46 protein-coding genes, 2 tRNA genes and 1 pseudogene (1 of these 49 running past the window's edge) are annotated in these 56,476 nt (G+C 73.5%); 20 read left to right on the plus strand and 29 right to left on the minus strand.

Annotation, left to right across the window (positions count from 1 at the left end):
* Nucleotides 1–1,014 carry the 5' portion of a metal ABC transporter substrate-binding protein gene (locus CUT44_RS29115; RefSeq protein ID WP_199185878.1) on the minus strand. Its footprint begins 45 nt before the window's first position, so only the first 1,014 of its 1,059 coding nucleotides appear in the window; it begins with the start codon at nucleotides 1,012–1,014; its stop codon lies beyond the left edge, outside the window.
* Nucleotides 1,015–1,179: 165 nt separating this feature from the next.
* On the opposite strand from CUT44_RS29115, the gene CUT44_RS29120 reads away from it, so the two are divergent.
* Complete coding sequence (locus tag CUT44_RS29120) at nucleotides 1,180–2,562, plus strand: glycine--tRNA ligase (RefSeq protein WP_100204933.1); 1,383 nt, start codon at nucleotides 1,180–1,182, stop codon at nucleotides 2,560–2,562.
* 88 nt (nucleotides 2,563–2,650) lie between these two features.
* On the opposite strand, the gene CUT44_RS29125 is transcribed toward CUT44_RS29120, so the two are convergent.
* Together CUT44_RS29125 and CUT44_RS33280 are read right to left on the minus strand one after the other, a co-directional pair.
* Nucleotides 2,651–3,076, minus strand: coding sequence for an SSI family serine proteinase inhibitor (locus CUT44_RS29125; protein WP_100204934.1), 426 nt, complete (start codon nucleotides 3,074–3,076; stop codon nucleotides 2,651–2,653).
* Nucleotides 3,077–3,364: 288 nt separating this feature from the next.
* Complete coding sequence (locus CUT44_RS33280; RefSeq protein ID WP_158239684.1) at nucleotides 3,365–3,793, minus strand: SSI family serine proteinase inhibitor; 429 nt, start codon at nucleotides 3,791–3,793, stop codon at nucleotides 3,365–3,367.
* A 300-nt stretch (nucleotides 3,794–4,093) separates the two neighbouring features.
* Between CUT44_RS33280 and CUT44_RS33285 the strand changes: the two genes are divergently transcribed.
* Together CUT44_RS33285 and dusB are read left to right on the plus strand one after the other, a co-directional pair.
* The gene (locus CUT44_RS33285) at nucleotides 4,094–4,387 is read left to right on the plus strand and encodes a hypothetical protein (protein ID WP_158239685.1); all 294 of its coding nucleotides are present in this window, start codon (nucleotides 4,094–4,096) and stop codon (nucleotides 4,385–4,387) included.
* Nucleotides 4,388–4,514: 127 nt separating this feature from the next.
* A complete protein-coding gene (gene dusB, locus CUT44_RS29135) occupies nucleotides 4,515–5,657 on the plus strand; it encodes a tRNA dihydrouridine synthase DusB (RefSeq protein WP_100204935.1) in 1,143 nt (380 codons plus the stop codon).
* Between the two features lie 36 nt (nucleotides 5,658–5,693).
* On the opposite strand, the gene CUT44_RS29140 is transcribed toward dusB, so the two are convergent.
* Nucleotides 5,694–7,238 (minus strand): MGH1-like glycoside hydrolase domain-containing protein, encoded by a 1,545-nt coding sequence (locus tag CUT44_RS29140; protein WP_233221739.1) that lies wholly within the window; start codon nucleotides 7,236–7,238, stop codon nucleotides 5,694–5,696.
* 455 nt (nucleotides 7,239–7,693) lie between these two features.
* On the opposite strand from CUT44_RS29140, the gene CUT44_RS29145 reads away from it, so the two are divergent.
* Both CUT44_RS29145 and ppdK read left to right on the plus strand, forming a co-directional pair.
* A complete protein-coding gene (locus tag CUT44_RS29145) occupies nucleotides 7,694–8,944 on the plus strand; it encodes an ROK family transcriptional regulator (protein WP_233221740.1) in 1,251 nt (416 codons plus the stop codon).
* A gap of 451 nt (nucleotides 8,945–9,395) precedes the next feature.
* Nucleotides 9,396–12,152: a pyruvate, phosphate dikinase gene (gene ppdK, locus CUT44_RS29150; protein WP_100204936.1), complete on the plus strand. Its 2,757-nt coding sequence runs from the start codon at nucleotides 9,396–9,398 to the stop codon at nucleotides 12,150–12,152.
* Between the two features lie 398 nt (nucleotides 12,153–12,550).
* Here ppdK and CUT44_RS29155 read toward each other — a convergent pair whose 3' ends face one another.
* Both CUT44_RS29155 and CUT44_RS29160 read right to left on the minus strand, forming a co-directional pair.
* Complete coding sequence (locus CUT44_RS29155; RefSeq protein ID WP_233221741.1) at nucleotides 12,551–13,141, minus strand: TetR/AcrR family transcriptional regulator; 591 nt, start codon at nucleotides 13,139–13,141, stop codon at nucleotides 12,551–12,553.
* 381 nt (nucleotides 13,142–13,522) lie between these two features.
* Nucleotides 13,523–14,185 (minus strand): TetR family transcriptional regulator, encoded by a 663-nt coding sequence (locus CUT44_RS29160; RefSeq protein ID WP_100204938.1) that lies wholly within the window; start codon nucleotides 14,183–14,185, stop codon nucleotides 13,523–13,525.
* A 99-nt stretch (nucleotides 14,186–14,284) separates the two neighbouring features.
* Between CUT44_RS29160 and CUT44_RS29165 the strand changes: the two genes are divergently transcribed.
* The 3 genes from CUT44_RS29165 (at nucleotide 14,285) to CUT44_RS29175 (ending at nucleotide 19,035) form a co-directional block, all read left to right on the plus strand.
* Nucleotides 14,285–15,214: a zinc-binding dehydrogenase gene (locus CUT44_RS29165; RefSeq protein ID WP_100204939.1), complete on the plus strand. Its 930-nt coding sequence runs from the start codon at nucleotides 14,285–14,287 to the stop codon at nucleotides 15,212–15,214.
* A gap of 220 nt (nucleotides 15,215–15,434) precedes the next feature.
* Nucleotides 15,435–18,260: a glycosyl hydrolase gene (locus CUT44_RS29170; protein ID WP_408646808.1), complete on the plus strand. Its 2,826-nt coding sequence runs from the start codon at nucleotides 15,435–15,437 to the stop codon at nucleotides 18,258–18,260.
* Nucleotides 18,261–18,438: 178 nt separating this feature from the next.
* Nucleotides 18,439–19,035, plus strand: a complete 597-nt coding sequence (locus tag CUT44_RS29175; protein WP_100204940.1) for a hypothetical protein — start codon at nucleotides 18,439–18,441, stop codon at nucleotides 19,033–19,035.
* A 71-nt stretch (nucleotides 19,036–19,106) separates the two neighbouring features.
* Here CUT44_RS29175 and CUT44_RS29180 read toward each other — a convergent pair whose 3' ends face one another.
* The 6 genes from CUT44_RS29180 to CUT44_RS29205 all read right to left on the minus strand — a co-directional run bounded on the left by CUT44_RS29180 (nucleotide 19,107) and on the right by CUT44_RS29205 (nucleotide 27,413).
* Nucleotides 19,107–20,264: an alkaline phosphatase PhoX gene (locus CUT44_RS29180; RefSeq protein ID WP_100205273.1), complete on the minus strand. Its 1,158-nt coding sequence runs from the start codon at nucleotides 20,262–20,264 to the stop codon at nucleotides 19,107–19,109.
* Nucleotides 20,265–20,687: 423 nt separating this feature from the next.
* Complete coding sequence (locus CUT44_RS29185; protein WP_100204941.1) at nucleotides 20,688–22,958, minus strand: beta-xylosidase/alpha-l-arabinosidase; 2,271 nt, start codon at nucleotides 22,956–22,958, stop codon at nucleotides 20,688–20,690.
* Between the two features lie 62 nt (nucleotides 22,959–23,020).
* The gene (locus CUT44_RS29190) at nucleotides 23,021–23,944 is read right to left on the minus strand and encodes a carbohydrate ABC transporter permease (RefSeq protein WP_408646809.1); all 924 of its coding nucleotides are present in this window, start codon (nucleotides 23,942–23,944) and stop codon (nucleotides 23,021–23,023) included.
* On the minus strand, nucleotides 23,941–24,846 hold the full coding sequence (locus CUT44_RS29195; RefSeq protein ID WP_233221742.1) for a carbohydrate ABC transporter permease: 906 nt from the start codon (nucleotides 24,844–24,846) through the stop codon (nucleotides 23,941–23,943). Before CUT44_RS29195 ends, CUT44_RS29190 begins: the two co-directional genes overlap by 4 nt.
* Nucleotides 24,843–26,189, minus strand: a complete 1,347-nt coding sequence (locus CUT44_RS29200; RefSeq protein ID WP_100204942.1) for an ABC transporter substrate-binding protein — start codon at nucleotides 26,187–26,189, stop codon at nucleotides 24,843–24,845. Before CUT44_RS29200 ends, CUT44_RS29195 begins: the two co-directional genes overlap by 4 nt.
* 156 nt (nucleotides 26,190–26,345) lie before the next feature.
* A complete protein-coding gene (locus CUT44_RS29205; RefSeq protein WP_100205276.1) occupies nucleotides 26,346–27,413 on the minus strand; it encodes a LacI family DNA-binding transcriptional regulator in 1,068 nt (355 codons plus the stop codon).
* A gap of 207 nt (nucleotides 27,414–27,620) precedes the next feature.
* Between CUT44_RS29205 and CUT44_RS29210 the strand changes: the two genes are divergently transcribed.
* Nucleotides 27,621–28,991, plus strand: coding sequence for an endo-1,4-beta-xylanase (locus CUT44_RS29210; protein ID WP_233221743.1), 1,371 nt, complete (start codon nucleotides 27,621–27,623; stop codon nucleotides 28,989–28,991).
* 185 nt (nucleotides 28,992–29,176) lie between these two features.
* On the opposite strand, the gene nirD is transcribed toward CUT44_RS29210, so the two are convergent.
* From nirD to CUT44_RS29230, 4 genes are all read right to left on the minus strand, one after another.
* Nucleotides 29,177–29,590, minus strand: coding sequence for a nitrite reductase small subunit NirD (gene nirD, locus CUT44_RS29215; protein ID WP_100204944.1), 414 nt, complete (start codon nucleotides 29,588–29,590; stop codon nucleotides 29,177–29,179).
* Entirely contained in the window at nucleotides 29,587–32,205 is a 2,619-nt protein-coding gene (gene nirB, locus CUT44_RS29220) for a nitrite reductase large subunit NirB (RefSeq protein ID WP_233221744.1), read from the minus strand. The genes nirD and nirB overlap by 4 nt, the downstream gene beginning before the upstream one ends.
* A 1-nt stretch (nucleotide 32,206) precedes the next feature.
* Nucleotides 32,207–33,550, minus strand: a complete 1,344-nt coding sequence (locus CUT44_RS29225; protein ID WP_100204946.1) for an NAD(P)/FAD-dependent oxidoreductase — start codon at nucleotides 33,548–33,550, stop codon at nucleotides 32,207–32,209.
* 131 nt (nucleotides 33,551–33,681) lie between these two features.
* The gene (locus CUT44_RS29230) at nucleotides 33,682–35,025 is read right to left on the minus strand and encodes a cytochrome P450 (protein WP_233221745.1); all 1,344 of its coding nucleotides are present in this window, start codon (nucleotides 35,023–35,025) and stop codon (nucleotides 33,682–33,684) included.
* Nucleotides 35,026–35,237: 212 nt separating this feature from the next.
* Between CUT44_RS29230 and cutA the strand changes: the two genes are divergently transcribed.
* Nucleotides 35,238–35,612: a divalent-cation tolerance protein CutA gene (cutA, locus tag CUT44_RS29235; protein ID WP_100204947.1), complete on the plus strand. Its 375-nt coding sequence runs from the start codon at nucleotides 35,238–35,240 to the stop codon at nucleotides 35,610–35,612.
* 4 nt (nucleotides 35,613–35,616) lie between these two features.
* Here cutA and CUT44_RS29240 read toward each other — a convergent pair whose 3' ends face one another.
* From CUT44_RS29240 to CUT44_RS29250, 3 genes are read right to left on the minus strand one after another with little or no spacing between them, the layout of a single operon-like run.
* Complete coding sequence (locus CUT44_RS29240; protein WP_269846232.1) at nucleotides 35,617–35,976, minus strand: type II toxin-antitoxin system PemK/MazF family toxin; 360 nt, start codon at nucleotides 35,974–35,976, stop codon at nucleotides 35,617–35,619.
* Nucleotides 35,951–36,181 carry a ribbon-helix-helix domain-containing protein gene (locus tag CUT44_RS29245; RefSeq protein ID WP_100204948.1) on the minus strand — a complete coding sequence of 77 codons (231 nt, stop codon included), beginning with the start codon at nucleotides 36,179–36,181 and terminating at the stop codon, nucleotides 35,951–35,953. The genes CUT44_RS29240 and CUT44_RS29245 overlap by 26 nt, the downstream gene beginning before the upstream one ends.
* Nucleotides 36,182–36,227: 46 nt before the next feature.
* Complete coding sequence (locus tag CUT44_RS29250; protein ID WP_100204949.1) at nucleotides 36,228–38,450, minus strand: molybdopterin oxidoreductase family protein; 2,223 nt, start codon at nucleotides 38,448–38,450, stop codon at nucleotides 36,228–36,230.
* Between the two features lie 160 nt (nucleotides 38,451–38,610).
* On the opposite strand from CUT44_RS29250, the gene CUT44_RS29255 reads away from it, so the two are divergent.
* The 4 genes from CUT44_RS29255 to CUT44_RS33670 all read left to right on the plus strand — a co-directional run bounded on the left by CUT44_RS29255 (nucleotide 38,611) and on the right by CUT44_RS33670 (nucleotide 42,615).
* On the plus strand, nucleotides 38,611–39,426 hold the full coding sequence (locus tag CUT44_RS29255; RefSeq protein ID WP_233221746.1) for a sirohydrochlorin chelatase: 816 nt from the start codon (nucleotides 38,611–38,613) through the stop codon (nucleotides 39,424–39,426).
* 60 nt (nucleotides 39,427–39,486) lie between these two features.
* Nucleotides 39,487–40,905, plus strand: a complete 1,419-nt coding sequence (locus CUT44_RS29260) for a deoxyguanosinetriphosphate triphosphohydrolase (protein WP_233221747.1) — start codon at nucleotides 39,487–39,489, stop codon at nucleotides 40,903–40,905.
* Nucleotides 40,906–41,285: 380 nt separating this feature from the next.
* Nucleotides 41,286–42,323 (plus strand): trypsin-like serine peptidase, encoded by a 1,038-nt coding sequence (locus tag CUT44_RS29265; protein ID WP_100204952.1) that lies wholly within the window; start codon nucleotides 41,286–41,288, stop codon nucleotides 42,321–42,323.
* A gap of 46 nt (nucleotides 42,324–42,369) precedes the next feature.
* A complete protein-coding gene (locus CUT44_RS33670) occupies nucleotides 42,370–42,615 on the plus strand; it encodes a hypothetical protein (protein ID WP_100204953.1) in 246 nt (81 codons plus the stop codon).
* A 48-nt stretch (nucleotides 42,616–42,663) separates the two neighbouring features.
* On the opposite strand, the gene CUT44_RS29275 is transcribed toward CUT44_RS33670, so the two are convergent.
* Both CUT44_RS29275 and CUT44_RS29280 read right to left on the minus strand, forming a co-directional pair.
* Nucleotides 42,664–43,080 (minus strand): cupin domain-containing protein, encoded by a 417-nt coding sequence (locus tag CUT44_RS29275; RefSeq protein WP_100204954.1) that lies wholly within the window; start codon nucleotides 43,078–43,080, stop codon nucleotides 42,664–42,666.
* Between the two features lie 79 nt (nucleotides 43,081–43,159).
* On the minus strand, nucleotides 43,160–44,008 hold the full coding sequence (locus tag CUT44_RS29280; protein ID WP_100205279.1) for an endonuclease/exonuclease/phosphatase family protein: 849 nt from the start codon (nucleotides 44,006–44,008) through the stop codon (nucleotides 43,160–43,162).
* Nucleotides 44,009–44,191: 183 nt separating this feature from the next.
* On the opposite strand from CUT44_RS29280, the gene dnaG reads away from it, so the two are divergent.
* Together dnaG and CUT44_RS29290 are read left to right on the plus strand one after the other, a co-directional pair.
* Nucleotides 44,192–46,108 (plus strand): DNA primase, encoded by a 1,917-nt coding sequence (gene dnaG / locus CUT44_RS29285; protein ID WP_100204955.1) that lies wholly within the window; start codon nucleotides 44,192–44,194, stop codon nucleotides 46,106–46,108.
* A gap of 290 nt (nucleotides 46,109–46,398) precedes the next feature.
* Nucleotides 46,399–47,529 carry an RNA polymerase sigma factor gene (locus CUT44_RS29290; RefSeq protein ID WP_408646810.1) on the plus strand — a complete coding sequence of 377 codons (1,131 nt, stop codon included), beginning with the start codon at nucleotides 46,399–46,401 and terminating at the stop codon, nucleotides 47,527–47,529.
* A gap of 91 nt (nucleotides 47,530–47,620) precedes the next feature.
* Here the strand turns inward: CUT44_RS29290 and CUT44_RS29295 are convergent, their stop codons facing one another.
* The 6 genes from CUT44_RS29295 to CUT44_RS29320 all read right to left on the minus strand — a co-directional run bounded on the left by CUT44_RS29295 (nucleotide 47,621) and on the right by CUT44_RS29320 (nucleotide 52,023).
* The gene (locus CUT44_RS29295) at nucleotides 47,621–49,090 is read right to left on the minus strand and encodes an FGGY family carbohydrate kinase (RefSeq protein WP_100204957.1); all 1,470 of its coding nucleotides are present in this window, start codon (nucleotides 49,088–49,090) and stop codon (nucleotides 47,621–47,623) included.
* Between the two features lie 16 nt (nucleotides 49,091–49,106).
* Nucleotides 49,107–50,408 carry a cation:proton antiporter gene (locus CUT44_RS29300; protein ID WP_100204958.1) on the minus strand — a complete coding sequence of 434 codons (1,302 nt, stop codon included), beginning with the start codon at nucleotides 50,406–50,408 and terminating at the stop codon, nucleotides 49,107–49,109.
* Nucleotides 50,409–50,410: 2 nt separating this feature from the next.
* Nucleotides 50,411–50,884, minus strand: coding sequence for a cation:proton antiporter regulatory subunit (locus CUT44_RS29305; RefSeq protein WP_100204959.1), 474 nt, complete (start codon nucleotides 50,882–50,884; stop codon nucleotides 50,411–50,413).
* Between the two features lie 198 nt (nucleotides 50,885–51,082).
* Nucleotides 51,083–51,493 carry a hypothetical protein gene (locus tag CUT44_RS29310; RefSeq protein WP_100204960.1) on the minus strand — a complete coding sequence of 137 codons (411 nt, stop codon included), beginning with the start codon at nucleotides 51,491–51,493 and terminating at the stop codon, nucleotides 51,083–51,085.
* A 136-nt stretch (nucleotides 51,494–51,629) separates the two neighbouring features.
* A tRNA-Ile gene (locus CUT44_RS29315) sits at nucleotides 51,630–51,703 on the minus strand.
* A gap of 247 nt (nucleotides 51,704–51,950) precedes the next feature.
* A tRNA-Asn gene (locus CUT44_RS29320) sits at nucleotides 51,951–52,023 on the minus strand.
* 199 nt (nucleotides 52,024–52,222) lie between these two features.
* Between CUT44_RS29320 and CUT44_RS29325 the strand changes: the two genes are divergently transcribed.
* Entirely contained in the window at nucleotides 52,223–52,534 is a 312-nt protein-coding gene (locus CUT44_RS29325; RefSeq protein WP_100204961.1) for a YtxH domain-containing protein, read from the plus strand.
* Nucleotides 52,535–52,570: 36 nt separating this feature from the next.
* On the opposite strand, the pseudogene CUT44_RS33295 reads toward CUT44_RS29325, so the two are convergent.
* A pseudogene (locus CUT44_RS33295) lies at nucleotides 52,571–52,753 on the minus strand (non-homologous end-joining DNA ligase); the annotation flags it as partial.
* 274 nt (nucleotides 52,754–53,027) lie between these two features.
* Here CUT44_RS33295 and CUT44_RS29330 point away from each other — a divergent pair.
* From CUT44_RS29330 to CUT44_RS33300, 3 genes are all read left to right on the plus strand, one after another.
* Nucleotides 53,028–53,807 carry an IclR family transcriptional regulator gene (locus CUT44_RS29330; RefSeq protein ID WP_100204962.1) on the plus strand — a complete coding sequence of 260 codons (780 nt, stop codon included), beginning with the start codon at nucleotides 53,028–53,030 and terminating at the stop codon, nucleotides 53,805–53,807.
* 83 nt (nucleotides 53,808–53,890) lie between these two features.
* Nucleotides 53,891–54,757 carry an SMP-30/gluconolactonase/LRE family protein gene (locus CUT44_RS29335; protein ID WP_100204963.1) on the plus strand — a complete coding sequence of 289 codons (867 nt, stop codon included), beginning with the start codon at nucleotides 53,891–53,893 and terminating at the stop codon, nucleotides 54,755–54,757.
* A 180-nt stretch (nucleotides 54,758–54,937) separates the two neighbouring features.
* A complete protein-coding gene (locus CUT44_RS33300; protein ID WP_158239687.1) occupies nucleotides 54,938–55,876 on the plus strand; it encodes a hypothetical protein in 939 nt (312 codons plus the stop codon).
* Nucleotides 55,877–55,956: 80 nt separating this feature from the next.
* On the opposite strand, the gene CUT44_RS29345 is transcribed toward CUT44_RS33300, so the two are convergent.
* Entirely contained in the window at nucleotides 55,957–56,430 is a 474-nt protein-coding gene (locus CUT44_RS29345) for a MarR family winged helix-turn-helix transcriptional regulator (protein WP_100204964.1), read from the minus strand.
* Nucleotides 56,431–56,476: the final 46 nt, after the last annotated feature.

Raw genomic sequence — 56,476 nt, forward strand, 5'->3', positions numbered from 1 at the left:
CATGATCTCCAGGTAGTCCTCGCCCCGGGAGCCGTCCGAGACGCCCTCCACCGGGTCCAGGACGTCGGTCCTGAGCTTCAGGTCGGCGGCGAGCGACTCGGCCGCCCCGCCGTCGGCACCGGGCTCCAGGAAGACCGTGCCGACCCCGTCCTCCTCGACGACCGTGTGGAGTTCCCTCAGATGGGCGCCGCTGGGGCCGGACTCGGGGTCGAGTCCGGCTATGGACTCCTCGTGCAGACCATAGCGCTCGGCGAGGTAGCCGAAGGCGGCGTGGGTGGTGACGAAGGTGTCGGTCCGGCGGTCCTTCAGGCCCGCGCGGAAGTCGGCGTCGAGGTCGCGCAGCTTCCCGGCCAGCTCTCCGGCGTTCTCGCGGTAGTCGGCGGCGTGGTCCGGGTCGGCCTCGGCCAGGGCCTTGCCGACGCCCTCGGCCATCTCGGCGTACTTCACCGGGTCGAGCCAGACGTGCGGGTCGAGGGCGCCCTCGCCGTGTTCGTGGCCCTCGTGCTCCCCGCCGTGCTCCTCGCCGTGCTCTTCCTCGTGCCCGGCCTCGACCTCGCCGTGCTCCCCGCTCTCCTCCCGGTGGCCCTCCTCCTCGTGCCCGCCGCCGTGCTCCACCAACTCGGTGTACGAGCCGGCCTCGGCGACGTGCTCCGGCCCGGACTGCTCGACCGCCCGGTCCACGGCGGGCTGGAACCCCTTGAGGTAGACGACGAGGCCGGCCTCACCCAGTTCGGCGGTCTGCCGGGGGCTGATCTCCAGGTCGTGGGGCTCGACGCCGGGCTTGGTCAGCGGGCTGACCGACACATGCTCCCCGCCGATCTCCTCGGCGAGGAACTCCATCGGGTAGAACGAGGCGACGACCGTCATCCTGCCGTCCTCCTCCGCCGTACCGGTGCCGCAGGCGGTCAGTGCGAGGAGGCCCGCGATGAGGGCGCCGGCCAGTGCGCCCCGGGCGGGGCGGCGGCTTCCGGAGCGGGGTATGAGAGGGCGGCTTCGAGCGTTCATGACACTCATTTTCAGTCCAGATGGAAATGATTGTCAAATGTTGGAGCGTTCTTCCGCAGGTGCCCTCCGGAGTGCCCTGCAGGGCCCATCCGAACCCCGGACCGATTTGGTCCGGGCCCCGCCGTCCCCGGTAGCCTGAGGTATTCCCGTCTGTCCTGTAACGAAGAGAGCAACGTGGCCGCCGACAAGATCGACACCATCGTCAGCCTCAGCAAGCGCCGTGGCTTCGTCTACCCCTGCAGCGAGATCTACGGCGGCCAGCGGGCCGCCTGGGACTACGGTCCGCTGGGCGTGGAGCTGAAGGAGAACATCAAGCGCCAGTGGTGGCGCTCCATGGTCACCTCGCGCGACGACGTGGTCGGCATCGACTCGTCGGTGATCCTGGCCTCCGAGGTGTGGGTGGCCTCCGGCCACGTCGCCACCTTCACCGATCCGCTGACCGAGTGCACCTCGTGCCACAAGCGGTTCCGGGCCGACCACCTGGAGGAGGCGTACGAGGCCAAGCACGGCCGCCTCCCCGCGGCCGGCCTGGCGGACGTCAACTGCCCCAACTGCGGCAACAAGGGCCAGTTCACCGAGCCCAAGCAGTTCTCCGGCCTGCTGTCCACGCACCTCGGCCCCACCCAGGACTCCGGTTCGGTCGCCTACCTCCGCCCGGAGACGGCGCAGGGCATCTTCACCAACTTCGCCCAGGTGCAGCAGACCTCGCGCCGCAAGCCGCCGTTCGGCATCGCGCAGATGGGCAAGTCCTTCCGGAACGAGATCACCCCGGGCAACTTCATCTTCCGCACCCGCGAGTTCGAGCAGATGGAGATGGAGTTCTTCGTCAAGCCGGGCGAGGACGAGAAGTGGCACGAGTACTGGATGGAGCAGCGCTGGAACTGGTACACCGGCCTGGGTCTCCGTGAGGAGAACATGCGCTGGTACGAGCACCCGGCGGAGAAGCTCTCCCACTACTCCAAGCGCACCGCCGACATCGAGTACCGCTTCCGGTTCGGCGGCGGCGAGTGGGGCGAACTGGAGGGCGTGGCCAACCGCACCGACTACGACCTCAGCTCGCACTCCAAGGCCTCCGGCCAGGACCTGTCGTACTTCGACCAGGAGGCCGGCGAGCGCTGGACGCCGTACGTCATCGAGCCCGCGGCCGGTGTCGGCCGCACCATGCTGGCCTTCATGCTGGACTCCTACCTCGAGGACGAGGCCCCCAACGCCAAGGGCAAGATGGAGCGGCGCGTCGTGATGCGCCTCGACCCGCGGCTGGCGCCGGTCAAGGTCGCCGTCCTGCCGCTGTCCCGCAACCCGCAGCTCTCGCCGAAGGCCAAGGGGCTGGCGGACGCGCTGCGGCGGCACTGGAACATCGAGTTCGACGACGCGGGCGCGATCGGCCGCCGCTACCGCCGCCAGGACGAGATCGGCACGCCGTTCTGCGTCACCGTCGACTTCGACACCCTCGACGACAACGCGGTGACCGTGCGCGAGCGCGACTCGATGAAGCAGGAGCGGGTCTCGCTCGACCAGGTCGAGTCCTACCTCGCGGGCCGGCTGCTCGGCTGCTGACGGCCCGCGGCACCGCGACGCGGGGGAGCCCCGGACCGCCGCACGGCGGTCCGGGGCTCCCCCGCGTCGCGGGGCGGTCCGGTACGGCTCAGAAGCGGAAGAGGAGGTCTGTTCCGACGGCGGCTTCGCAGCGGTTGGTGAACGTCGCCCGGTAGTTGACCTGCCGGCCGTGCCAGTGGCCCGTGGCGGTGGCGGTCACCGGGTCGTGCACGGCGGAGCAGAGCACGGGCAGGGGCTGGAGGAACCGGGGGTCCCCGTCGGCGGCGGCGAGCTTGTCGCAGGCGCTCTGCGGGGTGGGGTGGGTGCCCCCGGCGGGCTCGCACTCCAGGGTGACGCTGACGGCCGGGTTGTTCCGGTCCGCGGACAGGGTCAGCTCCAGGGAGGACTTCGCGCCGGGGAGGATGTCGCCGGTCCCGGCGGCGACGGCGGGAGCGACGGGCAGGACGAGCGCCGCCGCCGCGGCGGCGGCCACGGCCGCCACGCGCGACGGGTGTCTGCGGTTCTTGGTACGCATGGTGTCTGTGTCTCCTGTGGGCCGACGCCGTCGGGCGTCTCTGGCAGGGGTGGGGGCGAGATTAACAGCGGAGATCGGCGGACTCGGCGCGTTCAGGAGACGAAACAAGCCATTCCGGTGGCGCGAAGACGCAGCCGCGCTCCCACCTGCCGTCCGCCGCCGCGGACGGGGGGGCCGCCGCGGGAGAGCCGCCCCGGCCGGTACGGGACCGGCCGCCCGCCGGGCCGGGGGAGCCGGGCGGGCGGCCGGGGAGGGGCAGGGCGGCGGCACCGGCGCCGTCCGGCGGCCTCAGGGCATGAAGACGAAGTTCGTGGCCACCATGGCGGCGCAGCCGTTGGTGAAGCTCCTCGAGTACGTGACCTTCTCGCCGAGCCAGGTGCCCTCGGCGGTGACGGTCACCGGGTCGTGGAGGGCGTGGCAGCCCATCATGCCGTTGGGGTCGATCTTGTCGAAGTCGCCGCCCGCCTGGGACAGCGTGGCGCAGGCGGTCACCGGGTCGGGGTGGTCGCCGCCGGGGGGCTGGCACTCCAGGGTGAACCGGGAGCCGGGGGCGAGCGTGCTCGCCGACATGGTCAGCACCAGCTGGGACCGGGTCTCGGGCGCCGACCCGTCGGTCTCGGCGGCGGTGGCGGGGGCGATGGGCAGGACGACTGCCGCCGCCGCTCCGGCGGTGGCCACGGCCGCCGTCCGTAACACGGCTCCGACGTTCTTCCGCATGTCTGCCTCCAGGCAGAATGGGAGCGCTCCCAGAGCGCTCCGGCTACAAGGTCGCGAAGAGGCTAGCAACGGTGGCCGCCGAAAGCGACGGTCCGTCAGAAACCGCATATGCGGGCCGGGGCGGAACGGGGTGTCCGCGGCGGTCCGGGCGCCGGGCCGGGCCCGCCGCGCGCACCTTGCCGGGATCCGGCAGTCCGGGCGGTTTTCACACTGCTGCCATCGGCCCTGCCACCGGGTCCCCGGGCGCGTCAGACTCGGCGGGGCACCGTACGGCGGGGAACCGGACGGAAAGGGGGAAGGATGCCGACGATCGGCACGGTCAGCGGCTACGGCCCGGACGGTCACCTCCACGAGGTGCGCATCGTCCGCGGCCTCGGCCCGCGCCGCGGGACCGGGCACGCGCACCGCCTCGTCTGCGGCACCTGCGACGACCACTGGACGGCCCGGGGCCCGGCCCGCCCCGAGGCCGTGTGCCATCTCGCCGGACACGGGGCGCGCGGCAGACGGCGGCTGAGCCCCGCGCCGTGGATCCTGGGCCTGATCGGGGCCGCCGGATTCCTCACCACCCTCCTCCCGGCCCTCCTGTCGCACTGAGACGGAGGGCGGGCGCCGGACGGCGGGCGCCCGGGAGCGGGGACGGGGTCGTGCCGGGGGACGGACCGGATGAGGGACAATGGAGGGTCCGTTCCCCGCCCGAGTGACCACGAGGATGCCGCCGCCCATGACACAGCAGCCGGCACAGCAGCTCGCCATCGGCCCGTACCCGGTCCGGCCGCCGGTGGTCCTCGCGCCGATGGCCGGGATCACCAACGCGCCGTTCCGGACGCTGTGCCGGGAGTTCAGCGGCGGCCGGGGGCTGTTCGTCAGCGAGATGATCACCACCCGGGCGCTGGTCGAGCGGGACGCGAAGACCATGCGGCTCATCCGTTTCGACGCCACCGAGCGGCCGCGCTCGATACAGCTCTACGGGGTGGACCCGGCCACCGTCGGCAAGGCGGTGCGCATGATCGCCGACGAGGATCTGGCCGACCACATCGACCTCAACTTCGGCTGCCCGGTCCCCAAGGTCACCCGCAAGGGCGGCGGTTCCGCGCTGCCCTACAAGCGCCCCCTGCTGCGGGCGATCCTGCGCGAGGCCGTCACCGGCGCGGGCCGACTGCCGGTGACGATGAAGATGCGCAAGGGCATCGACGACGACCACCTCACCTACCTGGACGCCGGGCGCATCGCCGTGCAGGAGGGCGTCACCGCCGTCGCCCTGCACGGCCGCACCGCCGCCCAGCACTACGGCGGCACCGCCGACTGGGACGCCGTCGCCCGGCTGAAGGAGGCCGTGCCCGAGATCCCGGTCCTGGGCAACGGCGACATCTGGTCGGCCGACGACGCGGTGCGGATGATGCGCGAGACCGGCTGCGACGGAGTCGTCGTCGGCCGCGGCTGCCTGGGCCGGCCCTGGCTCTTCGCCGATCTGGTGGCCGCCTGCGAGGGCCGTCCCGAGCGGGCCCGGCCCGCCCTGCGGGAGGTCGCGGCGGTGATGCTGCGGCACGCCCGGCTGCTGGGGGAGTGGCTGGAGGACGAGGCGCGCGGCGTGATCGACTTCCGCAAGCACGTCGCCTGGTACACCAAGGGCTTCTCGGTCGGCTCCGGGATGCGCCGCAGGCTGGCCGTGGCCTCCTCGCTCGCGGAACTGGCGGAACTGCTGGGCGAACTCGACCTGGACCAGCCCTGGCCGAGCGGCGCCGACGGCCCGCGCGGCCGCACCTCCGGCCGCAACCGGGTGGTGCTGCCCGACGGCTGGCTGGACGACCCGGAGGACTGCGCGGGCGTTTCGGTGGACGCCGAGCTGGACACCTCCGGCGGCTGACCCGCCCGGCGCACCCGCCCCCCGGGGCGGTGGCACTCAGTGCGCCGCGCGGCCGTCCCGTACCCGGACCTCGGCCCGCGCTCCGGCCCGTACCGCGGCGCGCACCCCGGCGCGTACCGCCGCGCGGTCCCCGGCCCGCCCGCCGGTGTCCCGTTCACCGGCCGGCCGGGCGGCGGTACGGGCCAGCAGGTCCAGGGTGAGGGCCGCCGTCCAGCTGAACTGCCGGGTGCCGTGCCCCGCGCAGGTGCGCGGATCGACGTACTCGGCGAAGTCGGAGGTGGCGGCGGCCGCCAGCATGGTGGCCCGCAGGGCGGCGGCCCGCTTCGGGTGCCCGTGGTGCCGCAGACCGCGTTCCAGCAGCCAGTTGACGTTGAACCAGGCGGGCCCGCGCCAGTAGCGGCGGGTGTCGAAGACGGGTCCGCGCAGGTCGTAGCTGGGCACCAGACGCGCGCTGTCGCCCAGGCCGAAGTGCGCGCCGCCGAGTGTGTGCAGCAGGGTGTCGACGACGTCCCGCGGCAGCCCCCGCACGATCAGCGGGAGCAGCCCGGCGACGCTGCGCTCGCGGATCAGTCCGCCGGCGCGCACGTCGCGGCAGAGGAACTGCCCGGCCCCGGCGTCCCACAGCCGCGCCACCAGGGCGGTGGTCAGCCGCCGGGCCCGCGCGCGGTGGCGGTCGGCCTCGGTCCGCGGCCCGGACCGGGCCGCGGCGACCGGATCGGGCACGACCTCGGGCGCGATCTCGTCGGCGATGTCCGCCAGCGCGTACTCGGAGGCGATCAGCAGGGCGTTGACCCCGGGGTCCTCGACGGCGAAGGGGTGCGACGCCTCGGCGTCCCGGTAGCCGTGGTCGCGGTAGTCGGCCGCCAGCCGCACGTAGCGGCCGTAGTCCAGATCGGTCGGACGGTCGTCGGGGCAGCCGTGGTCGAGGTCGCAGCGGCGGAAGGAGGCCGGGTCGGCCGGCTCGACGCGGGAGAGCGGCGCGTCCCAGCAGGGACTGTTGTCCATGCCGGGCTCCCACGGGTGGACGACCGACACCAGACCGTGCCCGCCCAGGTCGCGGTGCTCGGTGAGGTAGCGGTGCCAGGCGGCCAGCTTCGGGTACAGCCGGCGCAGGAAACCGCGCCGCCGGGAGGCGGCCGGGTCGGCCCGGTGCACCAGCCAGGCGGCCAGCGCGTGGACGGGCGGCTGCACGATGCCGGAGGTCTCGACCGTCTTCGGCGCCCCGGCCGCCGCACCCGCCGTCGAGGAGCGCCAGAAGTCCGGGCTCGGGAAGTACGCCCCCAGCGGCACCGACGGGTTGAAGACGATGTGCGGGACGCGTCCGTCGCCCCACTGGGCGGCCAGCAGGGTCTCCAGCTCGCGCTGGGCGCGTACCGCCGACACGTGGCGCAGACCGATCGCGATGAACGCGGAGTCCCAGCTCCACTGGTGGGGGTACAGCCCCTGTGAGGGCACCGTCGAGGCGCCGGTCCAGTTCCTCAGGAGTACCTGCCGCGCGGCGTGCCGCAGCTCGCGCGCGGTGACACCGGCGGTGGAGCGCTGGGCGGGGACGTAGGGCTGGACGGGTGGGAAGCCCTCCATCACGCGGCCCCGCGGGCGGCGGCGGGAACACCGGAGCGCGGCGTGCGGAACCCGGGGCGCCCGGCCCGCGGCAGCGGGTTGTGGACCCCCGGGGCGGCGGTGGGCGGGGGAGGACCGGTGATCTGTGCGACACGCTCCACGACAACTCCGATGTGGATGTGGATGACAGCCTGGTTACGTCTTTGTAAGCCTATGGTTTTGTCTTTCGGATAGGCAGAAGTAGGGCTGTGAGAACTGACACACGGGAAGCGAAAGGGGGCAACGGGGGAGCGCGCGAACGCCCCTGCGTACGCCCGGCGTTCGCCGCCGCGCCGGCCCCCGCCCGGTGAGCGGGCGCCCCGCACGGCCGGATCCGGTGTGACGGAGACCACTGCCGCGACCACTGCCACCCGTGGCGGACGGTCCGGCCGGGGGCGGTGCGCCGGGCGCGCGGCAGGGACGGCGAAGATGACCCCATGACCGGAGGCATGACGGGAAGCACGGCCGGCGGCCCGGCCGCGAACCAGGCGAGCGCGGGGCACCTGCTGCGGCTCGTGCGCACCGGGCGGGCGACCACCCGCGGGGAGCTCCAGCGCGTCACGGGCCTGTCCCGCTCCACCGTCGGCCAGCGGCTCGACCGGCTCTTCCGGGCCGGCTGGATCCGGGAGGGGGCCGCCGTGCCCGCGGGCGGGCCGGCCGGCGGACGGCCCGCCCTGCGGCTGGAGTTCGACGGCTCCCACGCCGTGGTCCTCGCCGCGGACCTGGAGGTTCGGCACGGCCGGGCCGCCGTACTGGACCTGGACGGCGCGGTGCTGGCCGAGCACACCGGGCCGCTGAACGTCGAGGACGGCCCCGAGAAGGCGGTCGACACCCTGGTGGACTGGTTCCCGCCGCTGCTGGAGCGGGCCGGGGCGCGGCCGGAGAAGGTGTGCGGCATCGGACTGGCGGTGCCCGGACCGGTGGAGTGGGGGACCGGGCAGGTGGTCCAGCCGCCGATCATGCCGGGCTGGGACCGCCATCCGGTCCGCGAGCGGCTGCGGCACGCGTACGCGGAGCGGCTGCTCGGGGACGCCCCGGTGGAAGCGGCCCCCGTCGTCCTGCTGGACAACGACGCCAACCTCATGGCGTACGCCGAGCAGCGCGCGGAACATCCCGACTGCGCCGCCTTCCTGCTGGTGAAGGTCTCCACCGGGATCGGCGCCGGCCTGGTGGTGGACGGCCGGGTCTACCGGGGCATCGACGGCGGCGCCGGGGACATCGGCCACATCCGGCTGCACGACCGTCCGGACGCGCTGTGCATGTGCGGCTCGTACGGCTGTCTCGCGGCGGTCGCCAGCGGCCGGGCGCTGGCCCGGCAGCTCACCGCCGCCGGGGTGCCGACCGTCTCCGGTGCCGAGGTGCGCGAGCAGCTCGCGGCCGGCCGGCCCGACGCGGTCCGGCTGGCCCGGGAGGCGGGGCGCCGGGTGGGGGAGGTGCTGGTCACGGTGGTGACCGTGCTCAACCCGGGGGTGCTGGTGGTGGCGGGCGACCTGGCCGGCACGCCGTTCGTCACCGGGGTGCGGGAGCTGCTCTACCAGCGGGCCCTGCCCCGCAGCACCGCCCATCTGACGGTGGTCACCTCCCGGCTCGGCGAGCGGGCGGGCCTGCTCGGGGCGGGGGGCATGGTCGTGGAGGAGCTCTACGCCCCCGGGCGGGCCGACGCCCGGCTGGCCGCGCTGGGACTGTGACCCGCCGGACCCGCAGCCCGCTCATCGGAGCGGAGTCGCGCCCGGATGTGTCCGGTGGGTGAGACGAGGTGGGCCGCAAGGGCGTGATCCTCGCCACTTTGATACATGCCTTGCTCATATGAGCGTAAAGCGCGGCTCTGCACTTCTCCAAGAGATGACACCGGGTGCCACCCCTGTTTCCTTCACCTTCTGCCTCCACCGGTCGCCCTCGGTCACCCTGGAACCGATCCACCGGTCACACCGCGCAGTGGCGGCTTCGACAGGTGAAGACGGGGATCGCCGGCTCTTGAACAAGCCTTTGCTTGTGATCCTTCGGCAGATGGGCGATTACACCCGCATGGCCTAATGGTGGCCGTACTCCAAGCCTTCGATCTGGGTACTCTCCCCGCCGTCAGGGCAGCCTTCCTCCGGTCGTCACCGGCCGGGGGATCCAGCGAGGAGCGCGATTCTCGTGCCGGAAAACGAAGAGCCTCACGCAAGTCAGAAGTTCGTCTACGACTTCACCGAGGGCAACAAGGACCTCAAGGACCTCCTCGGAGGCAAGGGGGCCAACCTTGCCGAGATGACGAACCTCGGTCTCCCGGTTCCGCCCGGGTTCACCATCACGACCGAGGCGTGCAAGGTCTATCTCGAATCCGGTGCCGAGCCCCCGGCCCTCCGCTTCGAGGTGGGCGCCCACCTCGAAGCGCTGGAGAGGAGGATGGGCAAGAAGCTCGGCCAGGCGGACGACCCCCTGCTGGTGTCCGTCCGCTCCGGTGCCAGGTTCTCCATGCCGGGGATGATGGACACCGTCCTCAACATCGGGCTGTCCGACGCCTCGGTCGCCGGACTCGCCGCCCAGGCCGGCGACGAGCGTTTCGCCTGGGACTCCTACCGCCGCCTCATCCAGATGTTCGGCAGGACGGTCCTCGGCATCGACGGCGACCTGTTCGAGGAGGCGCTGGAGGAGGCCAAACGGGAACGGGGCGCGGCCACCGACGTCGATCTGGACGCCGACGACCTCAGGCGGCTCGTCGGGACCTTCAAGGACATCGTCGCCGAGCGGGCCGGCCGCGACTTCCCCCAGGACCCCCGCGAGCAGATGGACCTCGCCATCCGTGCGGTCTTCGACTCCTGGAACGGCGACCGGGCCAGGCTCTACCGCCGCCAGGAGCGCATACCGCACGACCTGGGCACGGCCGTCAACGTCTGCTCGATGGTCTTCGGCAACCTCGGCCCCACGGCGGACTCCAAGGGGGGCGGCACCGGCGTCGCCTTCACCCGCGACCCCGCCAGCGGCCGGCAGGGCGTCTACGGCGACTACCTCGCCAACGCCCAGGGCGAGGACGTCGTCGCCGGCATCCGCAACACCGTGCCGCTCGCCGAGCTGGAGAGGATCGACAAGAGCTCGTACGACCGGCTCATGGAGATCATGGAGATCCTGGAGAACCACTACCGGGATCTGTGCGACATCGAGTTCACCATCGAGCGCGGCAAGCTGTGGATGCTCCAGACCCGCGTCGGCAAGCGCACCGCCGCCGCCGCGTTCCGCATCGCCACCCAGCTCGTCGACCAGGGCCTCATCGACGAGGCCGAGGCGCTGCGCCGGGTCAACGGCGCCCAGCTCGCCCAGCTGATGTTCCCCCGCTTCGAGGAGAAGCGGATCGGGGACGGCGGAGCCGAGCGCATCGGCTGGGGCATCGCCGCCTCGCCGGGCGCTGCCGTCGGCAAGGCGGTCTTCGACTCCTACACCGCGATCAAGTGGTCCCGCTCGGGCGAGAAGGTCATCCTCGTCCGCCGCGAGACCAACCCCGACGACCTCGACGGCATGATCGCCGCCGAGGGCATCCTCACCAGCCGCGGCGGCAAGACCTCGCACGCCGCCGTCGTCGCCCGCGGCATGGGCAAGACCTGCGTGTGCGGCGCGGAGGAGCTGGAGGTGGACACCAAGCGGCGCTGTCTGAGCGCCCCCGGCGGGGTGGTCGTCGAGGAGGGCGACGTCATCTCCGTCGACGGCTCCACCGGCAAGGTCTACCGCGGCGAGGTGCCCGTGGTGCCCTCCCCGGTCGTGGAGTACTTCGAGGGCCGGACGCACGCCGGGGCCGAGGACGCCGACGAGCTGGTCGAGGCCGTCCACCGGATCATGGCGTACGCGGACCGGGTCCGCCGCCTGCGGGTCCGCGCCAACGCCGACAACGCCGAGGACGCCCTGCGCGCCCGCCGCTTCGGTGCCCAGGGCATCGGTCTGTGCCGCACCGAGCACATGTTCCTCGGCGAGCGGCGCGAACTGGTCGAACGGCTGATCCTGGCCGACACCGACACCGAACGCCAGGAGGCGCTGGCCCGGCTGATGCCGCGCCAGAAGGACGACTTCGTCGAGCTGTTCGAGGCGATGGACGGCCTGCCCGTCACCGTCCGGCTGCTCGACCCGCCGCTGCACGAGTTCCTCCCCGACATCACCGAGCTGTCGGTACGGGTGGCGCTCGCCGAGGCCCGCAAGGAGCCCCACGAGAACGAGCTGCGTCTCCTCCAGGCCGTCCACCGGCTGCACGAGCAGAACCCGATGCTGGGCCTGCGCGGGGTACGCCTGGGCCTGGTGATCCCCGGTCTGTTCACCATGCAGGTGCGGGCCATCGCCGAGGCGGTGGCCGAACGGCGGGCGGCGGGCGGCGATCCGCGTGCGGAGATCATGATCCCGCTGGTGGGCACCGTGCAGGAGCTGGAGATCGTCCGTGAGGACGCGGAGAAGGTCATCGCCGAGGTGGAGGGCACCCACGACGTGTCGCTGGACCTGGCCCTCGGCACCATGATCGAGCTGCCGCGCGCCGCGCTGACGGCCGGGCAGATAGCCGAGTGCGCCGACTTCTTCTCCTTCGGCACCAACGACCTCACCCAGACGGTGTGGGCGTTCAGCCGGGACGACGTGGAGGCCAGCTTCTTCACGGCCTACCTGGAGAAGGGCATCTTCGGCGTCTCGCCGTTCGAGACCATCGACGTCGACGGGGTGGGCTCCCTGGTCCGCAGCGCCGCCGAGGCCGGCCGGGCCACCCGCCCCGGCCTCAAGCTCGGCGTGTGCGGTGAGCACGGCGGCGACCCGGAGTCGGTCCACTTCTTCCACTCCGTCGGCCTGGACTACGTCTCCTGCTCCCCGTTCCGCATTCCGGTCGCCCGCCTGGAGGCGGGCCGCGCGGCGATGATGGAGGCCGCGGGCGGCAGCGACAGCCGGTAGTCCCGCCGGTCCCGTGACCACCCGACACCGGAACCGTCCCCGCCACCCGGACCCTCACCGGCGGTGGGACGGCGGTTCCGGCACCCGAAAGGGAGGGGGTGGTGCCTGTGCGGAGGCACCGCTCCCTCCGCCCGGGACCGGGGCGCGTACCCGGGCGCCGCCGCGGCCGCCCCCGGGTACGCGGCCCCCGGTCCCGGTGTGCCGCCCGGCACACCGCCGCACGTGGCCGCCGGTCACCGAGACGGCCGGCAGCGCGGCGCCGAGTACCGCGACGTCCCGCTCCCGGCACTCGGCGGCCCGCGCCCGCGCCCGTGCGCTTCCCGCGCCCCGGTGACCACGGCGCCGGCTCCCGGCGGAGCGGCACCGGACTGACCCGCGGTACGGCGCCGCTCCGCGGGTCAGTCCGTCCGGCGCAGCCCGTCGACGAGGAGGCCCACCATGCGGCGCGCGTCGTAGCGGGGATCGCTGCCCGCGCCGATGCAGAGGTTGCCCACGCCGCGCATCAGCTCAAGACCGGCGAGGCCGGAGTGGATCTCGCCGGAGTCGGCCGCGGCGGCGAGCAGCCGGTCGCACACGGGCACGAGCCGGTCGATGAAGTAGGCGTGCAGCGTGTCGAACCCGGCGTTGTCGGACTGCAGCACGGCGGCGAGTCCGTGCTTGGTGACCAGGAAGTCGACGAAGAGGTCGATCCACCGCCGCAGCGCGGCATAGGGAGTGGGACAGCTCGCCAGCAGGGCCGGGCCGGCCTCGGCACAGGCCTCGACCTGGTGCCGGTAGACGGCGATGATGAGATCCGCCCGGGTCGGGAAGTGGCGGTAGATCGTGCCCACCCCGACACCGGCCCTGGCCGCGATGTCACGCACCGGTGCCTCCACGCCCGACGCGACGAAGACCGCGGCGGCCGCGCCGAGCAGCGCCTCCTTGTTGCGCCGGGCGTCCGCCCGCTCGGACCGGACCACGCGTCCCGCGCCCTCGTCGCCGTCGTTCACCGCGCCGCTTCCTCCGCCGTCGGACCCGCCGGAACGGGGCATTCTTCCGCACCGTCATCGGAACGATGTTCCGTTTGTCCATGATGCCAGAGCGGCGGCCCGGCGGCCAAGCCGCGCACCGTCACCGGGCTCCGCCCGCGGTGGCGGAGTGGCGGAGGAGCGCCGTCGTACGGCGGCGCGCCCCGGGCCGCGCCGGTGTGCGGTCCGGCTCCCCTCGCCCGGCCGACCGCGCGGCGGTGAGAGGGACCGCCCGGACTCGACGGGCGGTCCGTGCCGTTCGATCCGCCGCGCTCGCGGGGCTGTCGGCGCGGCGTTCGTCCGCACCGCGCACCGCGCCCCCCGCGGCCGGCGGGTGTACCGGGACGCCGGCGGCGCCCGGCCTCAGGTGCTCCGCGGGGCGGCGGTGAGGGCGAGGCCGCCGTGCAGGGCCTCGAAGGCACCGCGGGTGTCGGCGGCGAGGTCGGCGAGGCCGGGGGTGCCGGGCCGGGCGGCCCAGGTGTCCATCGCGCGGTGGGAGGCGGCGACGACCATGTCGAGGGCGAGGTGGGGGCGCAGGTCGGGCGGTCCGGGGAGGTCGAACCGCCGGTGGAGGACCTCCAGCGCGGCCCGGACGGTGCGGTCGCAGAAGTACAGGCAGTGCGACTCGATCGACGGTGTCCGCGCGGCGAGCTGGCGGCAGAGCAGGACGCGGCGCACCCAGTCGTCGTCGGTCATCGCGGCGACGGCCGACAGCAGGCTGTCCTGGAGGGTCCGCACCAGCGGCCGGTCTCGCGGCTCACTGGTGGCGAGATCGTCGAGGAAGGCCAGCCACAGGTCCTCGTAGGGCGCCATGGCCACCTCCTCCTTGCCGGTGAAGGTGCGGAAGAAGGTCCGCTTGGACACCTCGACCGCCTCGCAGAGCTCGTCGAGCGTCACGTTGTCGAAGCCCCGCTCGGTGAACAGGTCCAGGGCGGTGCCGATCAGCGCGTGCCGGGTGCGCTGCTTCTTGCGCTCCCGCAGGGTGGGGCGCTCCTGGGGGCGGCCGGACGGCGCTGTGGTGCTCATACGGGCAGCATAACGGAGAGGCGAACGCCACTTGTGGGCATCTGCCACTCAGTGGCACCATGGTCGTCGTTCGAGCTCCTCCACGAAAAGGTGTGACCCATGCGTGCTCTCCTCGTCGACGGCTCCGCCCCCGGCGGACTGCGCCTCGGCACGGCCCCGGACCCGCGGCCCGAGGCCGGCCAGGCGCTGGTCCGCGTCACCGCGGTGTCCCTGAACCACAGCGATCTGGGCTATCCCGGAGCCCCGGACGGCACCGTCCTCGGCCTGGACGCCGCCGGGGTGGTGGAGCGGGCGGCCGCCGACGGCTCCGGTCCCGCCGTCGGCACACCGGTGGTGACCCTCGGCTTCGACGGCGCCGCCGCCGAGCTGCGGGCCGTGCCCACCGACTGGATCGGCACCGTGCCCGCCGGCGCCGACCCCGGGGCCGTCGGCACCGTCCCCGTGGCGGGGGCGAGCGCGCTGCGCGCCCTGCGGCGGCTCGGGCCGATCCTCGGCAGGCGCGTCCTGGTCACCGGTGCCACCGGCGGGGTCGGGCGGTACGCCGTCCAGCTCGCCCGGCTCGGCGGCGCGCACGTCGTCGCGAGCACCGGCGACCCGGAGCGGCACGGCGAGGGCCTGCGGGAGCTGGGCGCCGACGAGGTGGTCGCCGGGCCGTCCGAGCTCGGGGAGCCGGTGGCCGGGGTGGTCGACACGGTCGGCGGCGGGCAACTGGTCGAGGCCTACGCAAAGCTCGGCGAACACGGGGTCCTGGTGTCGGTCGGCCGGGTGACCGGCGAGGGGGAGCACTTCCCGTTCGCCGCGCTCTCCGGTCATCTGCCCGGTCATCACGACCGCTCGGTCACCTCCTTCTTCCTCGGCCACTGCGCCGGGCTGGCCCCGGACCTGACCTGGCTGGCGGGCCGGGTGGCGGCCGGCGTCCTGGACGCGGGGATCGCGTGGCGGGGCGGCTGGGACGAGGTGGAGACGGCGGTCGAGGCGCTCCGGGAGCGCCGGCTGCACGGGAAGGCGGTCCTCGAACTGAAGGGGTGAGGCGGGGCAGTCCCCGGCCGGCGGGCGGTCCCCGCCGGCCGGGGACGGACCGTATACGGGCGGTCGCACAGGGAGAGCCGCGCAAAACGGTGATACGGCGTCAACTGTTGAACATTTGACAGGCGTTCTCGACGAGTTCTGTCGAAGACCTTGACGCGCATTTGACAAAAATTTACGTTGCCGGAACCTGAGAGCGCTCTCAAGAACCTAGGAGCCGTTCGTGAAACTCCCCCACAGACGCCTCGTCGCGGTGACGGCGGCGGTGGCCACCGCCGCCGCCGGCATCGGCTTCGGTGTCGTCGGGGCCGGTAGCGCCAGTGCCGCCGCCGTCCCCGTCGGCTCCGGCAGCTACAGCGACACCCGGCCCTCCGGAGCCGCCGGCCCGGAGAACAACGCCGGCGCGCCCGTCAAGCCCAAGGTCACCTCCGCCGCCGCGGACAAGCCGGTGCCCACCAACGACTGGTGGTCGTCGCTGGCCTTCCAGCGGTACCCCGACAACCCGTACTCCGAGAACATGTACGGGCACCCCCTCACCTACAAGGCCGTCTCCGGCGGTCTGGAGGTCGGCTACCCCACCTCGCACGCGATCGTCGGCGAGGGCCGCCAGTACGAGTTCACGCACAAGCGTGATCTGACCGTCGGTCTGCAGGGCCTCAACTCCCCCGACGCGAAGGCCGACTCCTGGAGCGACTGGACCGTCACCCCCCAGTGGTCCGACGGCACCCGCACGCTGCGCACCACCATCGGCCACGGCATGCCGTACGTGTACGCGCAGGGCAGCGGCGGCGCCGCGCGGATCTCCGCCGCGTCCGCCCCGGACGTCTTCGCCGACGACGGCAACGTCCTGGGCGTCACCATCGGCGGTCACCACTACGCGCTGTTCGCCCCCTCGGGCAGCGACTGGACGGTCTCCGGCACCGACATCCGCGCCGACCTGGGCGGTAAGGACTACTTCTCGCTGGCCGTCCTGCCCAGCACCGACGCGCTGGCCACGTACCGCAAGTACGCCTTCAGCTTCGTCACCGGCTCCAAGGTGAGCTGGGACTACGACCGGGCGGCGGGCCGGGTCAAGGCCACCTACACGCTCTCCACCACCGCCAAGGAGGGCAGCGAGCGGGGCACCCTCCAGGCCCTCTACCGCCACCAGTGGCTGCACACCTCCGACGCGCTGACCTCCTACACCTACACCTCGCCGCGCGGCACCATGAAGGTCCGCGAGGGCACCTCCTTCACCACCTCCCAGCCGGTGACCGGTGTCCTGCCGGGGCTGCCCACCGCGTCCGGCGTGGACAAGGCGAAGCTCGCCGGCCACCTCAGGGAGGTCGCGAACGCCGCCGACCCGTTCGACGGCGCCACGGACACCTACTGGACGGGCAAGCAGCTCGGCAAGCTCGCCCAGCTCGTGCCCATCGCCGACCAGATCGGTGAGACCGCCGTCCGCGACAAGCTGCTCGGGCTGCTCAAGGGCCGGCTCCAGGAGTGGTTCACCGTCGGCGGCGCCTCGGAGTTCTCCTACGACCGCGACTGGCGCACGCTCACCGGGTACCCGGCCTCCTACGGCAGCGACAAGGAGCTCAACGACCACCACTTCCACTACTCGTACTACGTGATGGCCGCGGCGATCGTGGCCCAGTACGACAAGGAGTGGGCCGCCGACTCCGCCTGGGGCGGCATGGTCAAGACCCTCGTGCGGGACGCCGCCAACCCCAGCCGCACCGACTCGAAGTTCCCCTTCCTGCGCGGCTTCGACGTCTACGCCGGACACAGCTGGGCCGCCGGGCACGCCGGCTTCGCCGCGGGCAACAACCAGGAGTCGTCCTCGGAGTCGGTCAACCTCAGCGCGGGCCTGATCCTGTGGGGCTCGGCCACCGGTGACGACTCCCTGCGCGACCTGGGCGTCTACCTGCTGACCACCGAGTCCGAGGCCATCGCCCAGTACTGGTTCGACGCCGACCAGAAGGTCTACCCCGAGAACTTCGGCCATGACGTCGTCGGCATGGTGTGGGGCAGCGGCGGCGCCTACTCCACCTGGTGGACCGCCAACCCCGAGGAGATCCACGGCATCAACGTCCTTCCGGTGACCGGCGGCTCGCTCCACCTGGCCCGCAACAAGGACGCCATCCGGCGCAGCATCGCCGAGATGGAGAAGGCCAACGGCGGTCCGGCCGTCGAGTGGCGCGACATCTTCTGGGAGTTCCAGGCGCTGGCCGACCCCGCCAAGGGCAAGGCCGCCTGGGACGCGCAGGGGGCGGGCTACACCCCGGAGGCGGGCGAGACCAAGGCCCACACCTACCACTGGATCGCCACCCTGGACGCGCTCGGGGCGCCCGACACCTCCGTCACCGCGGACAGCCCGACCGCCGCGGTCTTCACCAAGAACGGCACCCGCACCTACGCCGCGCACAACTACTCCGACACGGCGAGGACGGTGACGTTCTCCGACGGCGGCAAGCTGACCGTCCCGGCCCGCTCCACGGCCACCGGCACCGGCACCGCCGGCCCGGGCGACGGCGACGGCGACGGCGACGACGGCGGCGACCCGGGGGACCCGGACGACCCGCCGGCCACCGGTGACACCTTCCACCTGCGCTCCGGCGGAACGCTGAACACCTCGGCGGCCTCCTCCGCCACGGCGGACACCATCGCCTCGGCGGGCGGCGCCAACCACGACGGCACCCCCCACCGTCCGCTGGTCTACGAGATCAGGAACGTCAACGGCGACCACGAGTCCGGCGGCGCCACCGACTTCCGGCTGAAGGTGGACGCGGGTACGGCCGTCGGCCTCGGACAGCAGGCCCGGGTCTCGTACGACCTGACCGGCGACGGCACCTTCGAGAGGGTCGAGACCTACCGCTACTTCGCCACCGACCCGGTCGACGGCTGGGAGGAGTACGCGGCCTCCCGCGCCGGTCTGCGCTCGGCCTCCGGCAGCCTCGGCGACCTGCGGGGCGGAACGGTCCGGGTGGAGGTGTGGAGCGCGATCGGCAACGCTCCGGCGAAGCTCCAGGTCGGCTCCGGCTCGGTGCTGACCATCCCCTTCGGGTAACGAAAACCTTCCTTCCGGTGGTGGGAACGTCCGGCCCGCCGCGCAGCCGCGCGGCGGGCCGGACGGCCATGACGTACCGTCGGACGTCCCGCCTGCCCGGCTACGGACGAATTCCCTCCCGGGGCAGGGCACTTCGCGCGGCCTGCCCCCCGGCCGCCGACCGAACGGAGAGCGCACCATGAGCACCCGCCGTGCCCGTACCGCCCTGCTTGCCGCACCCCTGGCGGCGCTGCTGCTGTCCTGCTCCGGCAGCCCGGACGGCACGGACGGCACGGACGAGAGGGCGGACGGCGGGCCATCCGGGTCTTCCACCGCGCCGGCCGTCCCGGGCTCCTCCGACCACCCCGAGATCGCGGCGCAGCAGCGGCGGGAGGAGCAGCGCGAACAGGCCGAGGCGGACCCCGGCGCGACGGTCCTGGACATCCACGGTTCGGACACCCCGGCGGCGGGGAGGCCGAGCCCCGGGCCGGAGGCGGTGCGCGACGCGTTCGCGGGGCTTCAGGCCACCCTGGGCGACTCCTGCGGCACCCCGGGGAACTGCGAGTACCTGCTGGGCCGGGTGCTGGAGGAACTGGAGGGCCTGGACGCGGCGATGAAGGCCGACCCCAAGGGACCCGGCCACTTCCCCGAACCGATCGCCTGGATCGCGGCGCTGCGGAAGGACATCGGCGAGGACCGGTCCTTCGCCAACCTCAAGGCGCACCAGGACGCCCTCTTCGGCACCCGCGACCGGATCAACGTCTGGATGCAGGACCACCCGGACGACTACCGCTGACGCGCGCCGTGCCGCCGGGGACCGCCCGGCCCCGGACACCGGGGGAGCGCCGGTGCCCGGGGCCGGGGGACTCAGGAGCGGAACGGGCCCCGCACCTCGTAGGTGATGCCGCCCGAGCTGCTGCCGCTGGTACCGCGCTGGCTGGAGAAGTACAGCCGGCCGCCGTCGGGGGAGAAGGCCGGGCCGGTGATCTCCGAGGACGACTGGCCGCTGATCCGCAGGAAGGGCGCCACCACGCCCTCCGGGGTGATGACGCAGATCTCCATGTTGCCGCCGTCCTCGGCGACGAAGAGGTCGCCGGAGGAGGCGCTGGTGACGTTGTCCACGCCCGTCAGCGGGGTGCTGCCGGAGATCAGGGAGTCGTCGTAGGCCAGCTCCACGGTGTTGCCCGCCGCGTCGAGTTGCCACACCCGGCCGTCGCCCTTGGTGGTGAACCAGCAGATGCCGTTCGCGTAGTGGCAGCCCTCCCCGCCGTTGAAATGCTTGGCGGCCGAGACCTGGTGGCGGGTGGCGGTGGAGGCGGCGGACGGGTCCGGCACGGTCGCCCAGCCGATGGAGCCGGAGGTGCCCGAGCCGCCCGTCATCACCTCCAGCGTCCCCGAGGACAGATCGCCCCAGGTGGTGGGGCGGAAGCGGTAGAGGCAGCCGTCGGAGACGTCCTCGGTCAGGTAGATCACCCGGCGGACCGGGTCGGCGGCCGTGGCCTCGTGCTTGAAGCGGCCCATGGCGTCGCGGCGCACGGCGGACTTCGCACCCCACGGGTCGGTCTCGAAGACATAGCCGCGGTCGACTTCCTCGCAGGACAGCCAGGTGTTCCACGGGGTCGCGCCGCCCGCGCAGTTCTGGCGGGTGCCGGACAGGACGCGGTAGGCGTCGGTGATGGTGCCCGAGGAGTCGAAGCGGATCGCGCTCGCGCCGCCGCCGGGGTTGATCTCGGAGTTGGAGACGTAGATCCAGCCTCCCCCGTCCGCGTAGCAGGCGCCGCCGTCGGGGGCGTTGTGCCAGGTGTAGGAGGTGCCGGAGACCCGTCGCCCGGAGCGGGCGACCACCCGGCTGGTGAATCCCTGGGGCAGCTGGATCCCGTTGCTGTCGGCCGGACGCAGGGACCCGTAGGGGCCCGGGCCGGGCTGGGCGGGCGCGGCGTGTGCGGCACCGCGCCACAGGGAGCCGCCGAAGGCGGCGGCCGATCCGGTGAGTACGGCTCCACGAAGGAAGTTGCGACGTTCCACGGTCACTCCACCGAAGTCGTCCGGCTCCGCGGCCGGCCGGCCGCGGAGGCGTGAGGGGGTGCTCCGGACGGTAGGGACGCAGACTTGACGGAGCGTTAACATCCGGTCACCCGCAGGAGCCGGGCGGGTCAACAACCGGTCGGGTGGCCGAATCCGGGTGACGGCGGTGACCCGGGAGGACACCAGGAGGGCAGGAGGTGTGGAGGGACAGGGGGAGGAGGGAGACGTCCGATGACGTCTGCCGGCTTCTGGTCCGGTCCGGTGTGCCCCTGCGCCTGGGACCACCTCCCGGTGGTCTCCCCGGCCCCGCGCGGCGAGCCGGGCCGGCCGCGGAGGGCGGCGCACCGGAACGCAGGAGGAGCCCGGCACCGGGGCGGCCGGTGCCGGGCTCCTCCTGCGTTCCGCCGTGACAGGCGGTGGGGCTCAGGACTGCGGTACGCGCACCTGCGTCCCGCAGACCATCCGGCGGTCGTGGCCGACCGTGCGCTCCGGCCCGGTCAGGGTCAGCGGCACGGTGTGGCGGACATCGGAGCTGGACGCGGCCAGGTGCAGCTCGACGGCGCCGGGCTCGACGATCCGCTGCCCGGGCCGGGCGGTGTACGAGGCCAGGTCGGCGTGGAAGTCGAAGACGACCTCGGCGGCCTGACCGGGCTCCAGCGGCACCCGGGCGTAGCCGACCAGCCGGCTGACCGGCTGGACGGTGCGGGCCACGGGGTCGTGCAGATAGAGCTGGACGACCTCGGTACCGGCCCGCTCGCCGGTGTTGCGCACGGTGACGCGGACCTCGGTGCCGCCGTCCGTCGGGATGTTGCCGTCGCCGGCCGCGGCCGGCTCCCACGCGAAGGTGGTGTACGACAGGCCGTGCCCGAAGGGGTACAGCGGCGTCGGGTCGAGGTTGCTGGCCGCGCCCTTGAGGCCCAGCGGCGGCGCCAGATAGGTCCAGGGCTGGCCGCCGTTGCCGCGCGGGACGCTGACCGGGAGCCGGCCCGAGGGGTTGACCCGCCCGGTGAGCACCCCGGCGACCGCCGGTCCGCCCTCCTCACCGGGGAAGAACGCCTGCACCACGGCGGCGAGCCGGTCCGCCCAGCGGCCGAGCGCGTACGGGCGGCCGGTGAACAGCACCAGCACGACCGGCTTGTCGGTGCTCTCCAGCAGCTCGTCCAGGAACTCGGCCTGGCCGTCGGGGAGGGTGAGGTCCTCGGCGTCGCAGCCCTCGCCGGAGGTGCCGCGGCCGAAGAGGCCGGAGCGGTCGCCGAGCACCGCGACGACGACGTCGGCGCCGTCGGGGCTGTCGGTGAGGGCCGCTCCGGGCAGCCCGGTGCCCAGGGCCTCCAGCAGCGTGGGGATTTCCACGCCCAGCGGCTTGTCGGGGTGCTCGACCCCGACGTGCCGGGGGAAGGTGTAGCAGCCGAGCATGGCCGACTGCTCGTTCGCGTACGGCCCCACCACGGCGACGCGGGCCGCGGGGTCCAGCGGCAGCACGCCCCGGGCGTTGTCGAGCAGGACGACCGACTCCTCGGCCACCTTCCGGGCCAGCGCCCGCATGGCGGGCGGGTCGAGGTCGACCTCGCCCTCGGGCAGGGCGGACGAGGCGGTCTGCGACCAGTCGGGGTCCAGCAGGCCCAGCTCGCACTTCTGCCGCAGGACCCGCAGTACGGCCCGGTCCACCAGTTCCTCGGGAACCTCCCCGGACCGGACGGCCTTCAGCATGGGCTCGCCGTAGCAGCGCACGCTCGGCAGCTCCACGTCGACGCCCGCCTTCAGGGCCAGGGCACCGGCCCGGGCGGGGGAGTCGGCGACGCGGTGGTTGCGCTCCAGGAAGGAGATGCCGAAGTAGTCGGCGACGACGGTGCCGGTGAAGCCCCACTGCTCGCGCAGCAGCTCGGTCAGCAGTTCGGGGCTGGCCGCCGCCGGGACGCCGTCGAGGTCGTTGTAGGCGTGCATCACCGAGCGGGCGCCGCCCTCGCGCAGTGCCATCTCGAAGGGCGGCAGGATCACGTCGGCCAGCTCGCGCGGGCCGATCGAGACCGGGGCGTGGTTGCGCCCGCCCCGGGAGGCCGAGTAACCGGCGAAGTGCTTGAGCGTGGCCACGACCCCGCTCGACTCCAGGCCCGCCACGTAGGCGGTGGCCACGGTCGACACCAGGTACGGGTCCTCGCCGATGGACTCCTCGGTACGGCCCCAGCGCGGGTCGCGCACCACGTCCAGGACCGGTGAGAGGCCCTGGTGGATGCCGACCGAGCGCATCGAGGCGCCGATGCCCGCGGCCATCTCCCGTACCAGGGCCGGGTCGAAGGTGGCGCCCCAGGCCAGCGGGGTGGGGAAGATGGTGGCCTGCCAGGCGGTGAAGCCGGTCAGGCACTCCTCGTGGGCCAGGGCCGGTATGCCGAAACGGTTGGCCGCGGCGACCTTCTCCTGGAAGGCGGCCAGGGCCCGCGCGCCCTCGGCCGGCTCCACCGGAGCCGTGCCGAAGGGACGGGTGAGCTGGCCCAGGCCGTGCGGCAGCAGGCCGTCCAGGTCGACGGTCTCGGAGACCTCGTGCTGGAACGGAGCGACGTCCTCGCCCTCGGCCTCGGAACCCGGCCAGATGCTGGAGAGCTGGGCCAGCTTCTCCTCCAGCGACATTCTGGACAGCAGATCGGCGGCGCGCTCCTCCGCGGGTCGGGAGGTGTCCTGCCAGGGGTGATGATGCATGAGGCTCCTTGTTCAGCGTCAGCGTGGTCTCGTGGCGCGTCCCCGCGCGGTCCCCGCGCGGTTCAGCGTCCGCCGGCGCCCATGAGGCCGTTGATGAGCTGACGGCGCGCGACGAGGTACACGATGAAGATCGGCACGATCGACATCACGACCGCGGCGAGCATGGCCGGGATGTCCGCCCGGAACTGTCCCTGGAAGTCGTAGAGGCCGACGGTGAGCACCCGGCTCTCGCGCGACTGCGTGAGGATCAGCGGGAAGAGGAAGTTGTTCCAGGCCTGCAGCGCCGCGTAGACGCCGACCGTGGAGATACCGCCCCGGGAGAGCGGTACCACGAGCTGGAGGAGGATGCGGGTCTGGCTCGCCCCCTCCAGGGCCATCGACTCGTACATCTCCTCCTCGATGTCCCGCATGGTGCCCGCCAGGATCAGCACGCAGACGGGCAGGCAGAACGCCGAGACCGGCAGGATGATCGCCAGCAGGCTGTCGTACAGCTGCATCTCGGTGATCAGCAGGTAGATGGGGATGATCACCGCCTGGGCGGGGATGGCCAGACCCAGCAGGAAGAGCTGGAAGATCCGCTGCGAGGTCCCGCTGAGGGTCCGCACGACGGTGTAGCCGACACCCACCGAGAGCACGATGACGATCGCCGCGGTGGCGGCCGTGACGACCGCGGTGTTGACCAGATAGGTGACGAAGTCACCCTCCAGCACCTTGCGGTAGTTCTCCAGCGTCAGGCTGTCGGGCCAGGAGAGCGCGCCGCTGTCGAAGTAGGACTGGCGGCTCCGCAGGGTGCTGAGGACCAGCACGTACATCGGCAGGCCGACGATGACCAGCCAGATGAGGGAGGCGACGCCCGCGGGGACGTTCCACTTGCGGGCGGCACGGAGCCTGCCGCGCAGGCCGTGGTCGTTGCGGACCTGCTGGGCCCGCGTTTTCTCCGGGGCGTTCCGGGAGGACCGGTTCTCCGGCCGCGTGGCGGTCTTCACATCCCCTCCCGGGTGCTGCGCATGGCGGTGAAGCCGGAGACCCGGACCATCACCAGGGAGACGGCCGTGGCGACGACCACGAGGGTGGTGGCGATGGCGCTCGCGTAACCCATGTCGTACGCCTGGAAGCCGGTCTCGTACATCAGGTAGGGCACGATCGTGGTGTCCGTGCCCGGGCCGCCCTCGGTCAGGATGAGGACGGTGTCGAAGAAGGTCAGCGCGCCGACGACCATCAGCACCGAGGAGGTGATGATGGTGTTCCGCAGCTGCGGCAGCGTGATGGAGAAGAACTGCCGGATGCCGCTCGCCCCGTCGATGGAGGCGGCCTCGTAGAAGGACTTGGGGATCTGCCGGGCGCCACCCTGGTAGAGCAGGGTGTGGAACGGGATGAACTGCCAGGAGGCGACGAAGGCGACCGCGGCCATGGCGGTCGTTCCGTCACCGAGCACGTTGCCGTGCTCCAGGCCGATCCACGGGCCGATGTCGGCGATCAGACCGAAGTTCGGGTCCAGCAGCGACTTCCACAGCAGGGCGAGGGCCACCGAGGAGGCCAGCAGGGGCAGGAAGAAGATCGCGCTGAGGACGGCGCGGTTCTTCTGGCGGCCCGCGGACCACACTCCCAGCAGCAGGGCGATGGGAGTCTGGATCAGCCAGCTGGCGGCGGTGAGGACGAGGCTCAGGTTGATGGCCTGCCGCATGGTGGGGTCGTTCCAGAGCCGTTCCCAGTTACCGGTGCCGCTGACCGAGGGGAAGCTGCCCAGTCCGTCCCAGTTGGTGAAGGACAGGTAGACGACCAGCAGCATGGGGCCGACGGCGAACAGGACGAAGAACAACACGCCGGGGACCGCCCAGGCAATGCCCGGGCGGCCCACACGCGGCGACGAGGTCGCTGCTTGCTTCACTTCACAGCCTTCATGGCTTCGACGAACTCTTCGGGGCTGAGCTGCTTGTTGAACAGCTTCTGGATGTTGGTCAGCATCGGCGTGGCCTGCTGGGCGGGCAGCGCCTGGTCCCAGGAGAGGGTGTAGGACGGGGCGTTGAGGGCCAGGTCGTACACGTCGCCGGCGAACTCGGGAGCCGGGTGCTTGGCGAGCTTGTCCTGGGCGTCGGAGGTGGCGGGCACCTCGGCGTTCTCCACCAGGTCCGTGACGTAGGCCTCGTCGGCGGCGGTCTTGACGAACTCGATGGCCGCCTCGCGCTGCTCATCCTTCAGCTTGGAGTTGACCGACCAGTAGTTGGTGGGGTTGCCCACCACGTTCTTGGGGTCGCCCTTGCCGTCGGGCAGCGGCGGGAAGGTGGTCCAGCCCAGCCCGTTCTCGGCGAACTCCGGCTGGTTGGACTGCTGGTTGGAGTACTCCCAGCTGCCCATCAGGTGCATGGCGGCCTTGCCCTTGGCGAAGAGCGTGGGGGCGCCGTCGGAGGTGTAGTTGACCGACTGGAAGTTCTTGCCGAACGCGCCGCGGTCCACCAGGTCGCGGATGGTCTCGGCGGTCTTCAGGACGGCCGGGTCGCCCCAGGCCTCGGAGTCGCCGCTGCGGATCTTGTTGAAGACCTCGGCGCCGCCGATGCGGTCCAGCAGGTACTCGACCCACATCAGCTCGGTCCAGGCGTCGGTGCCGGCCAGGGCGAAGGGGGTGACACCCTCCTCCTTGAAGGTGTCGACGAGCTTCAGCACGTCGTCCCAGGTCTTCGGGGGCTGGGCGTCGGCCTTCTCGAAGACGTCCTTGTTGTAGAAGAGCATCACCGGCTGCATACCGCGCATCGGGACGCCGTAGTACTTGTCGTTGACCTTGCCCTCGTCGAGGATCGCCGGGATGAACGACTCCTTGAAGGCGGTGTCCTTCTCCAGCACGGGGGTCAGGTCGACCAGCATGTCCTCTTCGACGAAGTTGCTGATGCTGCCGCCGCCCCAGTTGAAGAAGATGTCGGGCGCGTTGGGCGTGCCCATCGCGCTGCGCATCTTGTCCTGGTAGCTCTCGCCGGGCACCGGGACGAGCTTGGCCTTGATGTCGGACTTCTCGTTGAAGCGCTTGACGGCGGCTTCCTGCACCTTGGTGGAGGCGTCCTGGTAGACCCAGACCTCCAGTTCGCCGCCGGCCTTCCCGTCCTCGTCGCCGGGCCCGCCGCTGCCGCAGGCGGTGAGGACCAGTGAGGCGGCCAGCGCGGTCGCCGTCAGTGTGGCGGCGCGGTGCCGCCGGAATCCCTTGCTGCCCGCCGTGGCCGAGCCCTGCACTGCTGTTCGCATCGCATACCTTCCGGAAGGACTCCGAAAATTATCGGTAGTGGTGTTGGGAACGTACGGATGCGTGAAGCCCGTGTCAACGGGTAAGACGAAAAAGCGGGCCCAGGACTCGGGGGCGTAATAAGGCTGTGACCTGGTGGTGTCCCATCCGAAGCCGACTCAGGCGCGCAGTTCGGCGGTGCTGGCCCGTACGACCAGCTCCGTCGCCAGCTCCACCCGCGGTGAGTCCAGCTCCTCCCCCCGGGCCTGGCGCAGCACGGTGCGGGCCGCCACCTTGCCCATTTCCACCAGCGGTTGGCGTACCGTGGTGAGCGGGGGGGCCAGCCAGCGTACCTCCGGAAGGTCGTCGAAGCCGACCACGCTGATGTCCTCCGGCACCCGCAGCCCGCGCCGCCGCACCGCCTCGATGGCACCCAGTGCCATCTGATCGCTGGAGGCGAACAGGGCGGTGGGCGGCTCGTCCAGGTCCATCAGTTTGTTGCAGCCGGTGAAACCGGACTCGTGGTAGAAGTCGCCGGGCACCATGAGCCGGTCGTCCACCGGCACCCCCGCCGCCTCCAGGGCGGCGCGGTAGCCGTCCAGCCGGGCTCGGCTGCACATCAGCCGGGGCGGTCCGGCGATGAAGCCGATGCGGCGGTGGCCCAGCCCGAGCAGGTGCTCGGTGGCCGCCATGCCGCCGGCCCAGTTGGTGGCCCCGACGGTCGGCGCGTCCAGGGCGGGCGAGCCGGCCGGGTCCACCACCACCAGCGGCACGCCCAGCCGGTGCAGCTCCTCGTGCAGGACCGGCTCCAGGACCGAGGTGACCAGGATCACCCCGCCCGAGGCGCGGGCCCGCAGATTGCGCATCCACTGCCGGGCCGAGCCCGCGCGGTCGTGGATCGCCGAGACCACCGTGCCGAAGCCCACCTCGTGGGTGGTCTCCTCCACCCCGCGGATGATCTCCACCGCCCAGGGGCTGTCGAGGTCGTTGAAGACGAGGTCGACCAGGGCGGGCCGGTCCCCGGAGGAAGACGTGCGGCGGCGGTAGCCGTACTGCCGCAGCAGCTCCTCGACCCGGGCCCGGGTCGCCGGCGCCACGTCGGAGCGGCCGTTGACCACCCGCGAGACCGTGGGGACAGAGACCCCTGCCTCCTGGGCGATCGCGGTGATCGTCACCTTCTGCTCCACCTTGGGGGCGACGCGTTGTTCCGCCACCCCTCCGCTCGCAGCGGCTGTGCCGTCTGCCATGCCGTCTCCCATGCCGTCTCCTCCGCGTGCGCACACCGTTGACGGGCGTTCTCATCGGCTCTACCGTTCCCGGCGCACCCTCGAAACCTTCCAACAGTCTTCCGGAAAGTGCTCCGGGGCGTCGAGAGAGGGACACCCCCAATGAGGCCACACCGTGAAAGAACGGTACGTCGTTTAGCCAGGACGCTTGTAGCCGCCTCCACCGCCATGGCGGCCGTGACCTTCGGGTTCGCCGCGACCGCCCAGGCAGCGGACCCCTCCCTGCGGGAGGTGGCGGACCCCACCGGCCGCTTCATCGGCACGGCGGTCAACGACAGCCTGCTGAACGACAGCACCTACCGCAACATCGCCGCCACCGAGTTCGACAGCGTCACCGCCGAGAACGCCATGAAGTGGGAGTCGGTCGAACCGCAGCGCGGCCAGTACGACTGGGCCGGCGGCGACCGCCTGGTCGACTTCGCCCAGCAGAACGGCCAGCTCGTCTACGGGCACACCCTGGTCTGGCACAGCCAGATGCCCGACTGGCTGGAGAACGGCTCGTTCTCCGACACCGAGCTGCGCGAGATCATGACCGACCACGTCACCACCCAGGTCGGCCGCTACCGCGGCGAGGTCCAGCGCTGGGACGTGGTGAACGAGGCGTTCAACGAGGACGGCAGCTTCCGGCAGAGCAAGTTCTACCAGCAGCTCGGCGCGTCCTACATCGCCGACTCCTTCCGGGCCGCGCGCGCCGCCGACCCGGACGCCAAGCTCTTCATCAACGACTACAACACCGAGACCCAGAACGCGAAGAGCGACGGTCTGTACCGGCTGGTGCAGGACCTGCTCGCGCAGGGCGTACCCATCGACGGGGTCGGCTTCCAGAACCACCTCATCGTCGGCAACGTGAACGGTTCCGCGATCCGGCAGAACCTCCAGCGCTTCGCCGACCTGGGCCTGGAGGTCGCGGTCACCGAGCTGGACATCCGGATGCGGATGCCCGCCGACAGCTCCAAGCTGCAGCAGCAGGCCCGGGACTACCGCGCGGTGGCCGACGCCTGTCTGGCGGTGGACGCCTGCTCCGGCATCACCGTCTGGGGCATCAGCGACCGCGACTCCTGGGTGCCGGACGTCTTCGAGGGCGAGGGCGCGGCCTGCCCCTGGGACGACAACTACCGGCCCAAGCCGGCCTACGACGCGCTGCGTGACGCCTTCGTGGCGGCCGGCGGCGGCGACCCGGGCGACCCGGACGACCCCGATGAGCCGGACGACCCGGACGAGCCCGCCGGTGACTGCAGCGCCACCTTCCAGATCTCCAACCGCTGGGACGCCGGCTCGGTCGTCGCCGTCACCGTGCGCACCGACCGGTCGGTGAACGACTGGCGGGTGGAGTTCGACCTGCCCTCGGGGGTCACCCTCGCCAACGGCTGGAACGGGAGGTTCTCGCAGAGCGGCACCCGGGTCACCGTGACCAACGAGAGCTACAACGGCACGGTCCCGGCCGGCGGAACGATCTCCTTCGGCTTCCAGACCGGCGGCGGCGCCGCCGAGGAGGGCACCCCCGTCACCCTCGGCGGACAGAACTGCGCCACGGGCTGACCCCGGGGCCGGGACTGTCCCCAGTCCCCCGTCCGGTGCGCCGGCTGTCAGGGCAGGGCGGACGGTGCGCCGGGCGGGTCCCGCCCCGGCCCGCCCCACACGGGCCGGGGCCGGGGCGCCCCCTGTTCCGGGGCGCCCCGGCCCGGCGGGACCCGCGGGGGCATGCGCGAAGCTGTCCGGACCGCTCAGCGGGTCCGCACCGGATACACCGGCACCGCGACCGACTCGTCGTCCAGACAGCGGCCCGTGGCCAGGTCGAAGCGCTGCTTGAGCAGCGGCGAGGCCACGAACGCCCGGTCGCCCGCCGAGCCCAGCAGCCCCCGGGAGAGGACGTAGGCACCGGTGAACGGGTCCCGGTTGCCGACGGCGTACGTCCGGCCCGCCCGGTCCTGGAACACGGCGAGCTGCCCGCCGTCGGGCAGCAGCGCCGCCACCCCCCGCCCCGGCAGCAGGTCGGACAGGCCGCACACCGGGGCCCAGCCGCCGGCGGTGCGCACCTCCACCCGCGGCCCGGCCGCAGCCGCGGCCGCGGCCGGGGCGGCGGCCAGGAGGTCCTCGGGGGTGGTGACGGTCGCTTCGAAAGTCGGCGCGGTGGTCATCGGGAAGCGGTCCCTTCGAGAGTGCGGACGGGGATGTCGGGGCCGGACAGGATCGTCAGGTCGGGCTTGACCTGCTCGCGCTCGGGGACGAACCGCACCGACGGGTCGGGGGCGTCCGGGGCGTTGACGAACGACACGAAGCGGCGCAGCCGGTCGGGGTCGTTCAGGGTCTCGGCCCACTCGTCGCGGTAGTTCGCCACGTGGTCGGCCATCAGCGCCTCCAGCTCCCCGCACAGGCCCAGCGAGTCGTGGACGACGACGTCGCGGACGTGGTCGAGGCCGCCCTCGATCCGCTCCAGCCAGGCCGCGGTGCGCTCCAGCCGGTCGGCGGTGCGGATGTAGAACATCAGGAAGCGGTCGATCAGCCGGATCAGCTCGGCGTCGGACAGGTCCTGGGCCAGCAGGTCGGCGTGGCGCGGGGTGGCGCCGCCGTTGCCGCCCACGTACAGGTTCCAGCCGTTCGCCGTGGCGATCACCCCGAAGTCCTTGCTCTGCGCCTCGGCGCACTCGCGCTGGCATCCGGAGACCGCCGACTTCAGCTTGTGGGGGGCGCGCAGGCCCCGGTAGCGCAGCTCCAGGTCGATCGCCATGCGCACCGAGTCCTGCACCCCGTAGCGGCACCAGGTCTGCCCCACGCACGACTTCACCGTGCGCAGCGCCTTGCCGTAGGCGTGGCCGGACTCGAAGCCGGCGTCCACCAGCCGGGCCCAGATCGCCGGGAGCTGGTCCACCCGGGCGCCGAACAGGTCGATCCGCTGCCCGCCGGTGATCTTGGTGTAGAGGCCGAAGTCCCGGGCCACCTCACCGATCACGATCAGCTTCTCCGGGGTGATCTCCCCGCCGGGGATGCGCGGCACGATCGAGTACGAGCCGTTGCGCTGCAGATTGGCCAGGAAGTGGTCGTTGGTGTCCTGCAGCGCGGCCTGCTCGCCGTCCAGCACATAGCCGCTGGCGCCCAGCGCCGGGGCGAGCGAGGCGATGATCGAGGCGACGGTCGGCTTGCAGACCTCGCAGCCGTCGCCGCCGCGCGCCTCCTCGCGGCCGTGGCTGTCCAGCAGCGCGGCGAAGGAGGTCAGCCCCAGGGTGCGGACGATCTCGTACAGCTCGCTGCGGGTGTGGGCGAAGCAGCCGCACAGGCCCTTGTCGACGGTGACGCCGCTCGCCTCCAGCTCGTCGTTGACGAGCGTGGTGAGCACCTTCACACAGCTTCCGCAGCCGGTGCCGGCCTTGGTGCACTTCTTCACCTCCGGCACGGTGGTGCACCGGTGCTCGGTGACCGCCGCGCGGATGGCGCCCTTGGCGACGTTGTGGCAGCTGCAGATCACCGCCTCGTCGGGCAGCGCGGACGGCCCGAGCGCCACCGGTGCCCCGGCCCCGGCGGGCAGCACGAGCTGCTCGGGGGCCACCGGCGGGACGCTGCCGGTCATCGGGCGCAGCATGCCGTACGCCTCGGCGTCGCCGACCAGCACACCGCCCAGCAGGGTGCCGTCGGCGGCGACCACCAGCTTCTTGTAGACCCCGGCCCGGGAGTCGGAGTAGACGACGTCCAGGCAGCCCTCGGTGTTCCCGTGCGCGTCACCGAAGGAGGCCACGTCCACGCCCAGCAGCTTGAGCTTGGTGGAGGTGTCGGCGCCGGTGAAGACCGAACCGGTCCCCCCGGCCTCCCCGGCGACGGCCTCGGCGACGGCCTCGGCGCCGACGCGGGCCATCTCGTAGCCCGGCGCGACCAGGCCGTACACCACGCCGTCCACGGTCCGCGCGCACTCGCCGATGGCGTAGACGGCCTCATCGGCGGTGCGGCACCGCTCGTCGACGACGATGCCGCCGCGTTCGCCGACCTCCAGACCGCAGTCGCGGGCGAGCTGGTCGCGGGGCCGTACTCCCGCCGAGAAGACCACCAGATCGGTCTCGACCGACGAGCCGTCCGACAGCGTCATGGCGGTGACGGCCCCGTCCGCGCCGGCGGTGATCTCCTGCCCGGCGACCCCGGTGTGGACGATCAGGCCCATCCCCTCGACGGTGCGGCGCAGCGCGGCGCCGCCGCCCTCGTCGACCTGGAGGGACATCAGCCGCGGGTTGAACTCCACGATGTGGGTCTCAAGGCCCAGCCCGTTGAGCGCCCCGGCCGCCTCCAGACCGAGCAGTCCGCCGCCGACGACGGTGCCCACCCGGCTGTTCCTCGCGTACTCCTCGATGGCGAGCAGGTCCTCCACCGTGCGGTAGACGAAGCAGCCGGTGCTGTCCTTCCCCGGCACCGGCGGCACGAACGGGTACGAGCCGGTGGCCAGCACCAGCGTGTCGTAGCCGATCTCCAGTCCGGTGCGGGAGGTCACGGTGCGCGCCGCGCGGTCGACCGCGACCGCCGGGTCGCCCAGGTGCAGCTCGATGCCGTGCTCCGCCAGGAAGCCCTCCTCCACCACGGACAGTTCCTCGGGCGTCCGCCCGGAGAAGTACGAGGTGAGCTGGACGCGGTCGTACGCGGGCCGGGGCTCCTCGCACAGCACGACCACCCGGGCCCGCTCGGTGACCCTCCGGTTCGCGAGCTCCTCCAGGAAGCGCTGGCCGACCATCCCGTGGCCGACGAGGACGATCGTGGGGCGTGTCGTCCGTGGCATGTCAGATGCCTCCATCGTTGGTGAGCAGGTGGAGCAGCGGGGCGGAGGGCAGCGGTTCGTCGCCCTCCCAGGTGCGGGCGAGCGCGCCGACGGTGCCGAGATCGCCGAGGAGGATCCCGCCGACGAGCCGGTCGCCGCGGACGACGACCTTCCGGTAGACGCTGCGGGTGGCGTCGGCGAGGTGGACGACGTCGTCCTCCGGCCGCGGTTCGGTCTCGCCGAACGCGGCGAGATCCAGCGGACGCCCGGCGGCGGTGCCGGCGGCGGTGGCGGCCGGGGCGAGGGTGAGCCGGGTCAGCGCCCGGGTGCCGGTGTAGGGCGGGGCGGCCGACGGGGCGGTACGGGGTGCGGCCGCCAGCAGGACGCGCGCCAGTGCGTCGGCCTGCTCCTGGGCGGCGCCCGCCAGCCCGTAGACCACGCCGTCGTGCTCGGCGCAGTCGCCGATGGCATGGACGCGGGGGTCGCCGGTGCGCAGTTCGTCGTCCACGACGACGCCCTTGCGCACCTCCAGTCCGGCCGCCCGGGCGAGCCCGACGCGGGGCCGTACCCCGCAGGCCAGCACGGTCAGCTCGGCCGCCAGCCGGTAGCCGTCGGCGAGGACGACGGCGGAGACGGCCCGCCCGCCCGAGGCGTCGGGCCCGGTCTCCAGACCGCGGACCCGGCACTGGGTGTGGACCTCCACGCCCAGACTCTCCAGGTGCTCGCGGAGCAGGGCCGAGGCGCGGGCGTCGAGGTGGCGCTCCATGAGGTGCTCGCCCTGCTGGGCGAGGACGGTGTGGACGCCGAGCCCGTTCAGCGCGCGGGCGGCGGAGACCCCCAGCAGCCCGCCGCCGACCACCACGGCCCGGGTTCCGGGCCGTGCCTCGCCGGCCAGCGCCCGGCAGTCGGACAGGGTGCGGAAGGGGTGCACGCCCCGGGGCAGCTCATGGGCGGCGCCGGGGACTCCGGGGCCGCCGGAGCGGCCGGGGCCGCCGGGGCTGCCGGGGAAATCGGTGAAGAGGCCGCGCAGCGGCGGCAGCACCGGGTTCGAACCGGTGGCCAGCACCAGCGTGTCGTACGGCACCGAGGTGCCGTCGTCGCACCGCACCAGCCGCTCGTCCCGGTCCACCCGGACGGCCCGCACCCCGCGCAGCCAGCGGGCGGCGGACGGCTCCGGGAGGCCGATCACCTCCGGCGCGTACCGCCCGGCCAGCACCTCGGCCAGCAGCACCCGGTTGTACGGCGCGTGCGGCTCCTCGCCGACGACCGTCACGTCCATGTCGTCGGACGCGGCGGACAGCTGCCCGGCGAGCCGCGCGGCGGCCATGCCGCCGCCGATCACCACCACACGCGTTCTCGAAGTCATACAGGCAGCGTGCGGCGCCGCTGTTTCCCGTCCGCATCACCGTTGTTTCCCGGGGGCAACGCTGACCTCAATGCGCTCGCCGGGCGGCTGTGAGCCCCGGGCCGCGTCCCCGGGTGCGGCCCGGCGCCCGGTCAGGGCACCGGCGGAGGCGGTGTGCGGGCACCCGCCGCCGGGCCCGGCAGGGTCGGCGGGGCCGGTACGGCGACGGTCCGCGGCGCGGTGAAGCGGACGGGCAGCGCCGCCAGCCCCTTGGTCCACGGCGAGGTCCACCAGACCAGGTCCTCCTCCGGCACGGCGAGCTCCATGCCCGGCCGCCGGTGCCACAGGACCTCCACGGCGGTCCGCACGATCAGCCGGGCCTGCTCCCGCGCCGGACAGGTGTGCGGGCCCGCGCCGAAGGACACGTGCCCGCGGTTCCCGGCCGCGGGCACGTCGCGCGGGGGCACCGCCTCGGGATCGCCGTTGGCGGCGGCCAGGGCCAGGACGAGCATGTCCCCGGCCCGTACCTCCTGCCCGCCGAGGCACAGATCGCGGGTGGCGTAGCGGGCCGGGAGGTTCTGGGTGGGCGGGGACCGCCACAGCACCGTCTCCAGCACGTCGTCCAGGGTCAGCAGCCCGCTGTCCAGCGAGGACCGCAGACTGTGATCGGTCAGCAGTGTGCGCACCGAGGTGGCCAGCCAGTTCTTCGTCGGCTGGTAGCCCGCCACGGCCGTCACCATCAGGTTGTGCAGCACCTCCTCCTCGGTCAGGGCGGCGGGGTGCGCCAGCAGCCGGGAGACGGCGTCGGGACCCGGCCGCCGCCGCCGGTGCCCGATCAGCGACAGCAGGACGCGCTCCATGCGGCGGGCGGCGTTGCCGGAGTCGGCGTTGGCCGCGGCGGCGCCGGTGACCGCCTCCGCCAGCTGCCGGCCCGTCCGGTCGTCCGTGCCCAGCAGCCGGGCCAGCACCAGGGCGGGCAGCCGGTGCGCGTAGCGCGGTACGAGATCGACCTCGCGCGCCTCCCCGAAGGAGTCGACCAGCCGGCCGGCCATGTTCCGCACCATGCGGACCAGCTCGCGTCCGTCGATACCGGTCAGGGTGTCGGCGACCGCCGACCGCAGCCGCCGGTGCGCCCGTCCGTCGGCGAACATCAGCGCCGGACGCCAGCCGAGGAACGCCAGCACCGGCGAGTCGGAGGGCACCCGGCCTTCGCGCGGCAGGTTCCACAGCCGGGGGTCGTGACTGAAGTTCCGCTCGTCGCGGGCCAGCCGGAGCACCTCCCGGTAGCCCATCACCAGCCAGGCGTACACGCCCGGGGCCAGCGAGACGGGGGCGACCGGGCCGTAACGGGCGCGCAGCCGCGCGTACAGCTCCGGCAGGTTGTCCCCGTCCAGACCCGGCCCGTACAGCGGGGCGGGGGACCGGCCGGCCGGACAGCGCGGCGGCGCGCCGGCCGGTGGCTCGGCCGGGAGGGGGCGGCGGGGCGTGGCGGTCATGTGGCGGCTCCGGGAGGACGGGGGACACGGAGCGGTCCGCGGGCGGTCCGCATGCCGGGAGAAAACGCCCTCCCGGAGGGCACGGTCAACGCACTTGCCCGAATGGGGGAGGGAGATCCCCCGCAAGAGTGATCGGGGAGCCCGGCGGCTCCCGCTACGGTGGGTCGTGGGCCCGGCGGAGGCCACGACGGGACGGCAGGGGACGGCAGGGGATGACAGGGACGACCGACGCGGCAGGAGCGGCCGGAGCGGACGGGACGGGCGTGCTGACGGTGCTGACCACCACCGACAGCCCCGAGAAGGCCGAGGCGCTGGCGCGCGGCGCGGTGGCGGCCCGGCTCGCGGCGTGCGCGCAGGTGACCGGCCCGGTCACCTCGGTGTACCGGTGGGAGGGCGAGGTGCGCGCCGACCGGGAGTGGCAGGTGCTGCTGAAGACGACGGCGGCCCGCTACGGCGCCCTGGAGGCGTACCTGCGCGCCGCGCACGACTACGACACACCGGAGATCATCGCCACCCCCGTGGTCCGCGGCGGCGCGGACTACCTGGCCTGGGTGGCGGCGGAGACGGACGGCGCCGCGGGGGCCTGAGCGCTCACAGCGCCAGGTGGCGGCGCAGCGCGGTGTCGACCTCGGCGAGGACGCGCGGCGGCAGTGAGCCGATCCGGTGCAGCAGCCGCTCCACGGCCACGGACCGCACCTGTTCGCACTGGGCCTTGGAGTCGTTGCGCAGACCGCAGTCGGCGGCCTTGAGGAGTACCTGGAACGGATAGACGCGGGCAGTGCTGGAAGTCACCGGGACGACGGTGAGCACCCCGCGCCCCATCCGGTCCACCGACCGGTTGGCGGCGTCGTTGGAGACGATGACGGCCGGCCGGGCCTTGTTCGCCTCGCTGCCGCGCGCCGGAGCCAGGTCGATGAGGTAGACGTCACCGCGCCGCATCGCCGAGCCCATCGGCGGTGGTCCCGTCCCACAGCCCGGCGTCCTCGTCCTCGTCCCACTCCTGCCAGGCGGCTGTGTAGTCCCGTTCGAGCTCCGCCGCGCGCAGCAACTCGATCGCGGCGTGTATCACGGCCGACCGCGATCCGCTCTCCGTCCTGGCCGCGTAGGCGTCGAGGAAGCTGATGTCCTCCTGGGGGAGGCTCACACTGAGTTTCATACCCTCGATGCTACTCCGGTGTGCCCAGCCGGTGCTACCTTCCGTGCTACCCATCGCCGTCCGCGCGTTCCACGCGGACGGCGCAGACCTTGAACTCCGGCATGCGCGAGGTCGGGTCCAGGGCCGGATTGGTCAGGGTGTTGGCACGGCCCGCCCCCGGCCAGTGGAACGGCATGAACACCGTGTCCGGGCGGATGCCCGGGGTGATCCGGGCCGGGGCCACCGCCCGGCCGCGCCGTGACACCACCGCGACCGGTTCCCCCTCGGCGACCCCGATCCGCTCGGCCAGCCGGGGATGCAACTGGACGAACGGACCGGGGGCGGCGTCGTTCAGTTCCGCCACCCGCCGGGTCTGGGCGCCCGACTGGTACTGGGCCAGCACCCGGCCGGTGGTCAGCAGCAGCGGATGCCCGGCGTCCGGCTCCTCGGCGGAGGGGCGGTGGGTGACGGGCACGAAGCGGGCCCGGCCGTCGGGGGTGGCGAAGCGGTCCAGGAACAGCCGCGGGGTCCCGGGATGCGGGACGGGACCGGGGGCGGGGACGGGGCCGGGGACGTCCGTCCCCTCGCCGGCGGGAGCCTCCGGGCAGGGCCAGAAGACGCCGTCCTCCTCGGCGATGCGCCGGTAGGTGATGCCCGAGTAGTCCGCCGGGCCCCCGGCCGAGGCCCGCCGCAACTCGTCGAAGACCTCCTCCGGATCGGTGGGGAAGCCCTTCTCCCAGCCCAGCCGGGCGGCGAGCGCGTTCAGCACCTCCAGATCGGTGCGCACCCCGGGCGGGGCGGCCACGGCCCTGCGGCGCAGCAGCACCCGGCCCTCCAGACTGGTGACGGTGCCCGTCTCCTCCGCCCACTGGGCCACCGGCAGCACCACGTCGGCCAGCTCCGCGGTCTCCGAGAGCACCACGTCGCAGACCGCGAGGAAGTCCAGCGAGGCGATCCGCTCCTCGACGTGGGCGGCGTGCGGCGCGGAGACCACCGGGTTGGAGCCGGACAGCAGCAGCGCGCGCGGGCCGCCGTCGGTGCCGAGCGCGTCCAGCAGCTCGTACGCGCTGCGCCCCGGCCCCGGCAGCACCTCGGGCTCCACGCCCCACACCCGTGCCACGTGCTCGCGTGCCGCGGGGTCGTCCAGCCTGCGGTAGCCGGGCAGCTGGTCGGCCTTCTGGCCGTGCTCGCGCCCGCCCTGGCCGTTGCCCTGTCCGGTCAGACAGCCGTATCCGGACAGCGGGCGGCCCGCCCGGCCGGTGGCCAGGCACAGGTTGATCCAGGCGCCGACGGTGTCGGTGCCCTTGGACTGCTGCTCGGGACCGCGCGCGGTGAGCACCATCGAGGACCCCGCGTCGCAGAACATCGCGACCGCCTCGCGCAGCGCGGGCACCGGCACCCCGGTGATCCGCTCCACCAGCTCGGGCCAGTGCGCCATCGCCGCGGCGCGGGCCGCGGGCCAGCCGGTGGTGCGCGCCGCCACGAACTCCTCGTCCACCCGGCCCTCGGCGACCACCAGGTGCAGCATGCCCAGGGCGAGGGCCAGGTCGGTGCCCGGACGCGGGGCCAGATGCAGGTCGGCGTGCTCGGCGGTGCGGGTGCGCCGGGGGTCGATCACGACCAGCTTTCCGCCCCGCTCGCGCAGCTCGGTGAAGTAGCGCAGGGCGGGCGGCATGGTCTCGGCGGGGTTGGAGCCGACCAGGATCACACAGCCGGTGCGGGCGACGTCCGCCAGCGGGAACGGCAGCCCCCGGTCCAGGCCGAACGCCCGGTTGTGGGCGGCGGCGGCCGAGGACATGCAGAACCGGCCGTTGTAGTCGATCTGCGAGGTGCCCAGCACCAGCCGGGCGAACTTGCCCAGCAGGTACGCCTTCTCGTTCGTCAGCCCGCCCCCGCCGAACACCCCGACGGCGTCCGGCCCGTGGGCGGTCCGCACCCCCGACAGGCCCGCGGCGACCCGGTCCAGCGCCTCCTCCCAGGAGGCAGGCTCCAGCCCCCCGCCGGGGTGGCGGCGGACGAGCGGACCGGTCAGGCGCACCCCGGAGGACAGCAGCGCGGGCGCGGTACGTCCCTTGCCGCACAGCGCGCCCCGGTTCACGTCGAACGCGGTGCGCTCCACCACCTCCACGGACGCCCCGGCGTCTGCGGCCTGTGCCCCGGCGGACGTGCCGGGCCGCAGGCTCATGCCGCACTGCAGGGCGCAGTACGGGCAGTGGGTGTCGACGGGGACGCCGACGGCCGAGGGGGTGCCGGGGGCCGGCCCGGTGGGCGGGGCAGTCGTCGCGCTCATACCGCTCAGCGTGCGTCGCACGTGTTACGTTCCGCGCCCGGGCGGGTTACGGGGCGGGGACACCGGCCTCAGTGCGGCCGCCGGCGAGCGGTGAGCCGCAGGCAACCGGATGTCACAGGGGCGCAACCGCGGGGCAATCGCGCGCCTTGAGACTGGGAGCATGAGTCTCCACCCGCCGCCCTCCGTGCCGTACGCCGCGCCGTCCGTCCGGCCCGCGCCCGCCCTGGTGGCGGTCGCCCACGGCTCCCGCGACCCGGAGGCGCTGCCCGCGATCACCGCGCTGCTGGAGCTGGTGCGGTCGCTGCGGCCCGGGCTGCGGGTGGTGCCGGGGCACATCGAGCTGAACGAGCCGCTGTTGCCGGACACCCTGGACGCGCTGCCGGCCGGTCCCGCGGTGCTGGTCCCGCTGCTGTTCGGCCGCGGTTACCACGTCAAGCACGACATCCCCCGGGCCGCGGCCGCCGCCGCGCACCTGGAGATCCGGACCGCCGCCCCGCTGGGGCCGCACCCCCTGCTCGCCGAGGCCCTGGCCGCACGGCTCGCCGAGGCCGTCCCCGAAGGCGGGGCACCGGACGGCGTGGTGCTGGCCGCCGCCGGCTCCCGCGATCCGGAGTCGGCCCGGGACGCCGGGCGGACGGCCGCCCTGCTCTCGGCCCGGCTCGGCGGTGTGCCGGTGCTTCCGGCCTACGCCTCGGCCGCGGCGCCGACCGTTCCCGAGGCGGTGGCCGCCCTGCGCCGGGCCGGCTGCCGGCGGCCCGCGCTGGCCTCGTACTTCGCCGCTCCCGGCCATTTCGCCACCCGGTGCGCGCGGGCCGTGCCGGAGCTGCCCGCGGCCGGTCCGCTGGGCGCGCACCCGGCCCTGGCCCGCCTGGTGCTGCACCGCTACGACGAGGCCCGGGCCCGTTTCCGCGCCCCGGCCCGCCGCCTCCGGGCCGGACGCCCGGTGCCGGTGCCGGCGGGCGGCCCGGCGCGTTAGGCACGGCGGCCGGAGGGCGGCCCCGGCGCGACTGTCGGCCGTGGCCGATACCGTCGGTGTATGCACGGCAGGCATGGCGATCCGTACGGCATGGAGGACGCCGCTCATCCCGACACCCACCACGCCCCTGCCCACCCGCACCCCCCTGCCGGCACCGCCCCCCGCACGGCCTCCTACGACGAGGCGGCGCTGGAGCGCTGGGTGCCCGAGCCCGACAAGCGGCCCGGCCGTACCGCCTTCCAGCGCGACCGGGCCCGGGTGCTGCACTCCGCGGCACTGCGGCGGCTCGCGGGCAAGACCCAGGTCGTCGCCCCCGACCGGTCCGGCGGCGCGGGGCAGGAGTGGGACGCCACCCCCCGCACCAGGCTGACCCACTCCCTGGAGTGCGCCCAGGTCGGCCGGGAGCTGGGCGCCGCCCTCGGCTGCGACCCGGATCTGGTGGAGGCCGCCTGCCTCGCCCACGACCTGGGCCACCCGCCCTTCGGTCACCACGGCGAGCGGGTGCTGGACGGTATCGCCGCGCCCTGCGGCGGCTTCGAGGGCAACGCCCAGTCGCTGCGGCTGCTGTCCCGGCTGGAGCCGAAGCGGTTCGTGACGGGGACCGGGCCGGACGGCGGCGAACGGCTGGTCAGCGTCGGCCTCAACCTCACCCGCGCGGCGCTGGACGCCGCCACCAAGTACCCCTGGCCGCGCGGCGGCCACCCCACCGACCCGGGCTCGGGAAAGTTCGGCGTGTACGAGGACGACCTGCCGGTCTTCACCTGGTTCCGCGCCGGCGCCCCCGGGCACCGGCGGTGCTTCGAGGCGCAGGTCATGGACTGGGCCGACGACGTCGCCTACTCCGTCCACGACGTCGAGGACGGTCTGCACGCCGGGCATCTGGACCCCAACCTGCTGCTCGCCGAGTCCGAACGCCGCGAGGTCCTCTCCCTCGCCGCCCGCCGCTACGCGCCGCCCGGCACCGCGGAGGCCGAACTCGCGGAGGCGCTGGACCGGCTGCTGGACCAGGAGTGGTGGCCGCACGGCTACGACGGGACGGCCCTCGCCCAGGCCCGGCTGAAGGACGCCACCAGCCAGCTCATCGGCCGCTTCTGCCTGGCCGCCGAGGGCGCCACCCGGGTCGCGTACGGCTCCGGCCGGCTGACCCGCTACGCCGCCGCCCTGGTGGTACCGCGCGGGACACGGCTGGAGTGCGACGTGCTCAAGGCCGTCGCCGACCGGTATGTGATGCAGCGCCCCGACCAGGAACGGCTGCGCGGTGAGCAGCGCGCCGTCCTGACCGAGCTGGCCGAGGCGCTGACGGCCCGCGCACCCGACGGGCTGGACCCCCAGTTCCGCACGCTGTACGCGGCCGCCGGCACCGACGCCGCACGGCTGCGGGTGATCGTCGACCAGATCGCCGCCCTGACCGACGCCTCGGCCCGCCGGCTCCACGCCCGCCTGACCGGGCCCCGCGGCACCACCGCCGCCATCGGTTGACGGAGGCGGGGCGAGGGCGGGAAGGCCGGAAGAACCCACGGAAACCGACGGAGACCCACGGAGACCCACGGAATTCAACGGGAGCCGACGGGAGTCGGCGAGCGTCGACGGTTCCGGGGTCGAGTATTCGCGTAGGCATATTCTTACGCGGGCTGAAAAAGTACCGTGCCATGACCGTCGCCCAGCTGCGCCGCAGGCCGAAATCGCAGGAACGAGTACCGAAACGAGCTGGTGGAAGTGAGAATTTGATGGCCGGTAGGCGCCCTGCCCACCCGGCTCCGATCTCTGTAGATTGTCGGCGTCCACAGCGAGAATTCGCATTAGGGAAATTTCCTTGGCATCTCGCTTCCGGTTTTCCGCCACTCGAAGGGAAACACCGCATGCGTCGAATACGACGTCTTCTGCTGCCCCCGCTCGCCGCCGCTCTGCTGGTCCTCGGACTGAACGGGCCGGCCGCGGCGGAGACCACCGCCGAGAGAGCGCCGGGCGCGGGCCCGTCGGCCACGGTCAGATCCGTTCCCGGACTCTCGGACGGCACCACCGCCGACTCCGCGCCCGCCGCCGAGCGGATCGCGGAGTACTGGACCCCCGAGCGGATGGCGAAGGCCGTACCCGCCGACGAACCCGCGGCGGACTTACCCGGCACCGCGGAGCCCGCCCCCGCCGGGCGGCCCGCGGACACCTCCGGCCCCGCCGGCTCCACCCCGCCCGCGCCGCCCGCCGTGGAACGGGGTGACGACGCCGCGGTGCTGCTGGACGAGACCCCGGCCGTCGGGAAGGTGTTCTTCACCAACCCGGTCGACGGCCGGGACTACGTCTGCTCGGGCAGCGCCCTCAACAGCCCGTCGAAGCAGATGGTTCTCACCGCGGGCCACTGCGTCAACACCGGCGGCAACGGCAGCACGGCGGGCCAGTGGATGGAGAACTGGACCTACGTCCCCCGGTACCGCGACGGGTCCGCCCCGTTCGGCAGCTTCGCCGCCAAGGAGTACCGCTCGTTCAACGGCTGGGTCAACGACAGCAGCTTCGCCTGGGACGCGGCCATGGTGACCACCTGGCCCAGCGGCGGCGACAAGCTCGTCGACGCCACCGGCGGCCACGGACTCAGCTGGAACTACGACCGGGCGCAGGCCGTCACCGTCTGGGGCTACCCCGTGGACCGCGACAGCGGCCAGGTCCAGTGGTGGTGTTCCGGCACCACGGAGCGCGTCGGCATCCTGGACGGCCGCATCCAGATAAAGTGTGACTTCGGCGGCGGGTCGAGCGGCGGCCCGTGGCTGCGCGAGTACAGCGACAGCAGCGGCCTGGGATACGCCAACGGCGTGATGAGCACGGTCAACGACGCGGGCTGGAACCGCAGCCCGTACTTCGACGACAACATCAAGGCGATGTTCGACGCCCAGGGCAGCAGGACCTGACCGCCGCCGGCGGCCGGGCAGGTCCAGGACTTCGGGAGGTGCCGGGGTGAGAACCGCCACGGTCCGCAGAACCGTGCTGGCGTCGGGTGCCGCCCTGGCCGTCGCCGCCGCCTTGGCCGCCGGGCTCGTCCGGCGGGCGGCGGCCGGCACCGGCCGCCGCCCGCCCGGTCCGCCCCGCTCCGGCACCACGACCGGTGCCCCGGCGGACCGCGGCCCCGCCGCCACCGGGGAGTACTGGACGCCCGGGCGGATGCGGAACGCCGGGCCGGCCCCGATGCCGGAGGACGACTGAACGTGCCGCCGTCCGGCCCGCGGGCCGGACGGCGGCACGCGGCGCGGATCAGCCCAGCGCGTGACCGGTGGTGCTGTCCACGTGGGCGGGAACGTCCCCGTCGTAGCGGTCCCCGGTCGTGGCCGTGCCCGACGGCTCGAACATCATGATCGACCCGCCCGGCGAGGACGGCCGGTGCTCGGTGCCCCGGGGCACCGTGAACGTGTCGCCCTTGTGCAGTACGACGGTGGACTCGTTGCCCTCGGCGTCGCGCAGGGCGATGTCGAAACGGGCGCCGGGGCCGCCGAGGGCGCAGGGGAACTCGTCGGTGTCCTCGTGGACGTGCCAGATGTGCTCGCCCCGCACATGGGCGATCCGTACGTCGTAGTCGTTCACGCGGGTGACGATCCGCGGACTGTACACGTCGTCGAAGGAGGCCAGCGCCTCGGTCAGGTTCACGGGCTGCGGTGCGGGCTGCTGAGTCATGGTGACGATCCTTCCCGCGCCCGGCACCGGGCGTCCAGGGCATTGCCGGACACGCGGACGCCCCGGCGCCGGGCCCGGCTCAGCCGGAGGGAGTGTCCGCCAGGTCCGCCAGGTCCGCCAGGACCGCCGCGTGGTCGGAGGGCCAGACGCCGTCCACCGGGCGGTCGCCCGCGCGCCGTACGGAGCGGACACGGCCGAGCCCGCCGGGGCCGGGCGGGCCGACCCGGATGTAGTCCACCCGGGCACTGGGCCGGAAGGCCGCCGCGACATGGGGGTTCGCCGCGTCCCGGGTGGCCGAGGGCGCCCGCGGGTCGGCGTGCTCCCAGGCGTCGAGGAGCACCTGGCCGGGGACGGCGGGAGCGGTCAGGGAGCCGCCGAGCAGCCGGATCTCGTCGGATTCCGGCCGGGCGTTGAAGTCCCCGGTGACCACCGGCGGGAAGTCGGTGCCGCCGCGGTGGAGCGCGACGAACCGGGCCAGGGCCGTCACCTGCCCGCACCGGACCGCCGAGGCGTGCGCGGCCGAGGCCAGATGGGTGGTGAAGAACGGCACCGGGTGCCCGGGCAGGTCCAGCCGCGCGTACAGGGCCAGCCGGCCGTCGTCCAGTTCCTCGGGCGCGGGCAGCCGCAGCACCTCGCTCTCCAGGACCGGCCACCGGCTGAGCACCGCGTTGCCGATGCCGACGGACGGGTCGCCCAGCCGGCGCTGCCAGCGCCCGGGGGAGTCGGAGGGGCCCCAGGCGCAGTGCAGGCCGAGCTCGTCGGCGAGCCACCGGGCGAGGTTCTCCGTGCGGTTCCCCCCGCCGTGCTCCCACACCTCCTGCAGGCCGACGACGTCGGGCCGCAGCTCGCGCAGCACGGTGAGGACGGCCTTGCGCCGTTCCTCCCACGGGCCGAACCGCCACCACAGGTTCCATGTCAGCACGCGCATCCGGTTCCGCCTTCCCGGGTCCCTGGTGAACATCCTGCTCGCTCCCGCCGTGCCGTTCTCCGGTGGGGTGACGGCCGGGGGGCCGGGCGGGAAACGGACCGGGAACCTCCCGGCAAGGAACGGCGGCGGCCGCCGGCGGCCCGGGGTGCCGGAGGTGTCGGGGGCCGGCCGTAGACTTCTGCCGTGGCGGGACGGATCAACGACGAGGACGTGAAGGCGGTACGGGACGCGGTCCCGATCGACGCCGTCGTCGCGGAGTACCTCCAGCTCCGCCCGGCGGGCGGCGGCAACCTCAAGGGCCTGTGCCCCTTCCACGACGAGAAGTCCCCGTCCTTCCACGTCAGCCCGAGCAAGGGGCTCTACCACTGCTTCGGCTGCCAGGCCGGCGGCGACACCCTCGACTTCGTGATGAAGGTGGACCACCTCTCCTTCTCCGAGGCCGTCGAGCGGCTCGCCTCCCAGGCCGGGATCACCCTGCGCTACGAGGAGGGCGGCTACGCGCCCGGCCGCCAGCAGGGCGAGCGCATCCGGCTGGTCCAGGCGCACAAGGCCGCCGCCGCCTTCTACACCGAGCGGCTCGACTCGCCCGAGGCCGAGACCGGCCGCCGCTTCCTCGCCGAGCGCGGCTTCGACTCCGGCGCCGCGGCCCACTTCGGCGTCGGCTACGCCCCGGCCGGCTGGGACCACCTGACCCGCTTCCTGCGCGGCAAGGGCTTCAGCGACAAGGAGCTGATCCTGGCCGGCCTCGCCCAGGAGAGCCGCAACGGCCGGCCCATCGACCGCTTCCGCGGCCGGCTGATGTGGCCCGTCCGCGACATCACCGGCGAGGTCGTCGGCTTCGGCGCCCGCCGGCTCCGCGAGGACGACAACGGGCCGAAGTACCTCAACACCCCCGAGACGGCGATCTACCACAAGTCCCAGGTGCTGTACGGCATCGACCTCGCCAAGCGGGAGATCGCGAAGACCGGCCGGGCCGTGGTCGTCGAGGGCTACACGGACGTGATGGCCTGTCACCTGGCCGGGATCACCGGCGCGATCGCCACCTGCGGCACCGCCTTCGGCGGCGAGCACATCAAGATCCTGCGGCGGCTGCTGATGGACAACTCCCGCTCGGAGGTGGTCTTCACCTTCGACGGCGACGCGGCCGGGCAGAAGGCCGCGCTGCGCGCCTTCGAGGACGACCAGAAGTTCGCCGCCCGCACCTCGATCGCCATCACCCCCGGTGGCATGGACCCGTGCGAGCTGCGGCTGGCCGAGGGGGACGAGGCGGTGCGGGGGCTGGTGGAAGGGCGTTCCCCGCTCTTCGAGTTCGCCATCCGCTCGGTCACCGGGCAGCACAACCTGGACACCGCCGAGGGCCGGGCCGCCGCGCTGGAGGAGGCCGCGCCGATCGTCGCCCGGATCAAGGACGGCTCGATCCAGCACCAGTACGCCGTACGGCTGGCCGGGATGCTGGGCATCCTCGACACCGAGTTCGTCGTACGCCGGGTGGGACAGCTCGCCCGCCGGCTCCGCGAGCGCGGGGGCGCCCCCGAGGGCGGTCCGCGGTACCGCGGCGGCCACCCGGCCGGAGCGTCCGCGGTGCCCGTGGCCCCCGGACCGGTGCCCGGCGGCCCCCGGCTCGACCTGCGCACCCCCCGGCTGCGGGCCGAGCGCGAACTGCTCAAGCTGGCGCTGCAGTTCCCGCAACTGGTCGCCCCGCTCTTCGACGCCTACGGTGCCGACGAGTTCACCGCCGCCCCCTACGCGGCGGTGCGCCAGGCGATCGAGAAGGCCGGGGGAGTGGAGCGGGCCGACGGCGAGTACCTGGTCCGGGTGCGCGCCGCCGCGCCGGACGACACCATGCGGTCGATGATCACCGAGCTGAGCGTCGAGCCCCTGATGACCCCGCGCGAGCCCGACGAGATGTACGCCGGGGAGTTCCTGGTCAAGGTCCGTCTGGAGGCGGTCAACCGCCGGATCGCCGAGCTGCGCAGTACCTTCGAACGCCTGGTGAGCAGCGGCGACGAGAAGCAGACCGCCGTGTCCCAGGAGCTGTGGACGCTGGAGCAGTACGGCCGGGCACTGCGCGACCGGGGCGCCGCCGCGCTGTGGTCCTGACGGCCGTTCCCGGCCGTCCGCCCCGGTCCCTTCCGGTGGGTCTCCGTGACGGCCCGTGCACACCGGGTGCCGGCCGGGCCCAAAAACTGGGCGCACGACTCTCGTGGGCGGAGTGTGTCGTGGCGCACACTGGGAAGGGTTCCTGAGTCCCGGAGCGCGCATCCCCCAAAGAGCCGCTCGCCCGCCCCGGGGCGGACGGCGTACGGCCGCGTCCGTCGTGTCCGTGTCCGTCCGTCCTTGTCTCGCGTGTCGTCCCCCCACCGGCAGCGATCAGCTTGGAGGCCGCCCCCGTGCAGACCCGGACCCTGGACGGCGCGGCCCTCGCCGCCCCCACCGGCACCCCCGCCGACTGCGAATCCCCGGCCGCCCCGGCCGCCGGGGACCTCCCGGATCCGACCGCGGTGGAACCGGCCGGGCCGCCGGGTACCCCGCCCGGTCATCCCGAGACGCTCCCGGACCGGGACGCCGAGCCGCCGCTCGCCCCGCCGTCGGCACGGTCCGATGGCTCCGGCCCCGCGGCCGACCTCTTCCGCCAGTATCTGCGCGAGATCGGCCGCATCCCCCTGCTCACCGCCGCCGAGGAGGTCGAACTGGCCCGGCGCGTCGAGGCGGGACTGTTCGCCGAGGAGAAGCTCGGCCGGACCCCGGACCTCGACGAGCGGCTCGCCCTCGACCTCGACCGGCTGGTGGTCATGGGCCGCATCGCCAAGCGCCGGCTGATAGAGGCCAACCTGCGGCTGGTGGTCTCGGTGGCGAAACGATACGTCGGACGTGGGCTGACCATGCTCGACCTGGTCCAGGAGGGCAACCTGGGGCTGATCAGGGCGGTGGAGAAGTTCGACTACACCCGCGGCTACAAGTTCTCCACCTACGCGACCTGGTGGATACGCCAGGCGATGTCACGGGCGCTCGCCGACCAGGCCCGCACCATCCGTGTCCCCGTCCACGTCGTCGAACTGATCAACCGGGTCATCCGCGTCCAGCGCCGCATCCTGCAGGAACGCGGCTACGAGCCCACCCCCGAGGAGGTCGCCGCCCAGCTCGGCCTGACCGGCGAACGGGTCAGCGAGGTGCTGCGGCTGGCCCAGGAACCGGTGTCGCTGCACGCCCCGGTGGGCGAGGAGGAGGACGTCAACCTCGGCGACCTGATCGAGGACGGCGACGCCCCCTCCCCCGTGGAGTCCGCCGCCTTCCTGCTGCTGCGCCAGCACCTGGAGGCCGTTCTGTCCACCCTCGGCGAGCGCGAGCGCAAGGTCGTCCAGCTCCGCTACGGCCTCGACGACGGCCGCCCCCGCACCCTGGAGGAGATCGGCCGCCTCTTCGGCGTCACCCGGGAGCGCATCCGCCAGATCGAGTCCAAGACCCTCGGCAAGCTCCGCGACCACGCCTACGCGGACCAGCTGAGGGGATACCTGGACTGATCCTGGCCCAGCCCCCGGGCGGCTGCCCGTACCGCCGGGCCGTACCGCCGGGCCCGTTCCCGTCCCGTCCGGGGCCCGGCTTCCCGGCCGGTCAGCCGAACGCCCCCGGATGCGTCTGCTCCCGCACGGCCGTGTACTGCTGCCGCACCGCCTGACCCACCGCGAGTTCCTCGCCCGGGTCCAGGACCTGGCCGGCGGGCGCGGGCCAGTGCGGGGGCTGCTGCGGCGAGAGGGCGCCCCGGGCCGCCCCCAGCGCCCAGGCCGCCTGCCGGGCGGCGCCCAGTGCCGCGTAGTCCGCGGGCTGCGGGATCACCACCTGGGCGCCCAGCAGGGCCGGGGCCATCGCCTGGACCGCCGGGAGCTCGGCCGCGGGCCCCAGCAGGAAGACCCGGTTGACCTGGACCCCCCGGCCGCGCAGCACGTCCAGGGCGTCCGCCAGCCCGCACAGCATGCCCTCGAAGGCGGCACGCGCCAGATGCTCCGGCTTCATGCTCTCCTGCCGCAGCCCGGCCAGGGTGCCCGCGGTGTGCGGCAGGTCGGGGGTGCGCTCACCCTCCAGATAGGGCAGCAGCACCAGCCCGTACGAGCCCGGTGTGGACTTCAGCGCCAGCGCCGAGAGCCCCTCCGGGTCGGTGCCCAGCAACTCTGCGACACCGCGCAGCGTCCGCGCCGCGTTGAGCGTGTACACCACTGGAAGATGCATACCGGTGGCGTCGGCGAGCGAGGTGATCATGCCGTTCGGCTCCACCAGTGCCTGATGGTGCACCGAGAACACCGATCCCGAGACACCGAGGGAGACGACCGCGTCGCCGGTCCCGACACCCAGACCGAAGGCGGCGGCCATCGTCTCGCCCGTACCGGCAGAGATCAGCAGCCCCTCCGGGGTCTGCCCGGCCGCCCCGGCCGGACCGACCACCTCCGGCAGCCGCACCGGGCGGCCGAGCGCCAGCTCGGCCAGGTCGGGCCGCCAGGACTCGGCCGCCGCCGACCAGTAGCCGGTGCCCGAGGCCTCACCGCGGTCAGTGGTGCGCCGGTGGGGGCGTCCCAGCAACTGCCACACCAGCCAGTCGTGCGGCTGGAGCACCTCGGCCACCCGCCGCGCCGCCTCCGGCTCCTGCCGCGCCAGGTGGCGCAGCTTCGTCACCGGCTGCGCCGACCGGGGCACGCAGCCGACCGCCTGCGCCCAGGACTCCCGCCCGCCGAGCGCCTCCACCAGATCGGCCGCCGAGGTCTGCGCCCGCCGGTCGTTGCCCACCAGCGCGGGCCGTACCGGGTTGCCCGCCTCGTCGAGCGGGACCAGCCCGTTCCGCTGGGCCGAGACCCCGATCGCCTGGACGCCCTCCAGCAGCCCCCCGGACGCGGCCTCGCCCAGCGAGAGCAGCCACGACTGGGGGTCGGCCTCGGTGCGCCGGGCCGCGCCCGCCACCTCTGTGCCCGCCCCGCCGTCCTCCGGTACCGGGTGCGGGGCGTACCCCTGTCTGATGACGGCGCCCGTGTCGGCGTCGCAGACGACGATGCGGGTGTACTCGGACGAACTGTCCAGACCGGCGACTATCCCCATGGAGGGAGATGATGCCTCATCGGCCGCCGGGAGACTGCAGTCCCTCCGGAGTGCCCTCCGGGGCGCTGGGGGAATCCGCCCGGGACACCGTGTCGGGCCCCGTCCCCGGCTCCTTCTCCGGCCCCGCCCCCGGCCCCTTCTCCGTGCCACCCGCGGGGACCCCCAGCAGTTGCGGGCGCACGGCGCGCACGAGCGGCTCGGTCCAGCGGGCGGCCAGCGGACCGATGATCACCAGCAGCAGTACGTACGCCGTGGCCAGCGGCCTGATCTGGGTGGCCACCCCGGCCGCCAGACCGGCGATGACGATGGAGAACTCGCCGCGCGCCACCAGCGCGCCGCCCGCCCGCAGGCGGCCCTTCGGGCTGATCCCGGCCCGCCGCGCCGCGTACCAGCCGGTGACGACCTTGGTGACGGAGGTGATCACGGCCAGGATCAGCGCGGGGACGAGCACCGGCGGGATGTTCTCCGGATCGGTGGACAGGCCGAAGAAGACGAAGAACACCGCCGCGAACAGGTCGCGCAGCGGGGCGAACAGCCGGTGGGCGTTCTCGGCCACCTCGCCGGACAGGGCGATGCCGACGAGGAACGCGCCGACCGCCGCCGAGACGTGCAGCTGCTGGGCGATGCCGGCGATCAGAACGGTCAGGCCGAGCACCACCAGCAGCAGCAGCTCGGGATTGTCGGAGGAGACGGCCTTGCTGATCAGCCGGCCGTGGCGCAGCGCCACATAGAGGACGAGGCCCACCGTTCCCAGGGCCACCATCAGGCTGATGCTGCCGCTCGCCAGTCCGACCCCGGCCACCAGGGTGGTCAGGAGCGGCAGGTAGACGGCCATCGCCAGGTCCTCCATGACGAGGACGCCGAGGATGACGGGGGTCTCGCGGTTGCCGAGCCGGCCCAGGTCGGTGAGGACCTTGGCGATGACGCCGGAGGAGGAGATCCAGGTGACACCGGCCAGCGCCACGGCGCCCACCGGCCCCCAGCCCAGGACCAGGGCGGCGACGGCGCCCGGGGTGGCGTTGAGGAGGAAGTCCACCGCGCCGGACGGGTACTGCGTCCTGAGGTTGTCGACCAGCTCGGAGGCGCTGTACTCCAGACCCAGCAGGAGCAGCAGCAGGATGACACCTATCTCGGCGCCGATCGCGACGAACTCCTCGCTGGCGCTCAGCTCGAAGAGCCCGCCGTGCCCGAAGGCGAGCCCGGCCAGCAGGTACAGGGGGATGGCGGACAGCCCGATCCGGCCCGCGAAACGCCCGATGATCCCCAGCCCGAGGATGATGGCGCCCAGTTCGATGAGCAGTCTGGTGGTGTCGTGCATACTCAGCCCCCCGCGATGATCTGGGCGAGTTCCTCGACGCCCTCGCGGGTGCCCACGACCACCAGGATGTCACCCGCCTCCAGCCTGAAGTCCGGCCCCGGGGCCGGGTGCGGCGCCGTCCGGCGCAGCACGGCGACGATCGAAGCGCCGGTACGTGTCCGCGCCCGGGTGTCGCCCAGCGGCCGTCCCCGGTACGGGGACTTGGCGGCGACCGGGATCCGCTCGGTGGCCAGGTCCAGCTCGCCCATGGCCAGGTCCGGGGTCTCCGGGTCGGGGGCGATCAGGGCGGCGATCGACGCCGCCTCGTCCGCGTCGAGCCGGAAGGAAGCCTGGCAGGTGTCGGGGTCGTCGGCCGCGTAGAAACCGAGGAACCGCCGTCCGTCCTGGTGGACGACGACGGACAGGTGCCGTCCCGAGCGGGTGGTCACGTCGTACTGGACGCCGACTCCCGGAAGCGGCGTGCGTTTCATGGACAAGGCTTCTCCCCGAGAACACGGATCGAGCGGGCTCCGGGGCCGGCTGCGTCGGTGGGGGAGCCCGGAGGTCGGGACGACGGCAAGTTTCTCACAGGGGGTTCGGCCGTCGGCCGGGCAGCTCGCGTTCTCGCTGGTGGGCGGGCCACACGCGGACGGGAGGGTGCCGGGGGAGGGGCCGTGCCGTCCGCGCCGCCGGGATCAGTCGAAGAACATCCGGAACAGCCACTCGGGCAGGACGTCGGCCTCGGTGAGCGGCGGGCCGAACTCGAAGCCGTGCCGGCCCACGTGCCCGTCCGGCAGGCCGCAGCTCTCCTCCTCGATCGTCCCGGCCAGGAACTTCTCGGTGCAGGGCGGCAGGATCAGGGTCTCGCGCCGCGGACCGTACTCGTCGCCGTCCGGCCAGCGCGTCCACAGGTTCCGCGCCGGGAGTTCGTCCGTCGCCCGCAGCCCTTGGGTGAAGGTGTGGTGGAGGCCGGTGTGCCCCGCCTCCAGCAGGCACCACAGGGACCGGGCGACCTGGAAGCCGCCGTCGGGGACGTCCTGCAGTTCGTCGATCTCGGAGTCGAGGTAGTGGACCCGGGCCGGGCAGGAGACCTGATACACGGACATGCGCGTCATGATGCCCGCCCGCACGCACCCGCCGGGGCGGAACGGCCACACTGCACGGTTTCGGGTGAAGTTCGGGCGAGACGGCCCCGGCGCCCGGAACGACGTGGGCCGGAACGTGCCCGCGAAGGGAGCGGAGTGGGGCGGGTGGGACTCGAACCCACGGCCGACGGATTATGAGTCCGCTGCTCTAACCGGCTGAGCTACCGCCCCGGGACGGCGCGCCGCGCACAACTGTGCGCGCCGTCTGCCGCAGCATAGCCGCTCATACGATCTCCCGCCCGTGCCGGGGTGGAGCCGGGCCGGGCCGGGCCCGTGGGCACCGGGGGAACGGTCGCCACCCGGACGGGCGAAGGGGACGGACGCGGGCCGCGGCGCCGCGGGAGGACACGGCGGGAACACCGCGGGAACACCGCGGGAACACAGAAGAAGAGGCCCCTCGCGGGACCTCTTCGAGATGCTCCCCCGACTGGACTCGAACCAGTAACCTGCCGGTTAACAGCCGGCTGCTCTGCCAATTGAGCTACAGGGGACTGCTCTGCGGGAGGCCCGGCCGGTATCCCGGGGGCGCTCCCTCGCTGTGGGCAATACAGTAGCGCATGCCGGGGGGTGCTCCGAAATCGGTATTCGCCCCGTGCCTCGGGGTAGGCGTGGGGTGTCCGCCGCAGACCGGCAGTGCGCGCCCCGGGAGACGGGGCGCGCAGGGAGATACCTGAGGGAGAGGGTGGAGCCATGCGCTACCGGCTCACGTTCGTCGTAGGAGTGGCCGTCGGGTACGTGCTCGGCACACGGGCCGGGCGCGAGCGGTACGAGAAGCTGCGCAAGAGTGCCCGGCAGTTCGCCGAGAACCCCGCCGTGCGCAACGCGTACGAGACCGCCACGCACAACGGGCGGGAGATGGCCACCAAGGCCTTCGGCACGGTGTCCGAGCGGGTGGGGGACCGGCTGCCGGGCACGGTGTCCGACAAGGTGCGCACACTGCGCGGCAGCCGGGTCGAGCAGCACACGCCGTTCGACGACGACTGGGGCACGAGCAACACCTAGCAGCACCTGAGGCCGGCTCCGGCCCTCCGGGGGCGCTCAGCCGCCGTCCGGCACCCGCCCCGCGCGGGCGGGGTCGAGCAGCGGGGCGAGCAGGTCGCCGTACCGGTCCAGCCGGGCGGAGATGCCGCCGGCCGTGTGGACGAGGTCGCCGGGCTGTGCGCAGCCGGCGACCTCGTCCCATGTCACCGGGGCGGAGACGGTCGGCCGGGACTCTGCCCGCCGCGGTGGTCCTCGGCCCGTTCCCCGGGGCCCTGCCGGGCTTCCCCGGCTTCCCCGGCCTCCTGGGCTGCCTGCTCGGCGCGGTCTCCGGCACGGCTTCACGAGTCCCACGTCCGGCGCTGTCCATGCCCGCCGGCGGAAGGCGGTACGGCCGCGGGGTGCGTTGCCGCCCGGCTCGGGCTGTGGCTAGCCTGTGTCCGTCATTCCGGTGGTTCTTCGGAATGACGAACGCCGAAAGGCCCGGACCGTACGGCCCGGGAGAAGGGGGGCGGCGATGGGGCGTCTCGTACCGGCCGTGACCAGGGCTCTGGACATCCTGGAACTCTTCCTCGACGGGGACGGCGTCCTGTCCGCGCCGGAGATCACGCGCAAGCTGGGGCTGCCCCGCACCACCGTCCACGAGCTGGTGACCACCCTGGCCGCCCGCTCGTATCTGGTGCCCGTGCCCGAGCAGCCCGGACACTATCGGCTGGGGGTGCGGAACTACCAGCTCGGGAGCCGCTACGCCGAGCAGCTCGACCTCGCGGCCGAGGGCCGGCGGGTGGCCCGCGAGGTCGCCGAGACCTGCGACGAGACCGTGCACGTGGCCGTCCTGGAGGGCATGGACGTCATCTACATCGCCAAGGTGGACAGCACCCGCGCGGTGCGCATGGTCTCCGCCGCGGGGCGACGGCTGCCCGCGCACTGCACCGCGGTGGGCAAGATGCTGCTGGCCTCGCTGCCGGAGGAGGAGCTGGGCACCCGGCTGCCCGGACCCGGCGGCAAGCCGCTGAGGGCGATGACGGAGAACTCGATCACCTCGCCGGACGAACTGCGCGAGGCGCTGGCGCGGATCCGCGTACGCGGCATCGCCGTCGAGGAGCGGGAGTCGAACCCGGACGTGAGCTGTGTGGCCGCGCCCGTGCGCGACAGCACGGGCCGGGTGGTCGCGGCGCTGAGCATCTCGGTGCCCACCATCCGGTGGAACGGCCGGCGGTGTGCCGAACTGGAGGCCCTGGCGGCCCGGGGCGCCGCCGACCTCTCGGCGCGGCTCGGCCACCGCAGCGCCGCCTGAGTGCCGGCGCACGGGGGCACCGCAACACGGGGGAAGAGACGAGCGAGGGGACTGCGGGCATGGCCGGAACGGGCACATCCCGGATGACGCGGACGGCGGGGGCGGCGGGACCCGAGATCGCGGTGCGTCATGACGCGCTGCTGGGAGAGGGGCCGACCTGGGACGCGGCGCGCGGACGGCTGATCTGGGTGGACGTCCTCTCCTGCCGGGTGCACACCTGGGATCCCGCCGACGGGCGCCGCACGGTGCTGGCGACCGAGCAGCACGTGGGCGCGGCCAAGCCGCGTGCGGGCGGCGGCCTGGTGGTCAACCTCCGTGACGGGGTGGGGCTGTACGACGTGGCCGGTTCCTTCTCCTGGCTGCACCGCGACCCCGTTCCGGGCCGCCGCGGCAACGACGCCGCCGTGGCCCCGGACGGCGCGCTGTGGGCGGGCACGATGGCCTACGACGAGACCCCGGGCGGGGGCACGTTCGGCCGGATCGCCCCGGACGGAACGGCGCGCGAGATCCTGTCGGAGGTGACGATCAGCAACGGCACGGGCTGGAGCCCGGACGGGCGGCTGATGTACTACGTCGACACCCCCACGCGCCGCGTCGACGTCTTCGACGTGCGCGGCACCGAGGTGACCGGCCGCAGGCCACTGGCGGAGATCGAGGAGGGGGCGGGGTTCCCCGACGGTCTGACGGTGGACGCGGACGGCTGCGTCTGGGTCGCCCTGTGGGGCGGCGGCGCGGTGCGGCGCTACACCCCCGACGGCCGGCTGGACCGTACGGTCGCCGTCCCGGCCTCCCAGACCACGGCGTGCGCCTTCGGCGGCCCGGGGCTGCGGGACCTCTACATCACCACGGCCCGGGTGGGTGTCGACCCCGCGGCGCAGCCGTGGGCCGGTTCGCTCCTGGTGCTGCCGGACGCGGGGCAGGGGTCGGCCCAGCGGCCCTTCGCGGGGTGACGCCGTGCGGGCCGACACAGAACCTTCACGGGAAAGCCCTTCCGTCCTACGTGCCGGTAACCATAGTCTGCCGACCCCATGATCTACTGCGTCACGTGCCGGCGGCACCTGAATGGCGCCCTGTCCTGTCCGGGGTGCGGTGTCCCCAGTGAGCGCCTGGCGCCGGTGGACATGTCGGTCATGCCGGATGTCGGGGCGGAGTCCTCCGGGCCGGGACCCGATCCGTACGGTCCGCGCGGCGGCCACGGCACTCATGGCGGCTACGACGGCCATGGCGGCTACGGCGGCTATGACGGCTATGACGGCTACGCGGGGCACGGCGAGCATGGCGGCCCCGGCCACCAGGACGTCCCCGGGGCTCACCGGATCCCCGGAGAGTCCCACGACCCTCTGCCCCAGGACTCCCATGATGTTCTCCGGTGGCGCGCGGAAGGGCGCCCCGGGGACGATGGTGACGCTCCGGCCGGGGACGGCGCCGGGAACACCGAAGACGCCGAGAGCACCGAGAGCACCGAGAACACCGGGAACACCGAGAACACCGGGAACACCGGGAACGTGGTCCCGCCCCCCGGGCGGCGCGGCCGCCGGGCCCGGGTGTATCCGGGGCGCCGGCGCCGCAGGATCGTCATGGGCGTGATATTCGGGGCGGGGCTGGCCACCCTCGGCGTCGCGGAGCTCACCACGGAGAGCGTGCTGAAGCAGTTGCCCGCCCTTCCGATGGACGACGAGCCCGGTGACCCCGGGAGCGGCCCGTCCGGCGAGGAGCCGGAGGCCGAACGGCGGCCCGCGGGCGGCGGGACCCCGGACGGGACGGCGTCCCCGGAGTCGGGCTCGCCCCGGCCCTCGGTCTCGGGCTCCCCCTCGACGCGGCCGTCGGACTCCGCCGGGCCCTCGGCCGAGCCGGACGCCTCCGCGTCGGCGGCCTCCTCGGCGGCTACGCCCGGAAACGGTGCCACCCTGCCCGCGGAGCCTCCCGGGGACACCCGGCAGCCGGAGCGTCCGGAGCCGGAGCCGGAGCGGCCCGATCCGTCGCCCCCGGGGCAGTCCCGGGAACCCGAGCCCGACCCCGAACCCGAGCCGGACGAGACCTGCGACCGCTTTCTGTGGTGGTGCACTTAGCGACCTGACCGGTCGGGTGCGGGTCGTGTCGGCTCGGTGTGCCGTCAGTGCCGTCAGTGCCGTCAGTGCCGTCAGTGCCGTCAGTCCCGCCGGTCCCCGCTGTTCTCCGGCTGCCCGGTGTCCAGGACGCGTCTGAGCAGGTCGCGCAGGAGCGCGCGTTCCCCCGGGTCCAGCTCGGCCAGCGGGGCCCGTGCGAAGTCCAGTGCGGTGCGCATCCGTTCCGCGGTCCGACGGCCCTCGGCGGTGGCGGCGGCGAGCTTGACGCGGCGGTCGTCCGGGTCGGGGCGGCGCTCGACCAGGCCGCGGTCCTGGAGCCGGTCGACGATGCCCGTCACGTTCGACGGCTCGCACCGCAGCCGCCGGGCGAGTTCCCGCATGGGCAGGGGCCGGTGGGTGAGCAGGGCGAGCAGCCGGGCCTGTGCGCCGGTGAGGGCGTACCGGGCGGCCGCCTCGTCGTATTCCCGGTGGTAGCGGGCGACGGCCGCGCCGATCAGCTCGACGACCTCGAGGGTGACCGGATCGGCGGACCCGGAGCGGCCGGAGGGAGGGGACATGCCCGCAGCCTACCGATTTGCTTGACAGTGTGAAATGTCAAGGAGA

Source organism: Streptomyces carminius (assembly GCF_002794255.1).
In the GTDB taxonomy this organism is placed as follows: Bacteria; Actinomycetota; Actinomycetes; order Streptomycetales; family Streptomycetaceae; genus Streptomyces; species Streptomyces carminius.

Excerpts from the sequence above, each read along its gene's own strand:
- nirB (WP_233221744.1), bottom strand. The coding sequence starts at position 32,205 with ATGCCACGGACGACACGCCCCACGATCGTCCTCGTCGGCCACGGGATG.
- CUT44_RS29245 (WP_100204948.1), bottom strand. The coding sequence starts at position 36,181 with ATGAAACTCAGTGTGAGCCTCCCCCAGGAGGACATCAGCTTCCTCGAC.
- CUT44_RS29125 (WP_100204934.1), bottom strand. The coding sequence starts at position 3,076 with ATGCGTACCAAGAACCGCAGACACCCGTCGCGCGTGGCGGCCGTGGCC.
- CUT44_RS29300 (WP_100204958.1), bottom strand. The coding sequence starts at position 50,408 with ATGCACGACACCACCAGACTGCTCATCGAACTGGGCGCCATCATCCTC.
- CUT44_RS29310 (WP_100204960.1), bottom strand. The coding sequence starts at position 51,493 with ATGTCCGTGTATCAGGTCTCCTGCCCGGCCCGGGTCCACTACCTCGAC.
- CUT44_RS33280 (WP_158239684.1), bottom strand. The coding sequence starts at position 3,793 with ATGCGGAAGAACGTCGGAGCCGTGTTACGGACGGCGGCCGTGGCCACC.
- CUT44_RS33300 (WP_158239687.1), top strand. The coding sequence starts at position 54,938 with ATGCCGGATGTCGGGGCGGAGTCCTCCGGGCCGGGACCCGATCCGTAC.
- CUT44_RS29255 (WP_233221746.1), top strand. The coding sequence starts at position 38,611 with ATGAGTCTCCACCCGCCGCCCTCCGTGCCGTACGCCGCGCCGTCCGTC.
- dusB (WP_100204935.1), top strand. The coding sequence starts at position 4,515 with ATGACACAGCAGCCGGCACAGCAGCTCGCCATCGGCCCGTACCCGGTC.
- nirD (WP_100204944.1), bottom strand. The coding sequence starts at position 29,590 with ATGACCACCGCGCCGACTTTCGAAGCGACCGTCACCACCCCCGAGGAC.
- CUT44_RS29145 (WP_233221740.1), top strand. The coding sequence starts at position 7,694 with ATGACCGGAGGCATGACGGGAAGCACGGCCGGCGGCCCGGCCGCGAAC.
- CUT44_RS29295 (WP_100204957.1), bottom strand. The coding sequence starts at position 49,090 with ATGGGGATAGTCGCCGGTCTGGACAGTTCGTCCGAGTACACCCGCATC.
- CUT44_RS33285 (WP_158239685.1), top strand. The coding sequence starts at position 4,094 with ATGCCGACGATCGGCACGGTCAGCGGCTACGGCCCGGACGGTCACCTC.
- CUT44_RS29250 (WP_100204949.1), bottom strand. The coding sequence starts at position 38,450 with ATGAGCGCGACGACTGCCCCGCCCACCGGGCCGGCCCCCGGCACCCCC.
- CUT44_RS29140 (WP_233221739.1), bottom strand. The coding sequence starts at position 7,238 with ATGGAGGGCTTCCCACCCGTCCAGCCCTACGTCCCCGCCCAGCGCTCC.
- CUT44_RS29225 (WP_100204946.1), bottom strand. The coding sequence starts at position 33,550 with ATGACTTCGAGAACGCGTGTGGTGGTGATCGGCGGCGGCATGGCCGCC.
- CUT44_RS29230 (WP_233221745.1), bottom strand. The coding sequence starts at position 35,025 with ATGACCGCCACGCCCCGCCGCCCCCTCCCGGCCGAGCCACCGGCCGGC.
- CUT44_RS29200 (WP_100204942.1), bottom strand. The coding sequence starts at position 26,189 with ATGCGAACAGCAGTGCAGGGCTCGGCCACGGCGGGCAGCAAGGGATTC.
- CUT44_RS29345 (WP_100204964.1), bottom strand. The coding sequence starts at position 56,430 with ATGTCCCCTCCCTCCGGCCGCTCCGGGTCCGCCGATCCGGTCACCCTC.
- CUT44_RS29335 (WP_100204963.1), top strand. The coding sequence starts at position 53,891 with ATGACGCGGACGGCGGGGGCGGCGGGACCCGAGATCGCGGTGCGTCAT.
- CUT44_RS29265 (WP_100204952.1), top strand. The coding sequence starts at position 41,286 with ATGCGTCGAATACGACGTCTTCTGCTGCCCCCGCTCGCCGCCGCTCTG.
- CUT44_RS29260 (WP_233221747.1), top strand. The coding sequence starts at position 39,487 with ATGCACGGCAGGCATGGCGATCCGTACGGCATGGAGGACGCCGCTCAT.
- CUT44_RS29165 (WP_100204939.1), top strand. The coding sequence starts at position 14,285 with ATGCGTGCTCTCCTCGTCGACGGCTCCGCCCCCGGCGGACTGCGCCTC.
- CUT44_RS29160 (WP_100204938.1), bottom strand. The coding sequence starts at position 14,185 with ATGAGCACCACAGCGCCGTCCGGCCGCCCCCAGGAGCGCCCCACCCTG.
- CUT44_RS29210 (WP_233221743.1), top strand. The coding sequence starts at position 27,621 with ATGGCGGCCGTGACCTTCGGGTTCGCCGCGACCGCCCAGGCAGCGGAC.
- CUT44_RS29280 (WP_100205279.1), bottom strand. The coding sequence starts at position 44,008 with ATGCGCGTGCTGACATGGAACCTGTGGTGGCGGTTCGGCCCGTGGGAG.
- CUT44_RS29330 (WP_100204962.1), top strand. The coding sequence starts at position 53,028 with ATGGGGCGTCTCGTACCGGCCGTGACCAGGGCTCTGGACATCCTGGAA.
- CUT44_RS29240 (WP_269846232.1), bottom strand. The coding sequence starts at position 35,976 with ATGGGCTCGGCGATGCGGCGCGGTGACGTCTACCTCATCGACCTGGCT.
- CUT44_RS29275 (WP_100204954.1), bottom strand. The coding sequence starts at position 43,080 with ATGACTCAGCAGCCCGCACCGCAGCCCGTGAACCTGACCGAGGCGCTG.
- CUT44_RS29325 (WP_100204961.1), top strand. The coding sequence starts at position 52,223 with ATGCGCTACCGGCTCACGTTCGTCGTAGGAGTGGCCGTCGGGTACGTG.
- cutA (WP_100204947.1), top strand. The coding sequence starts at position 35,238 with ATGACAGGGACGACCGACGCGGCAGGAGCGGCCGGAGCGGACGGGACG.
- CUT44_RS29205 (WP_100205276.1), bottom strand. The coding sequence starts at position 27,413 with ATGGCAGACGGCACAGCCGCTGCGAGCGGAGGGGTGGCGGAACAACGC.
- CUT44_RS29185 (WP_100204941.1), bottom strand. The coding sequence starts at position 22,958 with ATGCATCATCACCCCTGGCAGGACACCTCCCGACCCGCGGAGGAGCGC.
- CUT44_RS29175 (WP_100204940.1), top strand. The coding sequence starts at position 18,439 with ATGAGCACCCGCCGTGCCCGTACCGCCCTGCTTGCCGCACCCCTGGCG.